This window comes from uncultured Devosia sp. (assembly GCF_913055165.1).
Classification (GTDB): domain Bacteria; phylum Pseudomonadota; class Alphaproteobacteria; order Rhizobiales; family Devosiaceae; genus Devosia.
In genome coordinates this window covers 1-48,981 of the sequence record NZ_CAJXJS010000025.1, presented here as the reverse complement: position 1 = coordinate 48,981, position 48,981 = coordinate 1, and the positions used below count along the sequence as shown (strand labels likewise).

The 48,981-nt window shown below is 62.0% G+C and carries 48 protein-coding genes; 12 read left to right on the top strand and 36 right to left on the bottom strand.

Translation table 11 applies throughout. The annotated features are described in order from the left end of the window. The 10 genes from phnD to phnF form a co-directional block, all read right to left on the bottom strand. Positions 1-482, bottom strand: a 482-nt coding sequence (phnD, locus tag QZ564_RS10195; protein ID WP_297108832.1) for a phosphate/phosphite/phosphonate ABC transporter substrate-binding protein, incomplete at its 3' end; no start/stop codon positions are given. A 36-nt stretch (positions 483-518) separates the two neighbouring features. Beyond that, positions 519-1,346, bottom strand: a complete 828-nt coding sequence (gene phnC / locus QZ564_RS10190) for a phosphonate ABC transporter ATP-binding protein (RefSeq protein WP_297108829.1) — start codon at positions 1,344-1,346, stop codon at positions 519-521. 54 nt (positions 1,347-1,400) lie between these two features. Next, complete coding sequence (locus QZ564_RS10185) at positions 1,401-2,600, bottom strand: alpha-D-ribose 1-methylphosphonate 5-triphosphate diphosphatase (protein ID WP_297108826.1); 1,200 nt, start codon at positions 2,598-2,600, stop codon at positions 1,401-1,403. Next, positions 2,587-3,318: an ATP-binding cassette domain-containing protein gene (locus tag QZ564_RS10180; protein WP_297108823.1), complete on the bottom strand. Its 732-nt coding sequence runs from the start codon at positions 3,316-3,318 to the stop codon at positions 2,587-2,589. Before QZ564_RS10180 ends, QZ564_RS10185 begins: the two co-directional genes overlap by 14 nt. A gap of 10 nt (positions 3,319-3,328) precedes the next feature. After that, positions 3,329-4,150 (bottom strand): ATP-binding cassette domain-containing protein, encoded by an 822-nt coding sequence (locus QZ564_RS10175; RefSeq protein WP_297108820.1) that lies wholly within the window; start codon positions 4,148-4,150, stop codon positions 3,329-3,331. Next, positions 4,147-5,061 (bottom strand): alpha-D-ribose 1-methylphosphonate 5-phosphate C-P-lyase PhnJ, encoded by a 915-nt coding sequence (locus QZ564_RS10170; RefSeq protein WP_297108817.1) that lies wholly within the window; start codon positions 5,059-5,061, stop codon positions 4,147-4,149. Before QZ564_RS10170 ends, QZ564_RS10175 begins: the two co-directional genes overlap by 4 nt. Continuing rightward, a complete protein-coding gene (locus QZ564_RS10165; RefSeq protein ID WP_297108814.1) occupies positions 5,058-6,152 on the bottom strand; it encodes a carbon-phosphorus lyase complex subunit PhnI in 1,095 nt (364 codons plus the stop codon). The genes QZ564_RS10170 and QZ564_RS10165 overlap by 4 nt, the downstream gene beginning before the upstream one ends. Then, entirely contained in the window at positions 6,152-6,682 is a 531-nt protein-coding gene (phnH, locus tag QZ564_RS10160) for a phosphonate C-P lyase system protein PhnH (protein WP_297108812.1), read from the bottom strand. The genes QZ564_RS10165 and phnH overlap by 1 nt, the downstream gene beginning before the upstream one ends. Further along, positions 6,682-7,125 carry a phosphonate C-P lyase system protein PhnG gene (locus QZ564_RS10155; protein ID WP_297108810.1) on the bottom strand — a complete coding sequence of 148 codons (444 nt, stop codon included), beginning with the start codon at positions 7,123-7,125 and terminating at the stop codon, positions 6,682-6,684. Before QZ564_RS10155 ends, phnH begins: the two co-directional genes overlap by 1 nt. Next, complete coding sequence (phnF, locus tag QZ564_RS10150; protein ID WP_297108808.1) at positions 7,115-7,873, bottom strand: phosphonate metabolism transcriptional regulator PhnF; 759 nt, start codon at positions 7,871-7,873, stop codon at positions 7,115-7,117. Before phnF ends, QZ564_RS10155 begins: the two co-directional genes overlap by 11 nt. Before the next feature lie 252 nt (positions 7,874-8,125). On the opposite strand from phnF, the gene phnN reads away from it, so the two are divergent. Together phnN and QZ564_RS10140 are read left to right on the top strand one after the other, a co-directional pair. Next, positions 8,126-8,677, top strand: a complete 552-nt coding sequence (gene phnN / locus QZ564_RS10145; protein ID WP_297108805.1) for a phosphonate metabolism protein/1,5-bisphosphokinase (PRPP-forming) PhnN — start codon at positions 8,126-8,128, stop codon at positions 8,675-8,677. Positions 8,678-8,687: 10 nt separating this feature from the next. Beyond that, on the top strand, positions 8,688-9,335 hold the full coding sequence (locus QZ564_RS10140) for a DapH/DapD/GlmU-related protein (protein WP_297108802.1): 648 nt from the start codon (positions 8,688-8,690) through the stop codon (positions 9,333-9,335). Between the two features lie 88 nt (positions 9,336-9,423). Here QZ564_RS10140 and QZ564_RS10135 read toward each other — a convergent pair whose 3' ends face one another. From QZ564_RS10135 to QZ564_RS10125, 3 genes are read right to left on the bottom strand one after another with little or no spacing between them, the layout of a single operon-like run. Then, positions 9,424-11,370, bottom strand: coding sequence for a tripartite tricarboxylate transporter permease (locus QZ564_RS10135; protein WP_297108799.1), 1,947 nt, complete (start codon positions 11,368-11,370; stop codon positions 9,424-9,426). Positions 11,371-11,430: 60 nt separating this feature from the next. Then, the gene (locus QZ564_RS10130; RefSeq protein WP_297108796.1) at positions 11,431-12,519 is read right to left on the bottom strand and encodes a tricarboxylate transporter; all 1,089 of its coding nucleotides are present in this window, start codon (positions 12,517-12,519) and stop codon (positions 11,431-11,433) included. 26 nt (positions 12,520-12,545) lie between these two features. After that, complete coding sequence (locus QZ564_RS10125) at positions 12,546-13,625, bottom strand: 4-oxalomesaconate tautomerase (protein ID WP_297108793.1); 1,080 nt, start codon at positions 13,623-13,625, stop codon at positions 12,546-12,548. A gap of 105 nt (positions 13,626-13,730) precedes the next feature. Here QZ564_RS10125 and QZ564_RS10120 point away from each other — a divergent pair, with 105 nt between their 5' ends. After that, on the top strand, positions 13,731-14,624 hold the full coding sequence (locus QZ564_RS10120; RefSeq protein ID WP_297108790.1) for a LysR family transcriptional regulator: 894 nt from the start codon (positions 13,731-13,733) through the stop codon (positions 14,622-14,624). 59 nt (positions 14,625-14,683) lie between these two features. On the opposite strand, the gene QZ564_RS10115 is transcribed toward QZ564_RS10120, so the two are convergent. The 15 genes from QZ564_RS10115 to QZ564_RS10045 form a co-directional block, all read right to left on the bottom strand. After that, positions 14,684-15,343, bottom strand: coding sequence for a TIGR02186 family protein (locus QZ564_RS10115; protein ID WP_297108787.1), 660 nt, complete (start codon positions 15,341-15,343; stop codon positions 14,684-14,686). An 80-nt stretch (positions 15,344-15,423) separates the two neighbouring features. Continuing rightward, positions 15,424-16,356, bottom strand: coding sequence for a sulfite exporter TauE/SafE family protein (locus QZ564_RS10110; RefSeq protein WP_297108784.1), 933 nt, complete (start codon positions 16,354-16,356; stop codon positions 15,424-15,426). A gap of 94 nt (positions 16,357-16,450) precedes the next feature. After that, complete coding sequence (locus tag QZ564_RS10105; RefSeq protein WP_297108781.1) at positions 16,451-17,287, bottom strand: formylglycine-generating enzyme family protein; 837 nt, start codon at positions 17,285-17,287, stop codon at positions 16,451-16,453. A gap of 89 nt (positions 17,288-17,376) precedes the next feature. Continuing rightward, a complete protein-coding gene (locus QZ564_RS10100; protein WP_297108777.1) occupies positions 17,377-19,824 on the bottom strand; it encodes a glycoside hydrolase family 3 C-terminal domain-containing protein in 2,448 nt (815 codons plus the stop codon). A 14-nt stretch (positions 19,825-19,838) separates the two neighbouring features. After that, positions 19,839-21,386 (bottom strand): sulfatase, encoded by a 1,548-nt coding sequence (locus QZ564_RS10095; protein ID WP_297108774.1) that lies wholly within the window; start codon positions 21,384-21,386, stop codon positions 19,839-19,841. 22 nt (positions 21,387-21,408) lie between these two features. Continuing rightward, entirely contained in the window at positions 21,409-23,190 is a 1,782-nt protein-coding gene (locus QZ564_RS10090) for a sulfatase-like hydrolase/transferase (protein ID WP_297108771.1), read from the bottom strand. Positions 23,191-23,194: 4 nt separating this feature from the next. Beyond that, the gene (locus tag QZ564_RS10085; protein WP_297108767.1) at positions 23,195-24,010 is read right to left on the bottom strand and encodes an ABC transporter ATP-binding protein; all 816 of its coding nucleotides are present in this window, start codon (positions 24,008-24,010) and stop codon (positions 23,195-23,197) included. Beyond that, positions 24,007-25,767 (bottom strand): dipeptide/oligopeptide/nickel ABC transporter permease/ATP-binding protein, encoded by a 1,761-nt coding sequence (locus tag QZ564_RS10080; RefSeq protein WP_297108764.1) that lies wholly within the window; start codon positions 25,765-25,767, stop codon positions 24,007-24,009. Before QZ564_RS10080 ends, QZ564_RS10085 begins: the two co-directional genes overlap by 4 nt. Beyond that, entirely contained in the window at positions 25,767-26,705 is a 939-nt protein-coding gene (locus QZ564_RS10075) for an ABC transporter permease (protein ID WP_297108761.1), read from the bottom strand. Before QZ564_RS10075 ends, QZ564_RS10080 begins: the two co-directional genes overlap by 1 nt. 278 nt (positions 26,706-26,983) lie before the next feature. After that, positions 26,984-27,889 carry an alpha/beta hydrolase gene (locus QZ564_RS10070; protein WP_297108758.1) on the bottom strand — a complete coding sequence of 302 codons (906 nt, stop codon included), beginning with the start codon at positions 27,887-27,889 and terminating at the stop codon, positions 26,984-26,986. A gap of 16 nt (positions 27,890-27,905) precedes the next feature. Next, positions 27,906-29,576, bottom strand: coding sequence for a glycoside hydrolase family 3 N-terminal domain-containing protein (locus QZ564_RS10065; RefSeq protein ID WP_297108755.1), 1,671 nt, complete (start codon positions 29,574-29,576; stop codon positions 27,906-27,908). A gap of 3 nt (positions 29,577-29,579) precedes the next feature. Continuing rightward, positions 29,580-30,221 carry a maleylacetoacetate isomerase gene (gene maiA / locus QZ564_RS10060; RefSeq protein ID WP_297108752.1) on the bottom strand — a complete coding sequence of 214 codons (642 nt, stop codon included), beginning with the start codon at positions 30,219-30,221 and terminating at the stop codon, positions 29,580-29,582. Further along, the gene (locus tag QZ564_RS10055; protein ID WP_363311941.1) at positions 30,218-30,916 is read right to left on the bottom strand and encodes a fumarylacetoacetate hydrolase family protein; all 699 of its coding nucleotides are present in this window, start codon (positions 30,914-30,916) and stop codon (positions 30,218-30,220) included. Before QZ564_RS10055 ends, maiA begins: the two co-directional genes overlap by 4 nt. Next, complete coding sequence (locus QZ564_RS10050; RefSeq protein ID WP_297108749.1) at positions 30,913-31,437, bottom strand: hypothetical protein; 525 nt, start codon at positions 31,435-31,437, stop codon at positions 30,913-30,915. Before QZ564_RS10050 ends, QZ564_RS10055 begins: the two co-directional genes overlap by 4 nt. After that, entirely contained in the window at positions 31,434-32,528 is a 1,095-nt protein-coding gene (locus QZ564_RS10045; protein WP_297108744.1) for a cupin domain-containing protein, read from the bottom strand. The genes QZ564_RS10050 and QZ564_RS10045 overlap by 4 nt, the downstream gene beginning before the upstream one ends. A 107-nt stretch (positions 32,529-32,635) precedes the next feature. Between QZ564_RS10045 and QZ564_RS10040 the strand changes: the two genes are divergently transcribed. Next, a complete protein-coding gene (locus tag QZ564_RS10040; RefSeq protein ID WP_297108741.1) occupies positions 32,636-33,085 on the top strand; it encodes a MarR family transcriptional regulator in 450 nt (149 codons plus the stop codon). A gap of 51 nt (positions 33,086-33,136) precedes the next feature. Here the strand turns inward: QZ564_RS10040 and QZ564_RS10035 are convergent, their stop codons facing one another. Further along, positions 33,137-34,648 carry an ABC transporter substrate-binding protein gene (locus QZ564_RS10035; RefSeq protein WP_297108739.1) on the bottom strand — a complete coding sequence of 504 codons (1,512 nt, stop codon included), beginning with the start codon at positions 34,646-34,648 and terminating at the stop codon, positions 33,137-33,139. 200 nt (positions 34,649-34,848) lie between these two features. Between QZ564_RS10035 and QZ564_RS10030 the strand changes: the two genes are divergently transcribed. Beyond that, positions 34,849-35,769: a LysR family transcriptional regulator gene (locus QZ564_RS10030; protein ID WP_297108736.1), complete on the top strand. Its 921-nt coding sequence runs from the start codon at positions 34,849-34,851 to the stop codon at positions 35,767-35,769. 217 nt (positions 35,770-35,986) lie between these two features. Here the strand turns inward: QZ564_RS10030 and QZ564_RS10025 are convergent, their stop codons facing one another. The 6 genes from QZ564_RS10025 to dctP form a co-directional block, all read right to left on the bottom strand. After that, positions 35,987-37,450 carry an NAD-dependent succinate-semialdehyde dehydrogenase gene (locus QZ564_RS10025; RefSeq protein ID WP_297108733.1) on the bottom strand — a complete coding sequence of 488 codons (1,464 nt, stop codon included), beginning with the start codon at positions 37,448-37,450 and terminating at the stop codon, positions 35,987-35,989. A gap of 13 nt (positions 37,451-37,463) precedes the next feature. Continuing rightward, complete coding sequence (locus tag QZ564_RS10020; RefSeq protein WP_297108730.1) at positions 37,464-38,171, bottom strand: SDR family oxidoreductase; 708 nt, start codon at positions 38,169-38,171, stop codon at positions 37,464-37,466. Continuing rightward, positions 38,168-39,100: an NAD(P)-dependent oxidoreductase gene (locus QZ564_RS10015; RefSeq protein WP_363311937.1), complete on the bottom strand. Its 933-nt coding sequence runs from the start codon at positions 39,098-39,100 to the stop codon at positions 38,168-38,170. Before QZ564_RS10015 ends, QZ564_RS10020 begins: the two co-directional genes overlap by 4 nt. After that, a complete protein-coding gene (locus QZ564_RS10010; RefSeq protein WP_297108724.1) occupies positions 39,097-40,407 on the bottom strand; it encodes a TRAP transporter large permease in 1,311 nt (436 codons plus the stop codon). Before QZ564_RS10010 ends, QZ564_RS10015 begins: the two co-directional genes overlap by 4 nt. After that, positions 40,400-40,936 (bottom strand): TRAP transporter small permease, encoded by a 537-nt coding sequence (locus tag QZ564_RS10005; protein WP_297108721.1) that lies wholly within the window; start codon positions 40,934-40,936, stop codon positions 40,400-40,402. The genes QZ564_RS10010 and QZ564_RS10005 overlap by 8 nt, the downstream gene beginning before the upstream one ends. 62 nt (positions 40,937-40,998) lie before the next feature. Next, positions 40,999-42,006 (bottom strand): TRAP transporter substrate-binding protein DctP, encoded by a 1,008-nt coding sequence (dctP, locus tag QZ564_RS10000; RefSeq protein WP_297108718.1) that lies wholly within the window; start codon positions 42,004-42,006, stop codon positions 40,999-41,001. A 107-nt stretch (positions 42,007-42,113) separates the two neighbouring features. On the opposite strand from dctP, the gene QZ564_RS09995 reads away from it, so the two are divergent. The 4 genes from QZ564_RS09995 to QZ564_RS09980 all read left to right on the top strand — a co-directional run bounded on the left by QZ564_RS09995 (position 42,114) and on the right by QZ564_RS09980 (position 45,742). Beyond that, positions 42,114-42,917: an N-acyl homoserine lactonase family protein gene (locus QZ564_RS09995; protein WP_297108715.1), complete on the top strand. Its 804-nt coding sequence runs from the start codon at positions 42,114-42,116 to the stop codon at positions 42,915-42,917. A 71-nt stretch (positions 42,918-42,988) separates the two neighbouring features. Then, entirely contained in the window at positions 42,989-44,176 is a 1,188-nt protein-coding gene (locus QZ564_RS09990) for a serine hydrolase domain-containing protein (RefSeq protein ID WP_297108712.1), read from the top strand. Between the two features lies 1 nt (position 44,177). Then, entirely contained in the window at positions 44,178-44,966 is a 789-nt protein-coding gene (locus tag QZ564_RS09985; protein ID WP_297108708.1) for an SDR family oxidoreductase, read from the top strand. 23 nt (positions 44,967-44,989) lie between these two features. Beyond that, positions 44,990-45,742: an SDR family oxidoreductase gene (locus tag QZ564_RS09980; protein WP_297108705.1), complete on the top strand. Its 753-nt coding sequence runs from the start codon at positions 44,990-44,992 to the stop codon at positions 45,740-45,742. A 47-nt stretch (positions 45,743-45,789) separates the two neighbouring features. Here the strand turns inward: QZ564_RS09980 and QZ564_RS09975 are convergent, their stop codons facing one another. Further along, positions 45,790-46,488 carry a GntR family transcriptional regulator gene (locus QZ564_RS09975; RefSeq protein ID WP_297108702.1) on the bottom strand — a complete coding sequence of 233 codons (699 nt, stop codon included), beginning with the start codon at positions 46,486-46,488 and terminating at the stop codon, positions 45,790-45,792. A gap of 133 nt (positions 46,489-46,621) precedes the next feature. Here QZ564_RS09975 and QZ564_RS09970 point away from each other — a divergent pair, with 133 nt between their 5' ends. From QZ564_RS09970 to QZ564_RS09960, 3 genes are all read left to right on the top strand, one after another. Beyond that, positions 46,622-47,023: a carboxymuconolactone decarboxylase family protein gene (locus tag QZ564_RS09970; protein ID WP_297108699.1), complete on the top strand. Its 402-nt coding sequence runs from the start codon at positions 46,622-46,624 to the stop codon at positions 47,021-47,023. A 164-nt stretch (positions 47,024-47,187) separates the two neighbouring features. Then, positions 47,188-48,477, top strand: coding sequence for an ABC transporter substrate-binding protein (locus tag QZ564_RS09965; protein WP_297108696.1), 1,290 nt, complete (start codon positions 47,188-47,190; stop codon positions 48,475-48,477). 71 nt (positions 48,478-48,548) lie between these two features. Further along, the coding region (locus QZ564_RS09960) for an ATP-binding cassette domain-containing protein (protein WP_297108692.1) at positions 48,549-48,981 on the top strand (433 nt) is incomplete at its 3' end.

Below are 48,981 nucleotides of genomic sequence, written 5' to 3'. Positions count from 1 at the left end.
TAGGAAGGAACGGCATAGCCGGAGGTCGAGTTGGGATCGGCAAAGGCGAAGGACTTGCCCTTGACGTCTTCCAGGGTCTGATAAGGGCTGTCGGCGCGCACGGCGATGACAGAGTAGTAGCCCAGATTGCCGTCACCATCGAGCGTGACCGCGACCGGAGCGATGTCTTCGCCCATGATCTTGCGGGCCAGGGCATAGGCGGCGGGACCGACCGAGGCGATCTGCACATGGCCCGAGCGCATGGCTTCGATCACCGCTGCATAGTCAGTACCCCGCACGATGTTGACCGGCACGCCCAGCTCGCGGCTGAGATAATCCGCATAGGGCTGGTTGCGGGCGATGGCATCGGTCTCGTTTTCGCCGGACGAAATGCCGATCGTCAGTTCCGGATACTGCTCGCGCCAGTCCTGGCCCAGGGCCGGGGAAATGAGGGCGAGCGAAACCAGCGCGGCCACAAGGCCACGACGCGTCAGGGTAAGCATGGATGTTGCTCCGATTCTTGGGGTGAGGCGTGGCGGTTAGTGCGCCATCTCCAGTTGTCGTTTGCCGGCCCGATCTGACGGGCCGGTGGCAGCGATGGTCGAGGTCAGGCTCTCGTCCACAACTGTTTCTGAATCGTCACCATAGATCTGCTGGATCATCGCGCCGGTCAGTTGCGCAGGCTTGCCATCGAAGACGACATGCCCATGCGCCATGCCGATGATGCGGTCGCAATAGGCGCGGGCAGCATCCAGCGTGTGCAGATTGGTGATGACGGTAATCTTGTCCTGCTGGTTGATGGTGCGCAGCGCCTCCATCACCAGCCTTGCGTTGCGCGGATCGAGCGATGCAATGGGCTCGTCGGCCAGGATCAGGGTGGGTTTCTGCATCAGCGCCCGGGCGATGGCGACACGCTGCTGCTGACCGCCCGATAAGGTGTCTGCCCGCTGAAGGGCTTGGGAGAGCAGATCGAGCCGGTCGAGCGCCATGGCCGCATTGGCACGGTCGGTTGCCGAAAAATGCTTGAACATCACCGGCATCGTCGCCGCGCTGCCGATCCGGCCGATCAGCACATTTGTCAGAACGTCCAGGCGGTTCACGAGGTTAAACTGCTGGAAGATCATGGCGCAGCGGGCGCGCCAGGCGCGCAGGGCATTGCCGCTGAGACCGCCCACATTGACATCACCCGAAATGATCTGCCCCTCATCAGCAGTGGCCAACCGGTTGATCAGCCGCAGCAGGGTCGACTTGCCGGCGCCGGAACGGCCAATAACACCGACCATCTGCCCGGGGGCGAATTGCGTTGACACATTGTTAACCGCAACCGTGTCGCCGAAGCGCTTAGTGACGTTCTTCAGTTCCAGCATGGTCCACCCCGTGGCGTTGCTATGAATTGAGCCTAGTCCGCCTAGATGACAGCGTTAACTCATTCGAATGACATGCGCGTGACGCTGTTCCGCGCCTGACAGATCGAGCCGACCATCGGCATGCACGAAGCGGCCCCGCGACAGGGTCGCATGCACCTGACCGACGCCCGTCTCCGATGCGATCAAGAGGTCGGCACGCAGCCCGACGCGAATTTCGCCACGATCCTCAAGGCCCAACGCCCGGGCCGGATTGCTCGAGGTGAGGCGGGCGGCGCCGGCAAGCCCTGCCGGATCAGTCTGGGCCAGCACCAGCACAGCCGGCAGCATGGCCGAGGGATGGTAGTCGGCGGCGAGCAGATCGAGCACACCGGCAGCGTGAGCATCGCGGGCCGACAGATTGCCCGAGTAGGATTGGCCCCGCAGCGCATTGGGCGCGCCCATGGCCGTGAGCATGCCACGACGGCGCGCCTCCACCGCTGCCGCGAGCGTCACCGGAAATTCGCTGATATTGGCGCCGAGCTGATCCATGAGCGTGACCTTCTCGACCGTATCGTCGTCGTGGCTGGCGACCGGCACGCCATGCATGGCGCAATATTGAGTGATGGCGCTCAACGTGGCGCGCATGTCCCCGGCAGTCTCCCGCCGGTCGCGGATGCGCTGCTGCAGCTGCTCCATGGCCGCTTCGGGCGAAATGCCCTTGTTCTTGGACAGGGAGGCTGCCTGAAGATCGAGATCACGATACTGGCCTTGACCGGGCGTGTGATCGCAAAGGGAGACGAGATCCACCGAGCCTTCACTGACCAGTTCCTTGACCACTGACAGCGCGGCAGGAAAGGTCACCTCGAAACGCGCATGCACGCGATGGTCGATGAGCAGGTTGGGCCGGGCCGCGACGACGGCACGGATCAGTTCGCTGGTATATTCATAGGAGCGCATATGCCCGTAGGTTGAACCGGGCGCGAAGGACAGCGAGGCATAGGCCGTAGTGATCCCGGCTGTGGCCAGTTTCATGTCGAGATCACGCAGCCCCATATCCATCGGCATGCGGACGCCGGGGCGCGGTTCCATTTCGCGCTCGATCATGTCGCCATGCATGTCAATCATGCCGGCAAGCAGCAAGAGGCCACCACCCTCGATATCGGCATGGGAGACCGGCGCTTCGCTGATCTCAGCGATCAACCCGTCCTCGATACGCAGCGCACCCCGCTCGATGACGCGGTCAGCAAGGACAACGCGGAAATCAGACAGCCACATGTTCGTCCTCCCGGCTATGGTCGGCAACAACCCTGGTGTTGAGATTGATTTCGCGGTCGATGAGGTCGGACACATCACCAGGATGGTGGAACACCCCGATGATGGCCACGCCCTGAGCCTTGAGATCGGCCAGGCGGCGGACCAGCGCGGCGCGCGCGCCGACGTCGAGCGAGGCAGTCGGTTCATCGAGCAGCAGCAGGCGCTGCGGCAGGATCAGCGCGCGCGCCAGGTTCACCTTTTGCTGTTCGCCACCTGAAAAGGTCGATGGATAAGCGCGCCAGAGTTCGGGCCGGACGCCGAACTGGTCGAGCCAGTGCCGGGCCTGATCCAACGCTTCGGTCTGGCTGTGGCCGGCAAGCAAGAGTGGTTCGGCGACGATGTCCTGTGCCGCGACACGCGGTCGGGCATTGAGGAACTGGGTAACGAAGCCGATCTCTTCGCGGCGCAGCAGGGCGATATCGACATCGGCCGCGTTGGCGAGGTCAATTTCACCATGCTGCGAGCGATAGAATACGTGCCCACCCACCGGCAGATAGCTGCGCCAGATGGTACGCAGCAGCGTCGACTTGCCGGCGCCATTGTGTCCGCGCAACAGCAGGAACTCGCCTTCATGGAGCTCGAAACTGACGCCTTCAAAGGCGTGCAGCATGCTGTCCAAATGATACATGCGGAAGGTCTTGGTGAGACCCTGGACGCGCAGGAGGGGCGTGGTTGTCATGGGGTGGGCCTCAGAGCTTGGCGTGGACGAGTTGCTGGGTATAGGGGTGCTGGGGGTCCTGGAAGACCTGGTCCGCCAGCCCCTGCTCCACCACTTCGCCATGGCGCATGACCATGACCCGGTCGGCCATGGTGCGGATAACGCCGAGGTCGTGGCTGACCAGCACCATGGTAATCCGGCGATCGCGCTGCAGGCGTTTGAGCGTATCGAGCACCAGAGCCTGCACCGAAACGTCGAGGCCGGTGGTCGGCTCGTCCAGCAGCAGCAGAGCCGGTTCGAGCGCGATGGCCTTGGCCAGTTGCACGCGCTGCTGCATGCCGCCCGACAATTCGATGGGGCGGGCGTCCATGCGATCGAGCGGAAATTCGGAGGCGTCGAGCGCCTCCCGCGCCTTGGAACGCAAGATTTCGAAGCTGCGCTCGCCAGCGATCAGCAGGCGTTCGGCGACATTGCCGCTCGAGGAATGCTTCATCAGAAGGCCCAGATGCGGGTTCTGATAGACGATGCCGATATGACGCGCGCACAGCATGCGACGCTCGTAGCGGGTGAGGTCGAACAAGTTCTCGTTTTCGCGACCAGGCAGGCGCAGCGTGTAGTCGCCGCTATCGGGAGTGTCTTCGAGGTTCATCATGCGCAGCAGGGTCGACTTGCCCGAGCCGCTTTCACCCACAATACCCATGACTTCGCCGGGATAGACCACGGCATCCACACCGCGCAGAGCCCGTACGTCGCCATAGCGCTTGGAAATGTCGGTCATCCGCAACAGCGGTTCTGCCCGCATGAGGCGAGGAGCGGCACGCTCCAGCGCGGCGGGTTCGGAGATGAGGTTCATGCCGAAAACTCCCCGTTGCGGTACCAGGTATCGCCGATTGCGTCCGGTGCGCCATCAGCGCAATCGATGGCCTTGATGCCCAGATTGCTGTCCGAGACCTCGAACACCGATCCGCCGCCATCCTGCGGCAATTCATTCATGAAGAAGCCGGAGACGCCCGAGCGGCGGCAGGTAAGCGCGGCATGGTCTTCCACCAGATAGGGGCGATCGGAGAAGACCAGCGGTTCCACCCGCGTATAGGGCGGCACGGCATAGAGACGCTTTTCCCGGCCCGCCGAGAGAATGGTCAAGTGTTTCGACATATTGAGTTTGGGCACATCCCAGCGGGGGATGGGCGACGGCGTCATGACGTGGCGACCATTGACCATGGAGGGGTAGGCCGCGCCCTGCATGATGCGGCCCTTGCGCACGATCTGCTCATAGAGCGTCAGCCAAAGCTTGCCGTAATCAGCGTCGGCATGCATCTGCCGGGCGATGGAAATGTTCGGCTCCACGCCACGCAGCGGCTCGGGATTGGGCACCTGCAGCACCAGCACCTGGTTTTCGCGCATGATCTCTTCGGGAACGCGGTGGCGCGACTGCACGATGGTGGCTTCGAGCGTGTCCCAGGTCTCCGAGGCGCCGGAGACGCGGGAGATGAAACGGCGGATCGAGGCGGCATTGACCCCATCATCGGCGCCCTGGTCGATGACCTTCACTACCGAATTTGGGTTCACCAGCGTCAGCGTTACCTGCAGCCCGCCGGTACCCCAGCCACGCGCCATCGGCACCTCGCGACTGGCATAGGGCATCTGGCAGCCGGGCACGGCGATGGCCTTGAGCATCTTGCGGCGCAATTCGCGCTTTGCCGAAGCGTCGAGGAAACCGTAGCTGGTCGCCGCCCAGTCTTTGGTCAGGGTTGCAAGGCTCATATGACGGGCTCCTCTTCGGGCTCGGCGACATAGACGTCACCGGCCGCTTCCGCCGCGGCCTTCTTGGCCTTGGCGTCGCGCATGGCGTCCAGGATCGACTGGAAGGTGACGTAGTGGGGCAATTTGAAGTGAATGCAGAAGCCGGAGGCCTCGACGCTTTCGGTGTGGTAGAGGTAAAATTCCTCATGCACGGCCGAACCAACCGGTGCTTCCGCAGAATTGAGGTCCAGCGTTGCCGCGGCAATCACCTTGACCTCGTTCCAGCCGAAGGTGGCGGCAAAACCCAGTTCGAGATAGCCGCCCTTTTCCTTGGACGTGACCTCGGCCTGGCTGACGCGTACGCGCCCGGCGGAAAATTCCGTGCCGCGCGGATGGCGAACCACCACCTCTGCCTCGGCCAACCGCAATTCGTTGACCGTCGGGTGGGCATTGCCATAGCCACGCTGGGCCGCATAGCCGAGCGCCAGCACACCACCGGTTTCGGCGCGCGCCAGGCTCTGCAACCGGTGTGCCCGTGAGGCGGGAAATAGAAGTGGTTCGCGCGTAAGGTCCGGGATGTCTTGGGGTGCCACATTGGACGCTTCACTCGGGGCGACGAGCCCCTGCTGCCGCTGCCAGTCCGCCAAAGACGGCTGCCTTGCAGGGGCAGGCTGGTCGGCCAGGTCCACGGCAGGCGCGGTGAAGGGTTTGCCTTCGAGCACGTCGGTGGCCAGCACACGGTGCGAATAATCGAGCGTTGGCCCAAGGATCTGTCCACCGGGAATGTCCTTGAAGGCCGCCGAGATGCGGCGCTGGGTCAGCAGCTCGTGCTGCTGAACCGGACGTGCAATGGCGAGGCGTGGCTGGGTGGTGCGCCAGGCCCGCAACACCAGCACGGCTTCGGAGAGCTCGCCACCGGTCTGGGCCAGCGCCAGGGCGGCCAGCTCCTCGTCATAGAGCGAAGCCTCGCCCATTACCCGGTCGATGAGATAGGGCATGGTGGCGCGGATGGTCTCGACGCGGGCAGCATCAATCGTGCCCAGATCCTGGCGGAACAGCCGCTCTGCCTGTTCGATGGCCTTCTCGCCACCGCGGGTTGCAACATATGCCATCAGAGCACCTCCACCTTGGTCGAGCGCGGAATGCCAATGACGGATGCGCCATCGACGAAAAAGCAGTCAAAGCCTTCAGGGTAAGAGCAGAGCAGCTCGCGCATTGCCCAGAATCCGGGCGGCAGCGCCAGACGAACCTCTATCAATCCATTAATTCCGGGACCGGTGAGGCGCAGGCGCTGGCCTTCATGGGGAACCGCGGCGACCAGAGTCGCGCCGTCATCCGGATAGAGTGCACTGCCGCAATTGATCTCGGCGATTTCTGCACTCTCGATTGTACTTACGAACACATGGTCTGCCGTGGCGATCCGGTCTGCCAGCGTCGCCCCGCTGGCCACGATCCGTGCGCGCAGGGCCGGTGTATCGGCAAAGGCAGTGCACTCAATATCCACCAAAGTCTCGAGAATGGATTCAAACCCGGCTTCGGGCAGGGAACGCACATCACCGGGCCGCGACAGCGCCCACATCAGGGCTTCGAAGGTGAGGTTGGAACGCGATTCCAGCCTGTCGGGAGGCGCGACTGTCAGCATCAGAAGGTCTCCATTTCAACGCGCGTGGCCTCAACCTGCCGCATACGCGTCTCGTCAGCCTGCGCCGTGTACGCCTTCTCTTCGGCAAGAAACCGGGCGGTAGCGGCATCGGTGCCACGGACAGTGACGCTAAGATCGATCACGGCCATAGCCATGGCGCGTTCAAGGTCGCGGCCGGTGACCATGCCATAGCCGATATGGCCGGCCCGATCAGCGATCTGGGCTTCGCTCACCAGCACTTCACCGAGGTGAAAATCGACCTGTCCGACCGTGTCGCGCATCGGGACCATGACAAGACCCGTACGGTTGGCAACGACGGTGATCTCACCCATGTCGGCCAGGAGTGTCTCCGCATGACGCTTGAGGGTTTCAGACCGGGCGCGGGCCAGTATGCCCAGCATCTGGGCGTGGTCAGCCCCTCCGGGTGGGGTTTCATTGAACATCGTCGGGTCTCTCGGTGGTCGATATGGTGGGCTGGTCGGTTTCGAAGGTAAATTGCACGCGGTCACCCGCCCACACGGCTTCGGAAAAACCGATAGGCTGGCCGTCGAGATTTGCATCGATCTTCTGCACTACCAGCACCGACTGGCCGGGACGCAGCATCAACATGGCAGCCTCATTTTCCGAAGCGATGCGAGTGAAAACGGTCGTGCGCTGCCGGCGGTAATCGGTGATGCCGTAGGAGCGATAGACTTCGGTGATCGAGCCACTCTCGCGGCGGCGTTCCGGCAGGTCGGCGAAGCGCGCGGCGTCGTGATAGGCCCAGCCCATGCTGATCGGCAAATCATTGGCAAAACCGCGCCAGGAACGGGCATGGACAGGGGCGTCGATTTCGAGCCGGAGCGCGGCGGCAACGCGCGCGCTGGCCGGCAACGTCATTTCCGCCAGCGTCTCGCCCGAGGCGGTCAGACCCTGACTCATGAGGTTCTCATGCCAGCGGGTCCGGGTGCCGATGACATAGTTGAGCAGCGGCGCGCGCTCGACAAAGGTGCCGCGACCATGTTCGACCCGGAGCTTGCCCTCGGCGACCAACGCCGCCAGAGCCTTGCGCAGGGAATGGCGGCGCGCGCCGTAGAGCACGCAGAGTTCCGGCTCGGACGGCAGCCGGGTGTCGGCCGCCAGCCGCCCAGACGCTATTTCTTCGCTGATCCGGTCCCGGGTCTCTTCCCAGGAATGTCCTTGACTTCGCATTTCGTCCACTCATTCGAATGAGTTTGTTCTAGCGAGCCGAAGTGACAGTGAAATGACGGTATCACTGCGCTGCGACAGTCCTGCGTCGACACATTCGAATGAGATGGCTTTTGTCGTCGCCCTGTCACGCAGGCTGGGTAGGAGACGGGGGATCGACCTTCCTAACGTCACCGGGACCGACGCCATGCCGACCTATTTCCGGTTTGATCCGACCTCCGTCAGTGGTGTGACCCAAGGCAACGGAGACCCGGTATGAGCGGCATTTTCGTCGCCGTGGTCGGTGCCAGCGGGGTGGGGAAGGACAGCCTCATCGGCTTCGCCCGAGAGCGGCTGGTCGACGACGTTTCCGTGGTCCGCAGGGTCGTGACGCGCCCGCCTGATGGCGATAGCGAAGATCACGTCAGTCTCACCCCCGACGCTTTCGCTGCAGCAGACCAGGCTGGCCATTTCGCATTGAGCTGGCAGGCGCACGGCCTCCAATATGGTTTGCCGATCACGCTTGAGGCTGACCTGGCGGCAGGGCGCCTCGTTATCGCCAATCTGTCGCGCGCCGCCCTGCCCCGCCTGCTTGCACGCTACCCCACTGCCCTAGTTGTGGAAGTCACTGCCGTACCCGAGATCATCGCGCAGCGCCTGACCAGCCGCGGTCGCGAAGCGGAAGAAGAGATTCGCCGTCGCATGAACCGTTCCGTCGATCACCCTCTACCGCCCAGTTCCATCCGTATCGACAATTCCGGAGACCTGGCCGTGGCCGGGACCCGTTTCACCGCCTTGTTGCGCGACCTGCTACGCCAATCGGCTTGAGGACCAGACAATGAAAAAGCTCAGCGAAACGCCCTTCGTTCACGACACGGCCCGGGTCAATCAATCCACACTCGGGCGGTATACCGAAGTGGGCGCGCGCTGCCACGTGGCCTGGTCGAGCCTGGGCGATTATTCCTATTGCGTCGGCGGCACCCAGATTGCCTATGCGACCATTGGCAAGTTCTCCAATATCGCCGCCAATGTGCGCATCTATGCCTCCATGCACCCGATGGAACGCGCCTCTCTGCACCATTTTACCTATCGCTCAGCCCAGTATTTCGACGGCGAAGAGGACGATCAGGCGTTCTTCGACTGGCGCGCCGGCAACGACATCCAGATCGGCCACGACACCTGGATCGGCCATGGCGCCGTCATCATGCCTGGGGTGAAGATCGGCAATGGCGCCATCATCGGCTCCAACGCCGTGGTGACCAAGGACGTCGCCGATTTTGCCATTGCTGTGGGTGTGCCGGCGCGGACCATCCGCCAGCGCTTCTCAGATCCGGTGGCAAGCCGTCTCGATGCGCTCAAATGGTGGGACTGGAGTCATGAGCGATTGCACCAAGCGCTGCCCGACTTCCGTTCCCTTGGCATTGAGGCCTTTCTGGACAAGTATGAGGCCGGGGCGCGGCCCGACCTCGTTGGTGCCTCGAAATAGGGGTGGGATAGGACCGACGGACCCATACTCTCACGCTCTGAGCTTGCTCAGCGGTCATGCGACACAGCGTCCAAAGCGCACCCGTTCCCTAGGCTATCGTGCCGGCGATCAACCCTGCCGGCAGTCGCAGCGACATCGCCGTGGTAATGCCGTAGATGAAGGCCAGGGCAATGGCGGTCAGCACTGCCGCCCGCAGCACCGGGGCCTTGCCGGCCAGGATCAGGAAGGCGGGCATGAAGACCAGCATTGCCCCCAGAAAGCCCAGCACCCAGATTCCGAATACAACGACTGCAAACATGCCGAGATACAGTTCCCGTCCAGACCAGCGACCCGACAAGGCCAGAGCGGCATCGTCATCATGCAGCGCCGTCGGATGCGAACCGAATAGATGCGTCAGCACCCAGAGCGCTCCGCCTGCCGCCAGCAACCCCACAGTCAGAGGGAACACCTGTCCCAAGAAACTCAGCCCCATCGCATTGATGATGCAAACGGCGGCCACGCCCAGGAACAGCGCAGCCAGGGCAAACTGGCGAGGCCGGGTTTGCACAGCGGCCGGATCGGTTTCCCCTTCGCTCGATATCTCGGAGCCCTTCCGCAGTCCCAGGATGACCGAGACAACCGTGATCGCGGCGATGATCAGGACACCTGGCCGAGTCACCCAGCCCCAATCGTAGAATTGGACGGCCTGGTAGAGATAGCCTTCCGCGCCGGGTGCCAGGACAAAGCCGATCAGCAGCGCCGGGCGCGGCCAGCCAAAGCGCCGCATATAGAGCCCCACGGCACCCATGACGACTAGAGCCACCAGATCCTCCATCGACCTTGTCGCCTGGAAGGCGGCGAACATGGTGATCATGATCATGAACGGGGCGAGATAGACGAATGGGATTTGGGTGAGCTTGGCCACATAGCGGGCCAGGAAAACGCACAGACCTGCGCCCACAATATTGGCAAGGGCCAGCGACCAGATGATGGTGTAGGTCAGGTCCAGTCGGGTTTCGACCAGCGTGATGCCCGGCTGGATGCCCAACAGCACCATGCCGCCCAGAAACACGGCCATGGAGCCCGAACCTGGCACGCCGAACAAAAGTGTCGGCACGAGTGCTCCGCCCTGGCAGGCATTGTTTGCAGACTCAGGGGCAATTACCCCGCGAATGTCGCCCTTACCGAATTGGGATTTGTCGCGGCTGGTCTGCACGGCGTGGCTATAGGCGATCCAGTCTACCACGGCACCGCCCAGCCCTGGCAGCGCGCCGATAACACAGCCCAGCGCAGCGCAGCGGCTGACCAGCCAGGGATGACGCAGGACGTCGCGCAGGCCCTTGAGCCAGCCACCACCCAGCCCGGTCGTCTCGGAAATGGCAGTACCGCGCTTGAGCAGGTCGATGATCTCGGGAATGGCGAACAGCCCCATGGCCACGACGACGAGCGGGATCCCGTCGTAGAGATAGTCGATGCCGAAGGTCATGCGCGGCTCTGCCGTCGCTGGCGCTGTGCCAATGGTGCCGATGATCAGGCCAAGGCCCGCCGCCGCTATCCCCTTGGCAAGACTGCGACCGGACAATACCGCCACCATGGAGAGCCCGAACAGCGTCAACATGAAGAGTTCGGCGGAGGAGAAAGACAGGACCAGCGGTCGCGCGGCCACGATGGCCAATGACAGGACGAGCGCCCCGATCACGCCACCGAAGAGGGAACTCGCGAAAGCTGCAGAAAGCGCCCGCGCCGCCTCGCCTTTCTTGGCCAGCGGAAACCCGTCCAGGACCGTGGCCTGGCTGGCGCTTGACCCCGGAATACCCATCATCACCGATGTGAAGGTATCACCGGTCGGGATGACCGCGACCATGCCTATAAGCATGCCGAGCGCTGAGGCAGGGTCCATGCCGTATAGAAAGGGGAGCAGAATGGACATGCCGGCGATGCCGCCAAGTCCCGGCAGGATGCCGACAATCAGGCCGATCAGGACACCAACGACCAGAAAGGCGATGTGCTCCACAGCCAGGACCTGGCTTAGCGCAATTAGTGCTGCATCCAACATGCTCATTCCTCCCGTAGGATTGATGCCGGCAAGCCTCCTCCGGGGCTTGCCGGCAGACCGTCACAGACTGACGTTGAACTCTTCCTTGAGCCAGGTGATCAGGAAGTCCTTGACCGACGGATCGATCTGCAGCGCCTCGGTCAAGGCGGCATCGGCCTCCGGTCCCACAAGCTGCACATAGGCTCCCAGCTCTTCACCGGCACGCGCCCGGAAATCGGGAGCGTCCACAATAGATTGCGCGGCAGCGCCATATGCGGCGATGATCTCGCTGGGCGCATCACCTGGGACGACCATCATCTTTTGGAGCGAAAAACCGGCCAGCATCAGCGACTGCCAGGCCTCATATGCTTGCCCCTCGGGTGCTGCACCGGTGGCTTCTTCGAAGAATTCCACAAAAGTGGGCAGGTCCGGGAAGGACGGATCGCGGGACACAGAGCCATCGGCATTGACCACTCCGAGCGAAAACAGCGGCACGGCCTTGCCTGCCTCGACCAGCGGCACAACGCTGCTCAAATAGGCCGGAGTGGTCTGGAAGTCGATGCCGGCCTCGCCGCGCTCAAATGCCAGTCGGCCGGCGCCGCGGCTTTCCATGCCGAAGACGGGCCGGATGTTCAGGCCGAGCATCTCGAAGGCCAGCAGTACCGGCATTTCCAGACCGGTGGCGCTTTGGGCCGCAAAGCGGATTTCCGTACCGCGAAGTGCTTCAATGTCAGCCGGGCTGGTGGCGCCATATTCAGGCGAGACATAGACCACGCCGCCGGTAGGAGACGCCAGCACGGCGGTCCAGTCTGCGTAGTCATACCGGACGCGCGGATCGCCAAGAATGGCCGGGAACTGCGTCGAAGCGGAAGTACCCAGGATTTCGAGCCCGTCTGAACCGGCACGAGTGGCGAACTGGTTGGCGCCGGTAATCGAGCCGCCGCCGGGTACGTTCAGCACCACCACATTGGGATTACCGGGCAGGGCCTCGGCGAATTGCGGAGCAAAGAAGCGCGCCCACACATCAGTGCCGCCACCAACGCCAAACGGAATGGTCCATTCAACAGTTTTGCCACTGAAATCCTGCGCTCCGGCGGTCCCGGCAAATGCGGAAAGCGTGGTTGCGCAGACGAGCGCAACACGAAGGCTAATGGTTTTGAATCTGCTCACGGTTTTCTCCTCCTTGTAAGCATAGATCAGGCAGCGGCGTCGCGCACATGCACGAAACCCTCGAAAATGCGTCTGGCGGTTCGGATCAGCGACACCCGGACGACTTCGCCAGTCTCAAGATCCTGTTCGATCTCCACCGGAGTGGATCCGGATGGATGTTCGATCATCAGCAGTCGCCGCCCGTCTGCGTCGGGCGCCGGCAATTCGGCCACATCATGGGCCACTGTTCCGGCCGTGCAGCAGGCAGCGGCTATGCACACGGCACCGGTGACGGCAACCGCCGAGTGGCACGCATGGGGTACAAAGTAACGAGCCCGGATAGTCCCACCGTGTTCGGGAGACGAAACCAGGATTGGCTTGGGTATGACCAGTGCTGATACATCGCCTAGGCCCATGGCCTCACCAGCCATGCGCCGCACCCGCTCCAGGCGGGACATGAATGCGAGATCGCCATCCAGTTCTGCGGGTGCTTCCCCCCCGGTTTTGCCGAAGCTGCGCGCGTCAGACAGCATTGCAGCGACGGCCATGTCGACAAGGCTAAACTCAAGACCGTCAATGGTGTCTCGGGGCTTGCCCGTGGGGAGAAAGCGGCCAGTCTTGGAGCCGGCGGCATCGAGGAAGGCCAGCCTGATTGGGGCGGCCGTGCCTGGAACACCGGCAATCGACATGCTCCCCTCGTAATGCACCTGTCCCGCAGGAGTCTCGACTATGGCTTCGACCAGCTTCCCCGTGTTGACATTGTGGATGACCAGCCGGGTCAGCGGGTCACCAGCGGGAATCAAACCACTTTCGATCGCAAAAGGACCGACCGCGGCCAGCATGTTTCCGCAATTGGGGGCGGTATCGACGAGCGCGCGCTCCACATTCACCTGCGCAAACAGATAGTCGACATCTGCGCCCGGAACCGACGAGGGCCCCACAATCGCGACTTTGCTGGTCAGAGAATTGCCGCCGCCAATGCCATCAATTTGCAGTGGATGACCAGATCCAAGCGCGGCGACCAGAATGGCGTCGCGTGCTTTGGGATCGGCCGGAAGGTCCGAGGCCAGGAAGAACGGACCACGCGACGTGCCGCCACGCATCAGGACGCAGGGGATCTTTGTCATGGTGGCACTCCTTCAATCGGTCGCCCTCCGACCGTCGAACAAGCCTTGCCACCAGCGTTCTATTGTGTGAAATGCATTTTTCGCACTCATTTATGCATGTGACACATGAACATTGATCTGGAAGACCTTAGCGCCTTCGTCGCCACCGCCGAGATGCGTAACTTCGGGGCGGCAGCCGAAAGCATCCACCTGTCCCAGCCCGCGCTGACCCGGCGCATCCAGAAGCTGGAATCCGCTTTGGGGGTCACGCTTTTGGAGCGAACCACCCGCCGTGTCGAACTGACAGCTGTCGGTCGCGACTTCCTGGTCCGCGCCCGACGGCTGCTGGACGACTTCGAATCCTCGATCCTGTCGATGCGCGAGATCGCCGAGCGTCGGTCGGGTCTGGTCAGCGTCGCCTGTATCCCTACGGCGGCGTATTATTTCCTCCCTGACGTCGTTCGGGCCTTCAACCAGGTCTATCCGTCCATTCGCATCCGCATCGTCGACGATGGCGCCAACGAGGTGCTGCAAAGTGTGCTCAACCGGGAAGTGGATTTCGGCATTACGCTGCTCGGTGCTGACGATCCCGACGTTATCTTTGCGCCGCTGGTGGAGGAGCCTTTTGTGCTGGCGTGCCGCAAGGATCACGAGCTCGCATCGCGCGACTCTGTGACGTGGACTGATCTGGCAGGGCATCGCTTCATCACGGTCGGGCGTTCAAGCGGCAACCGGCTCATCATCGATTTGGGATTGGGCCAAGCCGGCATACGGCCGAAATGGTTCTATGAAGTTCAGCACCTCTCCACGTCATTGGGCCTTGTTGAAGCAGGACTCGGCATTGCCGCGCTGCCGCGCATGTCCCTGCCCTCCGAGGAACACCCCACGATTGCCATCATACCGCTCGTCGATCCCGTGGTGACCCGAACGGTGGGACTGGTTCGCAGAATTGGTGCAACGCTCCCCCCATCGGCGGAGCGCTTCTATGCGCTGATGACAGAGCGCTGGCAGGACCGCTAGGCAGCGTTCACGCAGCCAACAACACTGCCCAATACTGAAGTGAGGCACCGGAACCGGGGCTACCGCCGGAATAGAACACCACCAACCCACCCGGTCAGCAATGCCACAAGGATAGTGGCAAAGCCGTAAAGGGCTGGGTTTGAGCGCGCGAGATCGGCAACGTAGCGTTCAAACCCCTGGGTGCGGACGGTATAGCGGGTCGTGCCTTCCCCTACGATTTCCCCATCTGCCACGACAAAGGCGCGGGCAAGGTAAAGGCCGTTCGTGGCGTTCGAAGCAATAGGCACGCGCACCGAGAATGCACTCGGCGTCAGCATGACCACGCCCCTTTCGGCCATGGAGAAGCGATCTGCCGCCCTCATGAGCTGGACGAACTTCGAATCAAAGGTCTGGTCGCCGGACTCGATCCGCTGTCTCGCAGCCAAGGCCTCAAGATCAAACTGGGGCAATGCTTCCAGGCCAAGCTGTGCCAGCGGACGCGACGAAAAGACACCATAATAGCCTGGAACCCGGTCGTAGCGAGCAGACGCTGCGTTCAGCACGAAGCCGAACTGACGTTGTTTTTCGCGAACGACCCAATCGGTTGAGGGGCCCTGGACGACCACGACCACCCCATAGTTTTCGGCTTCGCCGGGCGGCGGATCAATCGTTCCAAAAAGCGTCACGGCCTGACCGCGGAAATTTGAATGGACAGCAACAACCGGGTCGGAATTGGTCATTGTCACCTCAGCCTGAGCCCAGGCGAAGCCACAAGTGAGTAGCGTGAGGATTAAGCCTGCAAAACCCGCCAGCCTGTTCATCACCCCTCACCAAAGCCAAGTTGACTGAGTGTAAAAGGCTGAGCCGGTTCAAGAAGCAGCCCAAGGCCGAAGCGAATAGCAATCGCGAGGATCAAGACAGCCAGCAGAACCCGCAGCCGTTCTCCGGGCAAGTGCTGCCCGGCCGAGGCGCCGAACTGGGCACCGGCCACACTGCCCACCATCAGGCAGAAAGCAAGTAAGGTATCGACGGACTGTGTCTGCAGCGCATGTAGGAAGCATGTCACCGCCATCACAGCGAGCAGATGCAGAAGCGAGGTCCCAACGACCACCTTGCCAGGCACCCGCAGAAGGTAGACGAGCGCCGGTACCAGCACGAAGCCGCCGCCAATTCCCAGCAACGCCCCGATAACGCCAATGGCGAAACCAATCAGGACCACGGGGATGATCGAAATGTAGAGTTGGGACTTGCGGAAGCGCGTGCGCATTGGAAGTCGCTGCACCCAAGGGGCTTGCCCCGGCTGCCGCCTGCGCACCGCGGTCATTTGGTTTTTGCTTCTGATCAGGGCGCGCAGGGACTCGACGAACATCAACGACCCAACCGAGCCCAGGAGGAGCAGATAGCCGAGCGACAAGAACAGATCGAGTTGCCCAAGGGCACTCAGCACACCGAAAATCCAGACACCCAGGGTAGAACCAAAGACACCACCAAGAACGAGATAACCGCCCATCTTGATGTCCATGGCGCCGCGCCGGAAATAGGACAAGGCGCCTGAAGTGGATGAGGCCACCACTTGCGCTGTCACCGACGCAACGGCCACCGGCGCGGGTACCCCGGCAAAGAGCAGCATAGGCGTCAGCAGGAAGCCGCCACCCACGCCAAACAGTCCCGAAATAAAGCCTATAGCCGCACCGATCCCGAGCAGAAAGAAGAGGTCGACGGAGAGTTCGGCAATGGGCAGGTAGATCGGCATGCTTCTGCCAGTGCAAATAGCGTTACGACCACGTCCCGATTTCGGAACGTAGACAGGGACCAGACAACAATTTCGAGGGGCTCACCCCTCAAGATCAGAGATCGTAGGCGACACGGAAGCCGGCATTGCTGGCGGCACTGTCAGGCGAGAGAGCCATGCGCGCCGCAATGCGGTAGCGATAGCAATAGGAAATGTGACAAAGAAATGAGCCACCCTTGAGCACCTTTTCCGAGTGCTCGAGGGCCTGGGCGTTGCGCAAGCGGGCCGGCTTCGACAGGGAACGCACCTTGAACGGGTCGGCGGTCCATTCCCACACATTGCCGGCCATGTTGTAAAAGCCGAGCGGATTTGGTTCGAAGCTTTGGGCGGGTGCGGTGCGTTCATGACCATCGGCAAGCGTGTTGCTATGCGGAAACTGGCCCTGCCAGATATTGGCATAGATGGTGTGGTCGTTGGGCTCAGCATCACCCCAGGGGAAGCGCCGCTTCTCGCCGCCGCCGCGGGCAGCATGTTCCCACTCCGCTTCCGTCGGGAGACGTCCCCCAACCCAGTCTGCAAAGGCCCCTGCATCGGTCCAGGAGACTTGTGTCACCGGATGGTCCATACGGTTTTCGATGCTGCTGCCCGGCCCCTCTGGTCGACGCCAATTGGCACCATCAACACTATGCCACCAGGGAAGGCCTGAGCCCACGGCGGTCGCGGAGGCCAAGTGCTCCTGGTCGCCAAAGAACACAGCGGCCCAACCGAACCGTTCTGCTTCCGTGATGTAGCCGGTGGCGGCCACAAACTCGGCGAAGCGCCCAACAGTGACTGTTGTGGCTTCAAGCCCGAAGTCCTTCAGCATGACGATGCGTTCCGGCCCCTCCCCGTCCAGTGGAATTTCGGGCCGGTCGGTTCCCACGAAGCTGCGGCCACCCGGCACACGGATCATTCCGTGGGGCGCTCCTGACCGCTCCACCGGCGCAGCAGCACTGGGCGCGATGGCGGTATCGAGAGCCCGGGATGGACCGCAGCAGGAACTCAAGGCTGCATCTCCAGCCGCCTCGGCAATTCCACAGTCTGCATATCGCAAATCGTCTCTGTATCGGTGCCAAGTCGCAACTGGTAAGCACCTGGCTCGGCAATCCATTTGCGTGAAGCGACATCGAAATAGGCAAATGCCCGCGCGTCCAGATCAAGCTCGACAAGGCGCCTTTCGCCGGCCGCAAGGGACACCTTGGCAAACGCCTTCAGTTCCTGCTTCGGCCGGCTGATTGAAGCGGATTGCGGAGCCACGTAGAGCTGGGCGACAGTTGAACCGTCGCGTTCGCCCACATTGGTTATCTCAACCCACGCCTTGACCCGCCCATCGGCAACGCCGGAGAGGTCCAGCGCGAGTGGGCCATAGTCGAACTTGGTGTAGCTCAGCCCGAAACCGAAGGGAAAGAGCGGCTTGATGCCGTGCTGATCGTAGTGTCGATAGCCGACAAACACGCCCTCGCGATATTCTACCTGACCATCGAGGCCAGGATAGACGCGCGGGTCCTGGCTGTAGGCAGGATTGTCGGACCATTGGACCGGGAAGCTCTGCGCCAGCCTGCCGCCGGGCTCTGCCTTGCCAAGGAGGACATCGGCGATTGCATTGCCGGTTTCCTGCCCGGCATACCAGGACTGCATCACACCAGCGACGTCATCGAGCCAGGGCATTTCAACCGGTCCACCGGTCTGCAGCACCACAATCGTTCTTGGGTTGACACGGGCCACTGCACTGACGAGCTCATCCTGCCGGCCCGGCAATTGGATGCTCTCAAGATCGCTGCCTTCTGTATCCCATTCACCGTTACGACCGACAAAGACCAGCGCCACATCGGCACCTTTCGCGGCGGCGGCGGCCTCGGCTATCTCGGCGTCGCCCATGGGCAGGCCAATGCCCATACGAAAGGCGGCAAGGCCGAGCAATGCTTCGTCCTTGGTGGCAAACTCAATGGTGATTTCGACGGGCGAGCCGGCTTCGAGCGCAACCTCGCCAACGACCTCGTCACACCCCTCTTCAAAAAAGGTGCGCCCCTTGGTCCAGTTGGTCCAGGCATCGACCACAAGCCTTCCATCGACCAGCACCCTTGCCTTGCCGGCCGAGGCTATACCAACCTGGTAGGCACCGGACTTTTCCGGGACGTAGGTGCCGGTCACGCGGGCAGAGAAATCAAGAGCAGAAAGCTTGCCGCTCGCCACCCTTCCGATCCAGAAGGTCTCGGCGGACTCCAGTGTCTCTTCCCCTTCCACCGAGCCGGATAGATCGCGACTTCCAAAGAACTCGACCTTGAGCTTGGTCCGCAGCAGCGGCTGGAAGCGGTCGTTGCTGCAACCCGGCGCATAGGAGAGCTTTTCGACCCCGACAGCCTCAACGAGACCGTCCCAAGGGCTGACGCGATAGTGTGGATTGATCTGTGAGGAACCGCCACCCATGATCTGGGCAATCTTGGCGTTGGGGCCAATGACAGCCAGCTTCTGGCCCGGCTCCAGCGGCAGTACCCCGGCATTCTTGAGCAATACTGTGCCCTCAGCGCCGGCCCTGCGGATCAGCGCCCGCGTCTCCGGTCGATCGTCAGCCGTCTCCGAATACTCTCGGGTGTTATGTAAAGCGCCGGTCCATTCCATAACCTTGAGCACTGCACGGACGCGCTCAGCAATGGTTTGACGGGACACGTGTCCAGCCTCGACGGCGGCAACCAACTTGGCACCACGATCGCGCGGCGGTCCTGGCATTTCCAGGTCCAACCCAGCATTGACCGTTGGCTCGGTCGTGTGAGAACCGAACCAATCGGACATGACCAGTCCTTCAAAGCCCCATTCGCCCCTGAGGACGTCAGTGATCAGCCAATTGTGCTCGGAGGCATAGGTGCCATTGACCTTGTTGTAGGCGGTCATCACGCCCTTGGTCCCACCCTTCTTCACGGCCAGTTCGAACGGGATGAGGTAGACTTCTCGCAAGCTGCGCTCGTCGATGACCGAACTCATTGTGGTCCGCTCAATCTCCGATTCATTGCCCGCAAAGTGCTTTACCGTTGCGGCGATGCCCTGACTTTGCAGACCTTGAATATAGGCCGCGCCGAGTTCGCCGGTGAGGATTGGATCCTCGGAATAGCACTCGAAGTTGCGACCATTGGTGACTGATCGCTGGATATTGACGGTTGGCGCCAAGAGCATATGGGCGCCCTTGGACTTTGTTTCGGCCGCGAGAGCGACGCCGACCTCGTATAGAAGGTCGACATTCCAGGTCGAGCCCAGGCTGATCCCGACAGGAAAGGCGGCAGCCTTGACGCCGCCGAGCAAACCTCCCCCACCGCGCGCACCATTGGGTCCGTCCGATACGCGGAATTTGGAGATGCCCAAACGCTCAACGGCAGGCAGCGACCAAAAATCCTCCCCTGAGAGCAGGGAAACCTGCTCTTCCAGGGTCATTGCGGAAATCAACTCGTCAATAGTCATCTGGTTCTCGTCTGTCACACGGCAAGGGCGGCCAGCACCTCTGCGCTATCATGTTCAGGCACATCGCCAATCTTTGCCATCTTGGCATCAAGTTTGGACAACATGGTGCGGAACACTTCGGCATATGCTGGGTCTTTTGCCACATTGATCAGTTCGTGCGGGTCCTGGACACAGTCGAACAATTCCCATTCCGGCGGTGCACCATTGGGACGCGCACCGAGCTGGCCAAGGTCATCGTTATACCAGTAGATCAACTTGTAGCGGGTGTCCCGTACGCCATAGTGGGCCCAGCACTCATGAATTTCGTCATTGTGCATCCAATAGCGGTGATAGGTCAGTTGATCCCAGTCAGTCGGGGTTTGGTTTTCCAGCACCGGACGCATGGAGCGCCCCTGCATATAGCTGGGGATTGGTAGGCCCGCATAGTCGAGGAAGGTGGGCGCAAAATCGACATTGCAGGCAATGTCGGCGCTGACGGACCCTGGTTTAATGGCGGCCGGATAGCGGACGAGGAACGGCATCTGCAGGCTTTCCTCGTACATGAAACGCTTGTCGAACCAGCCGTGCTCTCCGAGGAAAAAGCCCTGATCGGACGTATAGATAACCAACGTGTTCTCAGTCAGGCCATTTTCGTCGAGATAGTCAAGCAGGCGACCGACATTGTCGTCGATGGACTGTACGGTACGCAAATAGCGCTTCATATAACGCTGATATTTGAACTCGGCGAACTTCTGCGGATCGGTGAAGGTGAAGTTCTCGCCCGTCTCAGCGCAGATGACCGTGATGCTTTCCCCCTCATGCAACTCGGGTACCTTGCGCATCCACGGGATGAAATCGAGCATCAGCGACCCGACCTGTTCGGCAGGTCCAGAGGGCGTTACGAGGCCCAGGTCCTCATAATTCATGTCCGAACGGATGCGCATCTTGGCCGCGGCAGCGGCGGCAGCCCGGCTGGAATAGTCATCATTGAAGGTTTCGGGGAGCGGAATGTCCTCATCGGCCCAGAGATGGTTGTATTTTGGGTCCGGCTCGAAATTGCGGTGGGGGGCCTTGTGATGACACATCAGAAAGAACGGCTTTCCGCCGGATTTCTCAATGAAATCAATGCTCATGTCGGTGATGATGTCGGTGGCGTAGCCCGGAATACGGCGACGCGAATTGTCCGGAAAGATAAACTTGGGGTCCCAGTAATCCCCCTGCCCCGGCACCACGGCCCAGTCGTCGAACCCGGTCGGATTGTGCGCCAGCCCCTCGCCCATATGCCATTTGCCGAACATCCCGGTGCGATAGTCGCCAGCCCGCAAGTGCTTGGCAACATTGGGCAAACGATTGTCGATCTCGGTGTAGAGCGTGGTGACGCAATTAACGTGATTATAGGTGCCGGTGAGGATCGCGGCGCGACTTGGCGTACAGATGGAATTGGTGACATAGGTTGCGTCGTGACGCATGCCCTCATTGGCGAGCCGGTCGAGATTGGGCGTCGAGTTCAGCCCGGACCCATAGGCCGATATGGCCCGGGAGGCATGGTCGTCGCTCATGATGAATATGATATTGGGTCGCACGATAAGGCCCTGAAACCAAGAGTTATTCAGCGGGAACGACAGACTGGAGCGAGGCTTCGATCTGGTCGAGGCGGCTCTTGTCCAAATGCGGAACCATGCCGGCGATTTCGAGCAGCGTCTTGTCGTTAAAGATGCTCGGAACGGACGGACCACCGAGCGCTGGCAGCGCGTCAACAATGATCGACCGCGTGTCCGAATTGGTCAGCAGACTGTTGACATCGACAGTTGCAATGACTGCGTCGCGAGCAAAGTCATGCACCGTGGGGCCGCGCCGCTGGCCCTTCTCGATTTGCTCCCATTGTTTTTCGACCAACAGGTGAGCTTCGGTGACGTCACCCTCGGCAGGCAATCCCAATCGCTGGTACTGACTTGGCGGCGCATCATTGTCGCGCATCACGTCGACAAGCAGTTTTGCCATGCGCAATTCGAGCGCCGTATCACGGAGTGGTGTGGTCTGGCCCGGATCGTTTTCGAGGTCATAAAGCAGCGTGCCGAACTCACTCGGCCCACGCATGGTCCAGCCAGGCATACGCATGACGGGTGCGCCCTTGGTGAAAGAGAAGCCCGGCATCAACTCAGCCTCGGCGAACTCCTTTGGTTCAAAGCGGGCACGCATGTGTGTGGGCATCAGCGTGTGCTCGAACAGCGGCCGGTTGGTCTGGTCAGCCGAGGCGCGCATATAGACATAACGGCCATCGGTGACGCTGACATGGCCGCCAAAATTGCCGAACAGACCGGCTTCGCGCACGGGGACATCGCGGGCAACGGCATCCTTGAGCGGCTGACCCTTCATATCCTTGGTTGGCGCCAGTCCGAAGAAGTCGAGCAGGGTCGGTGCGATGTCGATGGTCTGGATCAGAGCTTCGCGCCGCTCCCCGGCGACGCCGGAGCGCGGATCCCAGACGAAGAATGGCGTGTGAATGGTTTCGTCATACCAGGGCATGACCGACTTGCCCCACCAGCCACGCTCGCCCAGCATATAGCCATGGTCGGTGCACACGATGAGCATGGTATCGTCCCACATGTTCTTTTCGTCCATGAGGTCGAGCACGCGGCCCAGGTTGGCGTCGCACATCGAGAGCAGCGCCAGATAGCGCAGCTTGGCGTTTTCGACTGTGCTCCCGGACTCGGTGACACGCGCATAGGGCGGCCAATCGAAGTCCTCGCCATTGCCGAGCGGGCTTTCGGGATAGAGCCGGTGATACTGGTCGTAGCTGAAAAAGGGCTCGTGCGGGTCGAAGGTTTCGAGCTGCAGCATCCAGTTGTCGGCACCGGCATTGGTGTCGATGAATTCGAGGCCGGCATCGAACGTCAGCGTCTGGGGGTGATCGGTTTCGTCCTCGAGATAGGTGCGGTTGATGCCGTCCTGGTTCTGCATCCGGTACAGCACATCCTTGAGACGGGTGCTGTCATTCCTGTCGACAACACCTTTCCAGAGGTCGCCCTCCTGGCCACGGAAGAACTCGTAGCTTGAATAGCGGTTGTGATAGGTCGCACCGCCATCTTCCCAATAGTGCTGATGGTCGGTGATGAGATGAGTATAGACGCCGTTGCGGCTGAGGATTTCCGGCATGGAGTCGTCGAAGGGCTCAATCGGGCCCCAGGATCGATGCAGGAAGTTGTAGCGGCCGGTATGCATCTCGCGGCGCGCCGGCATGCAGGGCATGGAGCCGGCATAGCAGCGGTCGAATGTGGCGGTGCGGGAGGCCAGCCTCGAAAAGTTGGGGGCATGGGCGTGTTCATAGCCATAGGGCGGCAGCATGCGCCGGTTGAGGCTATCGAACATGACAATGATGGCGCGCATGGCATCAGGCTCCGGTATTCAGGGCACGCAGGGCCGCACGACGATCGGCCTGACGCACGGGATCAGCGACAGGCGCAGCCAGCAGCAAACGCTTGGTGTAGTCGTGTCGGGGATCGGCAGTGACCTGATCGCATCCGCCGAATTCGACAATCTCGCCCCCGCGCATGACGGCAACGCGGTGGCTGATATGGCGAACCACCGACAGGTCATGGCTGACGAAGAGATAGGCGACGCCGGTACGGTCCTGGATTTCGACGAAGAGATCGAGCACGCGCTGCTGGGTCGAAAGATCGAGGGCAGAGACCGGTTCGTCGCAGACGATCAGGTGCGGCGACAGGGCCAGGGCCCGGGCGATGGCGACGCGCTGCCGCTGGCCGCCCGAGAACTCACGGGGATATCGATAGGCAGCGTCGCTGGGCAGGTTCACCTGATCGAGAAGCGTGCGGACGCGGGCCCTCGCCTCTTCTAGGCTCGCCTGGCGTCGGGCAACGATCGGCTCGACCAGAATATCTTCGATGGTCATCGACGGATTGAGGGATGTGTACGGGTCCTGGAACACAGCCTGGATGGAAGCCGCATTGCCCTTGCGGTCACGCGGAGCGACGCCGGCGATATCGTTGCCTTCGAACAGGATACGGCCGGAGCTGACCGGACCGATGCCCAGGATGGCGCGCCCGAGCGTCGTCTTGCCCGAGCCACTCTCGCCCACCAGGCCCACGGTTTCACCTGGGCGCACAGTCAGGTTGACGTTTTTGAGGACGTGGTGGGCACCGAACTTGGTGTTCACATCAATGCATTGAACAATCACATCGTCGCTCATGCTGAAATTTCCTTGAGCGTGCGGGGGGCATAGGTGCGGGGCGTTACGTCATCGAGTACGGCGCCGAGCAGCATCTTGGTGTAGTCATGCTGGGGATTGGCAAAGAGCGTGCGCACATCGGCGGTCTCGACCACCTGACCGTCCTTCATCACCGAAACGCGGTGGCAGATGTCGGCGACGACGCCGAAATTGTGAGTGACCAGGATCACCGACATACCCATCTCGGCCTGAAGGTCTCGCAGAAGTTCGAGCACTTCGGCCTGGACCGTGACATCGAGCGCGGTGGTCGGTTCGTCGGCAATGAGCAGGTCGGGATTGCAGGAGATCGCACGGGCGATGAGCACACGCTGCGCCATGCCACCCGATACCTGGTGCGGATAGGCCTTAAAGGTGCGCATGGGATCCGGCATACCGACCTTGGCAAGCAGTTCAAGCGCCCGCGCCTTGGCTTCAGACCTCGAAATGCCGAGAACAGTCATCATCGGTTCGGTGAGCTGGAAGCCGATGCGGAAGGCCGGGTCGAGATTGCTCATCGGCTCCTGAGGCACATAGGCGATGCGCTTGCCGCGCAGCTTCTGCATCTCGTCCTCGGGGAGGTTGGCGATGTCACGACCATCGAACCAGATCGAACCGGACAGGATGCGACCACCGGTCGAGAGCAGGCCTAGGACGGAGAAGGCCGTCTGGGTCTTGCCCGAACCGCTCTCACCAACAAGGCCCAGCACTTCGCCCCGCCGCAGTTGCAGCGACACACCCTTGACCACTTCGGCCCAGCCGGCCTTGCCGGGATAGCCGACAACGAGGTCGCGGATATCGAGCAGCAGGTCGCTCTCGGTGGGTGCCGCGCCGACCGGCTTGGCTTCCACCTTGGGCATCTTGGAGACCGACGCCGTCCGGTTGCCCTGCTGCAGCCGGTCGCGAATGGCATTGGCCAGAAGCACGAAGGAGGCAACTGTGATGGAGATGGCGAGGCCCGGCCAGAGGATCGCGGTCGGGACCACGAACATATTGGCAAAGGCGTCCTGCAGCATGCCGCCCCAGGTCGGGACGGACGGATCGCCCAGGCCGAGGAATTCGAGGCCCGCCTGGATTACGATCGAGATGCCGGCCACGATCGAGGTCTGGATGATCACCGGAGCGCGGATGACAAGCAGGATATGGCGGGCGATGATGCGCATATCCGAAAGGCCGGAGACACGGGCTGCATCGACATAGAGTTCGTGCTTGACCCCATTCACCAGATTGCGGGTGAGCCGATAGAAGCCCGGCGAAAGCATGATGCCGAAGATGACCATCGACACCTGGATGGACGAACCGAGCGACTGGTAGAAGGCCAGGAGCACGATGAGGGCCGGCAGGGCCATGAGGCCATCGGCAATCCAGCTCATGACGATCTCGCGGCGGCCACCGAAATAGCCGGCGAAGAGACCGGCAGTAACGCCGATTGCCGCAGCAACGCTGAGCGCGATCAGAGCACCGATCAGGGTGTTACGGGCGCCAAAGACGAGACGGCTGAAGATGTCGCGGCCCGAGCCATCGCCACCGAGGAGATAGCCATCGCCCGGAGGGGCATTGATCTTGAAGATCTGCAAATCGCCAGGCGCGAACGGCGCGATCAGCGGAGCGAACACAGCCGTTGTGATCACCAGAACCAGAAGGATCGCGGCAATGAGCCCGAGCGGATTGGTGAGGACGGAAAGCACGAGGCTTTCGCGGCCGGAAGTGGCGGGCGCCGGAGCGGGAGTAGCGGCGGACATCAGAGGCGTACCTTGGGATTGACCCACGCATTGGTCAGGTCGATGGCAATATTTACGATGACCACGAGGATGATCATGGTGACGACGACACCCATGAGGATCGGAATGTCACCCGAAAGCGCGGCCTGAACGGTGATGGAGCCGAGCCCGGGAATGGCAAAGACGCGCTCGATGATGGCCGCGCCGCCCAACAGGCCGATGAACTGCAGAGACAGCACGGTCAACGCTGCCGGCATGGCATTGCGCAAGGCGTGGCGGAAGAGCACGGAGGAGGGCTTTATGCCCCCTGCCCTCAGCGTGCGCACGTAATCCTGACGCAGTGCGTCGATCATGGCGCCACGCACCTGTTGGGAAGCCGAGGCAATGCCCGAAAGCACCAAGGCTGCCACTGGCAAGGTCAGGGAGGCCAGCCAGCCGGTGGGCGACGTCGTGAAATCGGTATAGCCCGTAGCTGGCAACCAGCGCAGGTTCAGCGCAAAGACAACGACCAGGATCAGGCCCAGCCAGAAATTGGGCAGCGAAAAACCGACAACGCTGATGACCTGTATGGCGCGGTCGGCCCAGCCGCCCCGGACCGCCGCCATGATACCGAGCAACGCCGACACGACACCGATAATGGCCGTGGCGAGAATGACCATGGACAGGGTGACGGGCAGGCGGCCCGAAAGGATGCGGGCTACGCTTTCGCCCAGCGTCCAGGACTGGCCCAGATCGCCATGCAACGCGCCGGACACCCATGACAAATACTGCTCGTAGAGCGGACGATCGATGCCGAGTTTCTGCTCTAGGGCCGCAATCTGCTCGCTGGTGGCGTTTTCGCCCAGAATATTCTGTGCCACGTTGTCCGCGCCACCAAAGACCATGACGAAGGTCAGCGTCGTGACGAGGGCGAGGAGAACAAGGCTGGAAGCCAGGCGTTTGGCGACGTAGTTAAGCATCACTGCCTACCCATCCGCCACAGCGCGGCGTTGCGACGCGGGCGGTTTGCCCGCCCCAACCTGACATGCTCATCAACTGATCCTCCATCGCCCGGCACCATTCGGTTTCCCGGCTGTTGTTCAGTTGAGATAGCAAGCTTTGCGATGCACAGATAATGCAAAGAGTGACCTCAGCGATAAGCCAGACGCATCGCGGGAGGCGCTTGGGCGTCTATAGGCGCGATAGTGCCGGCCCGGCCGGAGCCATGGCTCCGGCGCGTTGTGCAGAGGCGTTCCTGCTAGGCCATATGCTTTGCGAGGAAGGTCAGCACGCGCGGCATGATCGGGGTCGTATCGGCGCCGATGAAGCAATGATCCGCATTTTCAATGGGGTGCCATTCCGCATCCACGCCCGCTGCCACAAGCGCCGCATGGAGGCTTTCGCCCTGCCCTGGGGGAACGACGGAATCGTTGACGCCATGCTGGATCAACATCGGCACGGCATTGGCATTGACCCAGGTGACGGGCGAAGCATGTCGCGCCGCGTCGACATTGGCGGAGGGCTGGCCGCCGATCAGCCGGCCCGCGGCAGATTCGGCGGTGTCGTGCTTGAACCGGGCATTGGGCAGGGACTGGGCGTCGAGCACGAGCAGGTCGGTGACGCCATACCAGTCCACAACGGCGCGGAGCGTCGGCGTGGGACCGGGCAGCCCCTCCTCGCCGTCGAACTCCGCTGGCGTTTCAAGCCCGAGGAGGATGGCCAGATGGCCGCCAGCGCTTTCGCCCAGCGCCGCCATGCGGGTGGGGTCGATGCCGAACAGACCCGCATGGTGCGTGAGATAGCGCAGCGCCGCCTTGCAATCCTGGATTTGGGTTGGAAACTTGCCTTCGCCGCTAAGACGATAGGAAATCCTCGCCACCGCATAGCCGGCAGCCAGAAGTTTGTCGACAAAGCCCATGGCGGCCAGGTTGGGATGCATGGAGTGAGGGTGCCCCTGCATCCAGCCGCCACCATGGATATAGATGACGACCGGGCGCGGGCCCGGGCCGGACGGAACGGCCAGTGACAGCGTCAGCGGCCGGAAGCCGAAAGGCTGGGCATAAAAAAGTTCTCGCCATACCCGGCCTCCGCCCGGCAGGCTGTCAACACGGGTCAGGCAAACATCGAGTTCTTGGCGCGCTGCGGCGCGGGCTGCATCGGACATGACTTGTCTCCAGGTTTCAGTATTGGGCGTCGGGCAGGCCGCAGAACGGATCGACCGGCGAGGTGCCGGCGAAGGGCCGTATGCCCATCATGCAGTCAAGGACGGCAGCCTGCATCTCGTCGGAGGTCGCATAGGCGTTGACATAGGCGGGCATGCGCGGCGCATCGTAGAGGTAGTAGGGGTAGCCGAAAGAGATCAGCGCCGTCGGCACATCATGCCAGGTCCGCCGCATCGCCATGCGGAAATCGCCCATGAGGCCCAACCAGTCGAGAAAAATGCGGCCGCGTGTCAGGAGGGTCTCTTCCCCGAGGGCATAGAGCACCAGATCATGGCCCCCCGCGAAATCGCGATTGGCCGGATTGTGAAGGTCGACCTCGAAGCCGCGCTCACGCATCATCTGAGGCAGGGCAAAGTCCAGCGGCCTTCCATGGATGGGCGAGATGATGCCGCTTGAAACGAACAGCACCCTGCGGTGCCGCTCGGGAGAGAGCGGGAAAAGGTTTTGGACGTCCTTGACCAGAGTAGGCGCGCGCTGGAACGCCTCGGTGGCCGCGGCTTGCGCCGCGCTCCGGCTTGTGACTGAGCGCTGCTTTGACGGCTTGTGTAGGCCGAGCGCCGCCTTGAGTCCGAGGACGCGCAGCAGCGCCTCATCTATCCGGGCTTGGGTGAGCGAGCCATCGGCCAATGCAGCCTTGATGGCCGCGAGGTCACGGTCGAGATCGTTGGAAAAAAGGATCATGTCGCAGCCGGCACGCAACATTTCCGCCTTGGCCTGGCCTTCCGGCATGAAGGAGATGGCTCCGGCCATTTCCGATGCGTCGGAGACGATGAGCCCATTGAAGCCGAGCCGCTCTCGCAGCAGCTTCGTGGTCAGATCATGGGAGAGCGAAGCCGGGCGGTAGGCGTCAAGACCGGCATCGGGATTCTCGCCCAGGACGAAGCTCGGCAGCGCAATATGGGCGGACATGACCGAAAGGACGTCATCGGCAATGGCGGCGCGATAGAGCCGGCCGAAATTGGCCTCCCACTCGTCCATCGTCAGTGGGTTGATGGTCGTCAGCAGGTGCTGGTCGCGATCATCGAACCCTTCACCCGGCCAGTGCTTGACGCAGGCAGCAATGCCAGCCTGCTGGAAATTGCGCGCCTGGGCCAGGGCATGGCGGGCGATGCGGGCGACATCGGAACCATAGCCGCGAGTGGCGACAATGGCCGAACGAAAGGCCGCGTTGATATCGAGGACCGGCGTATAGGACCAGTTGACGCCGATGGCGCGGGCCTCTTCGGCCATGAGTGTCGAAATCCTGCCTGTCAGTTCCACGTCGTCGACGGCGGCCAGCGCCAGCGGATTGGGCACTGTCGTGCCGAAGGCCAGGCTCATCCGCGAGCCTTCGAGATCAGCCGAAACAAGCAGCGGAATATCGGCGTCGTGCTGCAGGCGGGCGAGCAGCGCGGCTTCGGCTTCACCATCGGGCGAGAAGAAGCGCATGACACCGCCGGGCTGCAGGCGACCGATGGCGTCGCCGGCCCAGGCGTCGACGGGGCCATGCATGCCGATGACGAAAAGCTGCATGAGCCTTGCATCGCCCTCAAGGCTCGAAGCGGTGTTAGTAACCCAGGTGAGCGCCGCATCATCAAGGTGGAACGGGGCGAGTTTCAGGAAATCAGCATCAGGAAGCGGTCGGGACATGGATCAGGACTCGGAATCGGGCTGGCAGTTTGCTGCAGCTGAAGCGAAGGCAGGCAGGGCGTTGCAGCGTACAGTGATGGCGCTGAGGCGAGCAAAACGCGTCGTGTCGAGGCCGAAGCGATCGGCGGACGCCATCTGCGGGACAAGGCAAACATCGGCGAGACTCGGCGCATCGCCAAAGGCGAAGGGTGTATCGGGAAGTGCCAGTGCCTCGCAGGCGGAGAGCCCAGCTTCAATCCAATGGCGGCACCAGGCATCCTTGCCGGCCTGATCCTGTCCGAACTGGTCACCGAGATAGGCGAGAACACGCAGGTTCTGCAGCGGGTGGATATCGGCTGCGATCACTTGCGCAAAGGCGCGGACGCGGGCACGCAAGAAGGGGTCTTCGGGCAGCAGGCGCGGCCCAGGTTGGGTCTCGTCGAGCCACTCGATGATCGCCAGCGACTGGGTGAGAACAACTCCGTCGGTCTCGAGCGCCGGGACGAGCCCCTGCGGGTTGAGCGCAAGATAGGCGGCAGATTTTTGCTCGCCGCCATTGCGCCGCAGATGCACGAAGCGGGTTTCGTCGGGCGCGATGCCCTTGAGATTGAAGGCGATGCGGCAGCGCCACGCCGCCGAAGAGCGGAAATAGCCGTGGAAGATCATTCCGCCTCCCCCACGGTCAGCGTCACGTCAGGCAGCCCATCGATGGTGCCGACGATGCTGTCACCGGGGACCACGGCGCCCACGCCTGCCGGGGTGCCGGTGTAGATGAGATCGCCAGGCGCCAAATGGTAGAAGCCCGAAAGGTGGGTGATCAGCTCGACCGGCGACCAGACGAGATCGGACAGATGCGCGTCTTGGCGTATGTCGCCATTGACGCTGAGGGCGATGCGGCGGGCTCCCAGATCTGGCACAGCGGCCGCCTCGACAAGCGGCGCAATGACGGCGGAGCGCTCGAAATTCTTGCCGAGGTCCCAGGGACGCTGCTTGGCCCGCGCATCAAGCTGGAGGTCGCGACGGGTCATATCGAGGCCGCTCGCATAGCCGAAAATTGCCGCCTGCGCCTCTTCGGGCGTGGCGCGGAAGACCGGGGCACCGACGGCAATGACCAGTTCCATCTCATAGTGGTAATTGGCGGTGCCGGGTGGATAGGCGACGGTCGCGCCGGTCGGCACGATGGCCTGCGCGTCCTTGAGGAAATAGAACGGCGCTTCGCGATCCACCTCGACGCCCATTTCCTTGGCATGGTCGGCATAATTGCGGCCGACGCAAAAGATGCGGTGAACAGGGTAGCGGCCGGCGCGCCCTTCGACGGGGACATTGGGCCAGACGGGTGAGGGAAACAGGGTTGCAGTCACGGGGATACTCCGGAAATGGGGGCAAAGTCGCGAGCGCTGGCCCGCAGCAGGCCGGCCATGAGGATGATGGCGGCGGTGGGGGTATCGGCTTGAGGCAGGCCGAGATGCGCCCGCCAACCATCGGCGTCGAGATCACGGCAGGCCACGTCCAGATGCTGTAGCGCGTGATGATAGAGCGCGCGCAGCGCCCGACCGGGCAAGGTGCGCGCCAGGATGATTTCGGTCTGAAGATCTGCGCTGCGTCCGGCGCTATCGCCCTCGATGCCCCGATGGCCGGATAGGCCTTCGAAACGCTCGGCGACGAGCCGGGCGGTACAGCCAATTTCGGCAATGCGCTGGGCTATGGCGGGGCTTTCAAGCCTGGTGTCGGGCAGAAGCGTCACCTGCCGCTGGCAGGCCGCACGGGCCAGGCGCATGGCCCGCAACTCCGTCTTGGGCGCCGCAGGCGAGTCGAAGCGCGCACCGGCGCCAAGCTGTTGCTCGAGCCGATGCCGCGCCTGTGCAAGAGTCTCACTGCTCATTCCGCGTCGGCGCCGATGGCCGTGCGCGCGAAATGCAGCCGTTCCATGATCGGCGCATCCGAGAAGCGGAAAAGGTCTAGCTGCGTCTCGGCACCAATGGACCATGGTACCCAGGACGGGATGACGAAGAGGTCGCCTTTTTCCAGCCTGTGGGTGGCATCGCCAAGCGTCGCCTCTCCCCTGCCCTCAAACACCTGGAATACGCTGGAGCCAACCTCTCGGCGCTTCTGCGTTTTCGTTCCGATGCGCAGGCGATGGAATTCAGCGCGAATGGTGGGCATGACATCGCCGCCGGTGGTGGGATTGACGTAGCGGATGGCCGCATGCCCTTCGGCAAGCGTTGCCGGATGCCCCTCTTCTTCAAGCAGCAGCTGATCATTGAGTGCGCGGTCGGTATGCACCCAGCGATAGGCGCCGATAGGAGAGGAAACGGTATTGGACAGGCCGGACAAAGGTCGCAAGCCCGGGTGGCACCACAGGCGTTCACTACGCGATAGATCGGGCGTGGCGTAGTCGGTGACGCGATCAGCGCCGAACTCAAAAAAGCCGACATCGTTCTGGAAGGAAAAGGGAATATCGAGGCCGTCGATCCAGGCCATGGGGTGGTCGCTAGCATTGTGGTGACCGTGAAAATTCCAACCGGGCGTCAGCAGAAAATCGCCGCGGCTCATGCGCACAGGATCACCATTGACCACGGTCCAGACCCCCTCACCTTCCACGACGAAGCGGAAGGCATTTTGGGAGTGGCGGTGTTCCGGTGCCGTCTCGCGCGGCCCCAGATACTGGATCGCGGCCCAAAGTGTCGGCGAGATATGGGCATTGCCGCCCAGCCCCGGATTCCCGAGGCCCAGTGCGCGCCGTTCGCCGCCCCGGCCAACAGGCACCAGTTCGCCAGCCTTCTGAGCCAGCGGATAAAGCTCAGACCAGCGCCAGACATGGGGCACGGCACGCGGCTTGGGATGGTGCGGCATGAGATCGCCGATTTGTGTCCAGAGCGGCATGACCGAAAGCTGCTCGAAGCCGGCGTAAAGGCCCCGCAACTCCGGGGTGTCGTCGGGTTGACCGCCATGCGGGGCAGAGTTTTCGTTCATCTCACAGCCTCCTCTCAAGATACGGAATTATAGTATGTACACTTACTATATGTGGCAAGCTTGGCGATGGCCGAGCTAGGGGTTAGGAACAACCGAGAGGCACATCCATGACCCAACAGCAAAAGCCCGGATTTCAAATTCGCCGCCTGCAGCAATCGGCGGTGGCGATCTTTCTGCGCGAGATGGCCCAGGCCGGTCATGACCTTACCCCCGTGCAATATGCGGTCCTGTCCAGCATCGCAGTGCATCCTGGCCTCGACCAGGCGGGGCACGCAGGCCAGGCCGCTCTCGACAAGGCGACTATGGGCGGCGTGGTGGACCGGCTTGTCGGCAAGGGCCTCATCGCCCGTACCGTTAATCCCGCCAACCGCCGCGCCCGTATTCTCAGCCTCACCGACAAGGGACGGGATGTGCTCAACCAATGCGAACCGGTGGTCAATCGGGTGCAGGACAACATCCTGGCCGGACTGTCCGACCTGGAACGCGCGCAATTCACTGCCCTGCTCGACAAAGTCGTCGAAGCCACGCGAGACGAGAGCCGAACGCCGGCCTCGTGACGAAAAAGGGCGACCGTTTCCGGTCGCCCCATGCGCGACGTCGAGGGAGGACTATTCGGCCTTCGAATAGTTGCGGATCGGCGGCATCACATTGGTGCTTTGCATCTCCACAACGGTTTCCTGATTGGTCAGGTAGATGGTGTCACGACGATACATGGGGGCGAAGAAAGCGTTCTCGACCATGTAGCGATTGGCGTCCTTGTACAGTTCGATCTGCCTGTCACCGGTGGCGTATTGCGCCTGGTCAATCAGCTCAAGCAGGCCCTGATCGGCGACTTTGGACGTGTTCCAGGGCGACTCGGGATAGCCAAACTTGCGAAGTTCGGACCAGGTGCCCTGATAGCCGAACTGGAAGATATAGGCCGGGAACCTGCCCGAGCGGAGCTCGGGAATAGTCGCGTTGGGCGCAATCTTCTCCCACTTCACCGTGATGCCGACATCGTTGAGGTATTTCTGGATGATCGGGTTGAACGAAGCAAAGTTGGCAAGCTCGGGCATCAGGATTTCGAAGCCATCCGGATAGCCGGCCTCGGCCAGAAGCGCCTTGGCAGCCTCGGGATCATAGGGATAGACGTCGTCGAGCTCGGCGACATAAGCTTCGCTCGAAGTCGGGAAGATCTGGTCCGTAAGGCGACCATAACCGAGTTCGACGAATTCCAGGATCGACTTGCCATCGAAGGTCATGTTGAGCGCCTGGCGCACCTTGGGATCGGCCAGGGCCGGAACGATCTTGCCTTCGCGATCGGCCATGATGAGGCCGAACCAATCCACGTCGATCCGGTTGACGACGAGTCCATTGGCCTCGGCGTCGGCAACCGCGCGGGCTTCGCTGAGGCCGGCATCGATCTGCCCGGACTTAAGCGCATTCAAACGTGCGACCTGATCATTAATGGGGGTGATGGTCACCCGGTCAAAGTCAAAGGCTTCCGCGTTCCAGTAGTCCGGATTGCGGTTATAGACATATTGCTGGCCAAGGCGGGAATTGTCCGCGTCGTAGATATAAGGACCGGACCCGATCGGATTGCTCGCGGCGCCCTCGACACCCAGCGTTGCCGGTGAGGCCATGGCGCCGCCAACAACGGCGAGGTTTTCCAGCAGGCTCGGATCAGGCTCTCCCAGATGCAGCTTCACCTCGGTAGGCGATACCACCTCGATCTCGGAGACAGCGGCAACCATGAAGCTGTTCTGTCCGGCGCCGTTCTTGAGGTATTCGAGGTTCGCCTTGACCGCCTCGGCATCGAAGGGCGCGCCGTCGGTGAAGGTAATGCCTTCGCGCAGGGTCAAGGTCAGAACGCTGTTGTCGCCATTATAGGCCCATTCCGAGGCCATGTTCGGCGATAGGCTGCCATCGGCTTCGCGCACCAGCAGGGTGTCCAAGACCGGTGACCAGTACTGCATCTGGTGGCCGATCAGGAGTTGGGCGCGATCAAAGCTGTTATTGTCCAGCAGTGCCCCCAGCGCCAGAGTGTCGGCATCATTGGCCACCTGGGCCATCACCGACGGCGACGCGCTCAACATCATGACGCCAGCCAGCATGGACGCCAGAACGGATTTCATCTTCATCTCTCTCCTCCCGCGCTGATCGGTTCTCGATCGACGCAAATACAGCGTTTCATGTGCTGCCTGCCCCTTGCCTAGCAGTGGAGAGGTGCAGTTGAAAAATGCAATTAACCCCCTCAGCGATGCGCTCAAGTTATCACTGGAGCTTGCCCGATTGGCATTGTAGTGCGAACACTTTGAAAAAAAGCGGAGGGGAGGCGCACATGCTCGACCAGATCACACATCTGTTTCGTCTGCGAACCATTCTGGAGGAAGGTAGCCTCCGCCGGGCTTCGGAAAAGCTCAATGTCACCCAGCCGGCCCTGTCGCGCTCGTTGGCGCAACTGGAGACCTATTTCGGCCAGAAACTGGTGGAACGCCACGCGCGCGGCGTGAAAGCCACTGCCTTCGGCGAGCGGGTCCTGTCCATCTCCAACCGGATCGAGCGGTACTGGGAAATTGCCGAGCTTGAGCTGCGCTCGGAAGTGGCGCAAAAGAAAACCTTGATCCGCATCGGTGGCGGACCGGTCTGGCGCTCAGGCATCCTCTCCGGTGTGCTTAGCCAGCTGCAGCAACGCTTTCCCGACCTCGTCATCGAGTTGACGACGCTGACCTATGGCAAGGCCACTCAGCATTTGCGCGACGGCCACCTGGATGTCGCCTTCTCTGGCGTGGAACTGGATATTGGCGCCAGCTACGCCCTTGAACGCGTCGGGCTGACCGAAGTCACCAACCGGGTGTTCGCAAGGGAGGATCACCCGGTCTTTGCACTCCGCGACGCCGATGGCCACATCGATCCCAAACGCTATGTCGACTATCCGTGGATTGTTTACTCCGAACTGCCTGTCTATCGGGTCATCACCGAGCATGCTGTTGCCGAGCACATAGGCGCCCGTCCGGAAATCCGCTTCGTTTGCCAGAACCTTCTGTCTGTTCTGACCATACTGCAACAAAGCAACGCACTCAGCCTCTTGCCGGAGCTTGCCGTGCAGGCGGTCAGCGCCCCCCGTCTCATGCCGCTGCCACTGCGGCTGGAGGCAAACACGGTGGAAATCGGCATGATCTTCCGCAAGGAAATGCTCGATTGGGAGCCAGTGAGGGTACTGGTAGAGCTGTGCAAGGAACGTTTTGGGCGCCGCGCCTGACATAGCACACGCTGATGCTCGAAGAACTCAACTCACTGTCGATCCAAAATCTTGACTCGGTGCAGTGGCGGGACGGACCCGATGGCGACACCTGGGCCATCTGCGGACTGGCGGCTTCCGGCCGGGACTGACAAGAAGGGAGACACTCGTAGAGTTTTCGCATTGTTGGCGAGTCAGCGCTTCGGCGTCTGCCGTATATCGGTGACAATGCTTCTGACTATCGAGCGGCCAGACCAATGACGACATTCTTGATCTCAAGGTAGTCGTCGATGCCGTAGCGCGATCCCTCCCGCCCCATTCCGGATTGTTTGACGCCGCCGAATGGGGCGACCTCGGTCGAAACCAGGCCGGTGTTGACCCCGACAATGCCGACTTCCAGCGCCTCGGCGACCCGCCAGACGCGCGAAAGGTCGCTGGCGTAAAAATAGCCGGCGAGGCCGAACTCGGTATCGTTGGCCATGGCGATGGCCTCCTGCTCAGTGTCGAAGCGGATTACCGCAGCCAGCGGCCCGAAGGTTTCGTCTCGGGCCACCTGCATATCCTGGGTTACGCCCGTCATCAGCGTCGGCTCATAGAAGGTCCCGCCCAGGGGGTGACGCGCACCGCCGATGGTCAGCCTCGCGCCCTTGGCCAGGGCATCGGATACATGGGTCTCGACCTTTTCCACGGCGGCCTGATTGATCAGTGGTCCTGTAGTCACACCCTCCCTCAGGCCATCGCCGACCTTCAAATTGGACATGTGCCGCGCCAGCGCGGCGACAAATGCATCGTGGATGCCGGATTGGACATAGAACCGGTTGGCGCAGACGCATGTCTGACCGTTGTTGCGGAACTTGGCCAGCAGAGCGCCCTCGGCGGCCGCTTCCGGATCAGCATCGTCAAAGACCAGGAATGGGGCATTGCCACCCAGTTCGAGCGAGAACTTTTTGATCGTCCTTGCCCCCTGCTCCATCAGGATGGCGCCCACGCGTGTAGACCCAGTGAAGGTGATTTTCGCCACCTTCGGGTGGCTGCAGAGCAGCTGACCGAATTCGGACGCCCGACGATTGGGTAGGATGTTCAGCACGCCGGCCGGCACACCGGCACGGCAGGCCAGCACGCCGATCGCCAGGGCCGAGAGCGGTGTCTGCTCGGACGGGCGGGCGACCATTGTGCAGCCTGCGGCCAGGGCGGGTGCCAGCTTGCGGGCCAGCATGGCATTGGGGAAGTTCCAGGGCGTTATGGCCCCGACCACGCCCACCGGTTGCTTGAGGACCATAATGCGACTGTTGCGCGCATGGCCGGGGATCACATCCCCATAGATCCGCTTGGCCTCTTCGGCGAACCATTCCACATAGGCAGCACCGTAGAGGACCTCTCCCTTGGCTTCTGCAAGCGGCTTGCCCATCTCCGCCGTCAGGATCATGGCGAGATCATCGGCATTGGCGACCATCAGGTCATGGAGCCGACGCAGGATGGCGGCGCGCTCCTTGCCAGTCATGGCGGCCCAGTTCGGCTGGGCGGCATGGGCCGCGTCGATGGCCCCTTTGGCGTGGTCAATATCCATTGCAGCGACCTGGGCAATGACCTGCCCGGTTGCCGGGTTGCTGACGACATAGGTGCCAGCGGACCCGACCCATTCTCCGTTGATCAGGGCGCGGGTCTCCAGAAGCGTCGGATCGCGCAGGGGCAAAGTTGACATGATAACTCCTTGGTCAGGCGATCTGGCCGCCGCCGTCCACGTTGATGACCGCACCGGTCATGAACGAATTCGTCATGGTCGCCAGAATTGCGGCGGCGATATCGGTGGCGTTGCCGATGCGCCGCACCGGCAGGCGCGCCGCGGTCGCCGCGAACACCGCCTGGCGCTCCTGCTCCGGCAAGTGGTCCCACCAGGGGCTGTCGACCCGGCCGGGCGACACACAGTTTACCCGGGTCGGGGCCATTTCGAGCGCCAGAGCCTGGGCGAGCGTATCGAGGGCGGCATTGATGGCCGAGAGCAGTGTGGCGTTGCCCGCGGGACGACTGCCGAGCATGCCGGACACCAGCGTCAGGCTACCGCGCTCGTTTATCCTGGCCGCGTGCGCAACGTGGACCGCGCCCCAGAACTTGCTATCCATGGCGGCGCGGGCTGTGGTCAAATCCTGCGACCTGAGTGGTCCGGGGTCGACTGCCGCCGCCGAGACGACGACGTGGTCGAAGGGTTCTTGCACCCGGAAGAAGGCACCAACCGCGTCCGGGTCGCGGATGTCGATCGCAGCAATCGCGCTATCGTCCAGCGTTCGTGCAGCGCGCGTCAGCCTTTCCGGACTGCGCGACACCAAGGTTACGTGTGCCCCTTCTCTGCGGACGAGTTGCGCCGTCGCCAGCCCGATACCGGAGGAGCCGCCGAACAGCGCGATGCGCGTGCCAGCCAGGGTCACTTCTTGCCCGGATGCAGTTCGCTGCCGGCCAACAGTTCGGAGAAACGCGCGACGTCGGTATGGTCGAGCCCGGTGCCGAGGGCCTGTTGCGCGTCGCGCCACATATCACGGCACAGACTGGCAAAGGGTGCCGTGGTGCCGGTGGCCTCGGCCACGCCCATGGCAATGCCGAGGTCCTTGACCATGAGGTCGAGTCCGAAGCCGGCATTGAAGGAGCGGGACAATACGAACTGCTTGAACTTCTTCTGGGTGGAGTTGTTCATGCCGGTCGAGACATTGAGGACGTCGACCATAAGCTCCGGATCGAGACCGAAGCGGCTGCCGATCAGCAGCGCCTCGATGCCGATGAGGAAGCCGCCGGCCGAGACCAGATTGTTGAGGGCCTTCATCGCATGCGCCGAACCGACGGGGCCAGTGCGGATGATGGATGAACCCATGGCGGCCAGCACCGCCTCGCCCAGGGCAAATCCTTCATCACTACCACCAGCCATGATCGCCAGCTCGCCAGTCGTCGCACGTGAGACGCCGCCGGAGACAGGTGCGTCGACAAGGTGAATGCCCTTGTCGGCCAGTTCCTCGGCGATGCGCCTTGTCTCATCGGGCACACCAGAAGACATTTCCAGCAGCACGGTGCCGGGCTTCAGCCCGGCCGCGACGCCGGTTTCGCCTTCCAGCACGGCACGAACGACAGCCGAGGAGGGCAGCATGGTGACGATCACGTCCGAAGCCTCGGCCAGCGCCTTGCCCGTGTTGGCGACCCTGCCGGAGGTTGCCGCGGCGATCTCTCTGGCCTTGTCGAGATCGGCATCCATCACGACGAGATCGAACCCCGCCTGGGCAACGCGGCGGGCCATGGGATCCCCCATGGCGCCCAAACCAATGAAGCCGACAGTCAGCTTGGTCATGTTCAATCCTTGAAGTCTGGTCACATCATCTGGCTTGGCAGCCAGAGGGCAATTTGCGGAAAGGCGATAAGCAGCGCCAGAACAATGAGCTCGATGACGATGAACGGCAGGATGCCGCGATAGATTTCAGGGAGCCTCACGCGGCCTTCTGAAGCGCCGATGACGGCAAACAGATTCATGCCCACAGGCGGCGAGAGCACCGCCAATTCGACCAGCTTGACCATGATGACGCCGAACCAGATCCCGTCAAAACCCATTGCCGTCACGATCGGGTAGATGAAGGGCAACGTCATAACCTGCATGGCAAGCGGATCCATGAACATGCCCAAGACAGCGAAGACCAGGATCAGCAGAGCCATAAACGCAAGCGGATGGATGTCGAGCGATTGCATAAGCCCGGTCGCCTCGGTCACAGTGCCGGCCACCAGGAAAAAGCGGGTGAAGATCATGCCGCCGATGATGACGATGAACAGCGCGGCGGTAATGGCTGCAGTCGATCGCAGATTTTCAGACAGCGAGGCCCAGGTGAGCTTGCGCCGGAAGAGAGCGATCAGCAGGGCGCCCATTGCCCCAAGTGCCCCGGCGCCCGATGGCGTGGTGAACCCCAAATAGATGCCACCGATCACGACAGCCGCCAGCAGGAACGTGGCCCAGAGCTTGAGGACGCTTTGTCCGATTTCTTTCAGCGATGCCCTGGGCTGGGGCTCGGGAGCAAGCTCGGGCCGCACTCGGACGAAGATGTAAACGCCAACCATATAGGCCGCGGCTGTGAGGATACCAGGAAGAATGCCGGCAATAAGCAGTTCGGCGACCGATTCCCCGGTCAGGAGGCCGTAAATCACAAAGCTGATGGACGGGGGTATGAGTGCGGCCAGGGTGCCGGCCGCCGCGATGGCCCCGGCCGAAAGCGCCTTGTCATAGCCCAGCGACAGCATTTCGCTCAGAGCGATACGGGTGAATAGGGCGGCATTGACCAGCGTCGAACCGGAAATGGCGGCAAAGCCGGCCGAGGACAGAATGGTCGCCTGATAGAGCGCTCCGCGACTGGAGCGCAGCAACAGGTTGGAGAAGCGGAACAGTTCGGTGGTAATGCCCGATGAGGAGGCGATCGCGCCCATCAATACGAACATGGGGATGACGACGAAGGCATAGTCCGATGCACTGGCGAACGGGAGGTTGGTCAGAACCGAGAAGACGAAGTTCGGACCGCCGGTAAACCAGAGGCCGACTGTGGCCACGCTCCCCATGGCGATGCCCACCGGCACCCCCAACAGACAGAGCAGCAACATGGCACCGATTGCCAGGCCGCCGATGGACAGTGGATCAAGCATTGTCAGATCCTTCCGGACCGGAGGAGACCGGCGTGTCGGGCGGTGTGACGACACGTATGGCCAATTGCCGGGCAAACTCGGCGGCTGATAGCCAGGCGCCAAAGGCTGCGAGCGCCTTGAATGGCGTCAGCGGGAATGGCAGGGCGCCCAGGGCCAGCTCACCGTAACCATAGGCCTTGATGGCTAGGCCGGTGGTCTGCCAGGCGACAAAGCCCATGAAAACGAGCCCCATGGACAAGGAGAACATGGCGGCAAGCTTGTGCATGCGGGGGCGCATGGCGGCCGTGGCCACGTCAATGACGATGTGAGAGCCGCGCGCCTGCGCCTCGGCCAGACCCAGAAAGACCGTCACCGCCAGAAGGGCTCCGGATAGTTCAACGACGCCGGGTATCGGCCGGTTGAACAGATTGGTGAGAACAATGTCAGCTGTGCCCATCAAACCGATGAAGAGCAACAGAAGCGAGGCAGCCAGGAACCCGACCAGAGAGAGTCGTCGGAGCAACCGGTTGACGTGCAGTAAGATGGACATGGCACCCTCGGGGCAAGAGGAGGACGGGCCACCCCGTCCTCTCGCATCGGTACGGTCGCCGCTCAGCGGTTGGCGCGGATAAAGTCGGCCAGTTCCTGGGCCTCGGCCGACTTGTCACCCATGCTTCCGACCCATAGCTCGAGCATGTCTGGGACAGCGGCGGCAAAGCCATCGGCATCCTCGAAGGGCACGATCTCCATGCCCGCTGCCACGATGGCGTCCTTGGCGGCGCCTTCGTCACGCGCAATCAACTCGTTGCCATAGGCTTCCGCATCGGCTGCAACTTCTTCGAACAGCGCGCGCACATTATCCGGCCAGCTAAGCCATTTGTCCTTGGCGATGAACAAGGTGTGGGCAGAGATGACACCGAAGGACAGGTCAGTTGCATAGTCGGCAACCTGGTCGATCTTGAATGCCTGTACGCCCGAATTGAACATATAGGTGCAGTCCATCGCCCCCGATTGCATCGCCTGGATCATGTCCACCGGCGGAATATTCACGGGGGTGGCGCCGAGGCTTTCGAACAGGACAGGAACGTAGGAACCGTAGGAGCGGATCTTGGTGCCCTGGAAATCCTGCATGGTGCGGATCGGCTTGGTACAGTAGATGCGATAGTCGGGCAGGTAGCGGAAGAGGATCGGGTGGAGGTTGGCCCGGTCCAGCTCCGCCACGACCGTGGGATTGTTGGTCATGATTTCGCGGGTCAGGGCATTCACCTTCGGGCCATCCGCATAGGTCATAGGCAGGGCGTTTGTCACGGCGGCGAAGGGCAGGCGCGCCGTTTGGTTACCCATGACGATCAGGCCGAGGTCAACCGCGCCGGAGCCGACCAGATCGACGATTTCGGCCTCGCCACCCAAGGTATTGGCCCAGAAATGCTCGATCTTGATCTTGCCGCCCGATCGCTTCTCGATCTCGGAGGAGAAATAGGTGTCAATGGCCGACGTGTTGACCACTTCGGGAATATTGGATGAGTACCGGAGGGTCATTTCCGGATAATCTTGGGCGAATGCGACAGCCCCGAAGGACAGGGCAGTCAGCGCGCCCGCGAAGAGCGTTGTGAGTTTCATGGTACCTCCCATCCGCAGGGCTCCCTGCGAATTCCGTTTTGCCACATTGGCAGTTTGTCATACAACATGACGGTCTGATGATTCAAGTAAAATGCTGCGAGGCGACTATGAGACCTATGTATGAGGTGTTCGGCCTGCGATACGCCACCACGGCTCCTGATCGGCCCAGGCGCGAGAACTTCCTGCCAGGCATGGACATCCATGAAGGCGCCATGCCCTTGGACTATTATGTCTGGGTCATTCGCGGAAACGGGATGGAGGTCGTCGTCGATACCGGCTTTGGCCCCGAGCAGGCACAAAAACGCGGACGGCAATTGCTCGCTTCGCCAAAGGCCATGCTCGCACGCATCGGGATAGACGCCGCGACTGTCCAGACGGTCGTCCTGACCCATCTGCACTATGACCATGCCGGGACGCTTGGGGAATTCCCGACAGCCCATTTCCACTTGCAGGATGCAGAGATGAGCTACGCGACGGGCCGTCCCATGGGGCATGGATGCCTGTCGGCACCGTTCCATGTCGAGGACGTGGTCGATGCAGTGCGCCTTGTCTATGCCGGACGGGTAACATTCCATAACGGCGATAGCACGTTGGCGCCCGGCATCACCCTACACCGGATCGGCGGTCATACCGGCGGATTGCAGGTGGTTCGGGTGATGACCGAGCGTGGCCCGCTCGTGCTGGCGTCGGACGCCTTTCACTTCACCGAAAACCGCGTGCGACGGGCGCCCTTCCCGCTGGTCTACAATGTCGGCGAAATGCTCGAAGGCTTTCGACGCTGTGAAGAACTGGCCGACGGAGATGCCGATCTGCTGATCCCGGGCCACGACCCGGAGGTGCGCCGCCGCTGGCCTGCTGTCAGTCCCGACGAACCGGACATTCTCCGGCTTGATCTCGCACCGCTTCGATAAATTATCATATGGTCGGTTGACAGATTGTCATACAAACTGCTAGCCGTATTCGGGTATACGGAGGAGCCGCAATGCAGTTTGACAGGACCGTAAAGGCACGGGGGCACGAGTTTGTTCTGACCGGCTGGGTCACCCCTGGATATGAGCGTGTCGCTGAGGCATTCGCGGAGAACTTCGCCGTCGAGGAAGAAATCGGGGCCGCAGCGGCTGCCTATGTCGATGGCGAGCAGGTGGCCGACCTTTGGGGCGGCTATCGCGATGCCGAGTTTTCCAAGACCTGGAATGAAGACACCATTGTCTGCATGATGTCGGTCGCTAAGGGCATTTCCGGGATCACCTTCAACGGACTCATTTCCGAGGGCCTCATCGATCCGGCGGAGAAGGTCGCGACCTACTGGCCGGAATTCGCGCAGAACGGCAAGCAGGGCATCACCGTCTCCATGGTGCTGGACCACACCTGCGCCCTCCCGGTGGTGACCGACCCGCTCTACAAGGGCGCCATTTATGACTGCGACCTGATCGTTTCGGCGCTGGAAAAACAGGCTCCGCTCTGGGAGCCGGGTACCGTCGCGGCCTACCACATTCATACGCAGGGCAATCTGCTCGGTGAGATTGCACGTCGCGTCACCGGCAAACGCTTTCGCGACCTGATCCAGGAACGGGTCGTCGGTCCGTTGGGCGGTGATTATCGTATCGGCGGCCTCACGGACCAGGACATTGAAAACCGGGTCGCCACGCTGGTGCCGACGCTGGCCGGCACGCTGCTCGAACGCAAGGACAAGGAGCCCGATACGCTGCTGGCGAAGGGCTTTGCCCAGCATCCGGATGAGCCCATCGACATTACGCTCAATTCGCATGGCTGGCGCACCGCCGAGATCGCCAGTGCCAATGGCCATGGCACGGCGCGGACCGTTGCAAAAGTCTATGGGGCGGTATCGCGCGGCGGTTCGCTGGATGGGGTCACGATCATGACGCCCGAAACGCTCGAGGACATGATCACCGAGCAGCATCATCAATACGAGCAGATGCAGCAGCGCCACTATCACCAGGGACGCGGCATTCTCCTCAACACCGAAGAGGCCGTGTGGATGGGCCCGAACCCGCGCTCCTTTGGTCATCACGGTTTCGGCGGCTCCATCGGTTTCGGAGACCCCGACGCCAGGATCGGCTTTGCCTACGCCTGCAACAAGATGCATGCCCGTGGTGACAACGGCCCGCGCGCGCGACGCATCATCGAATCTCTCTACGCGAGTCTCTGACATGTCCAGGGTCGTAGAGAATCGCGTTGCGGTGGTGACGGGTGGTGCAGGCGGCATAGGCGCCGCCACGGTGGCGCGTTTGCGAAAGGCCGGCTGGCAGGTCGCCATCCTCGATCGCAACATGGATCTGGCGCGGCAGGTCGCCCAAGAGACCGGGGGGACAGCACACGAAATCGACTTGGCCGATGGCGCCAGTATCGCAGCTGCGGCCAATTGGGTCGAAACCAAGATGGGGCCCGTGGACGCCTTGGCCTGTGTGGCCGCTCACCTGGAAAACCCACATCGCCCACAGGACCAGGATGCAGAAGAATGGGAGGCCATCCTCAAGGTCAACCTGACCGGCACATTCAAGACCATGACCGCCTTCGGCAATCCGATGCGGCTACGCGGCAAAGGGGCGATCGTCACGGTTGGCTCGATCACTTCGCTCAATTCCAGCCCGCTGATGGCCTATGGGCCAACCAAGGCCGCCATCATCAACATGACGCGAAACTTTGCCGTGGCCTGGGGGCGGGAGGGCGTGCGGGTCAACTGCGTGCACCCCGGCCCGACCCGGACACCGGCGGTGGAAGCAAGCTATGCGCGCGGCGAACGCAATCCCGATGTGATGATCCGGCAGACGGCCTTGGGTCGCCTGGTCATGCCGGAGCAAGTGGCGAACGCGATCTATTTCCTGTTGTCCGATGAGGCGGGTGCCATCACCGGCATCGAGCTGCCGGTGGACAGCGGAACCTTGGCGACCGGGCTGTGGTCACTTTATGGCGGCGTGCCCGACAACGGGGCGGACTGAACATGGCAGCGGGAGGTACTGCAATGCGTAGCCACGAGGGACAGGTTGTGCTGGTCACCGGCGCAGGGCGTGGAATTGGAGCAGCCACGGCGGCACTGCTCGCGGGCCGTGGCGCGGCCGTCGGCGTGCTGGACATTGACCAAGGCCTCGCGGAAGCCACCGCGGCGTCCATTGTCGCTGTGGGCGGGAAAGCCTTGGCGCTGATTGCAGATACGTCGGATCGGGGGTCGGTTTTCTCGGCGGCGAAGCATCTTTCTGACGCATTCGGACCACTGACCGGCATCGTCAACGACGCGATCTGGATCCGTTACGGGCCCGTCGAGGGGGTCACGGACGAGATTCTTGGCCGCATGCTGGATGTGGGCGTCAAGGGACCTTTCTGGGGGGTGCAGGCCCTGCTGGCCCATCGCGGCGACGCGCCGGCCGCTGTAGTCAACATCACCTCGCCCGTGGCCGAGGTCGGCTCGGCCGGCACCTCGTCCTACACCGCGATCAAAGGCGCCATTGCCGCGCTGACCCGGCAACTGGCCGTGGAGCTGGGTCCCCAGGGCATCCGCGTCAATGCGGTGACGCCCGGCGCCGTGCCGACACCGGGGGCGCGGGCGATTGTCGACGAGGAAGGTTACAAGAAGCGCAAGGCGCAGACGCCGCTTGGACGGTTGGGAACCGAGGTAGAAATCGCAGCCGCGATTGCCTTTCTCCTCTCCGATGACGCCAGTTTTGTCACCGGCACTATCCTGCGCGCCGATGGCGGCATCACCGTGAAATCGGTGTAACCATGGCGCGCTATTCTCCCAATGCTCGCAAAGGATGCAGAGCAGAGCTACTCGCGCATCTGGCCCTTGGCGATGGATTTGAGCGCCGCATTGGCCGCGTTTTCGACGTGATCGAGGCAAAGCTGCCAGGCCAGGTCTTCGTCCCGCGCTTCGAGCGCGTCACAGAAGGCGCGCAGTTCGCCGATGGACTGCTGGGCGCGTTCGGCGCTCGAGAGCGACAGCACCCGCAATTGCGAGGCGCGCGTATGGATGCGGCGCAACATATCCGCCGCGACCTTGTTCCCACCGCCCTCCAGGAGAATGTCGTAGAAGCGCCCCTTCACCCTGATAAAGGCCTCAGCGGAAAAGTCGTCATAGACTTGAGCCAACTCCTCGACACTGGCCCTCAGGTCCTGCATCTGCTTACTCGTCGCGTGCTTGGCAAACAGTCGGGCCGCCAGGCCTTCAAGCATGCGGCGCACTTCGTAGATGGATCGCGCCGTCTCCTCGGTGAGCACGGCGACGGTCATGCCCTTGTTGGGCTTGAGGGTGATCAGGCCGTCGGCCTGCAATTCGCGCAGCGCCTCGCGCAGCGATGTGCGCGACACGCCCATCATGTCGCAGAGCTCGCGTTCGATCAGCCTTTCTCCCGGCTTGAAGTGGCCAGTCACGATGGCCATTCGCAAGCGCTCAGCCACCTGCTCCCGCAATCCGGGAAGCGTCTCTACCCGAAGGTTCATTTCGTGAGCTTCTTGGGCATCAGACATCGAGCTGTTCCTTGCAAGAGTAGGACGGAAATCAGTTCATCCCGGTTGGGACTGAAAAGGGCAGGCCGGCCGAACACCGGACATCTTTCTCAATATTGTCTATTTGTATGGCAAAATACAAGGGTCAGAAATCATGGCTAACCAGGAAACGACCGTCGGCAAGCTTTTCGAAGAAGGGCTCAACCTGCGACGCCGGGTGCTCGGGTCAGAATATGTCGATGGCTCGATCGAGCGCGCCAATGACTTCATGATGACCTTCCAGCACATAACGACCGAGTGGTGCTGGGGCTATGCCTGGGGGCGCGACACGCTCGACCTCAAGACCCGCTCCATGCTCAACCTGGCCATGTTGACCGCTCTCAATCGCTCGGCGGAAATCAAGCTGCATGTGCGTGGCGCGATCAACAACGGGGTCAGTGTCGAGGAAATCCGCGAAACCCTGCTGCATGCCACGATCTACTGCGGCATTCCCGCCGGGCTGGATGCCTTCAAGGCGGCGAACGAAGTGCTCAAGGAAATGGGACAAGTCGAATAGCGGCGTACGACGCCGCTCGCGGGGCGCTTCAAGTCTTCTTTCGGTTCAGTCTCTTAGGGCCGGTCGTCAATCGCGCAGGGCAAGGACGACCTCCGTCGCAGAGCTGAATTGACAGATGGTCTATTATCATACAATCTGACAGTAACTCATAGGGAGGAGTTGCAATGGAAAAAGAATTTACGCTGAGGAGCCGTCGTGACGTGCTCAAGGGGCTGGCAGCTGGTGCCGGGGCTGCCGCAATCGGTTTGCCGTCGGGCGCCTATGCGCAGAGTGAAGGCACGATCCGGATCGGCTATATCGACCAGCTCACCGGCATCAGGTCCAATTTCGGTGAAACCGCCCCGTGGGTGGTTGAGCAGGTCCAGGAAGTGCTCAAGGGTGGCGTCGAGATCGACGGCAAATTCTGGGATGTGGAAATCCTGGTGCGCGACAGCCAGTCCGATCCGAACCGCATGGGCAGCCTGGGCAACGAACTCGTGCTGCGCGAGAATGTAGACCTGCTGCTGGTAGCGGACGGTCTGGCCGCGCCGGCGCTTGAGATCTGCGATCAAAACGGCACGCCTGCCATCTCTACCATCCTGCAGTGGGAACCCTTCTATGCTGCCCGCGGCGGCACGCCGGAAACCGGCTACCCCTACAGCTTCCTGTTCTTCTGGTCGGGTGCTGACATCATCCAGAATTATGTCGGCATGTGGAAAGAGAGCGGCATCGAGCCGGTCGTTGGCACCTTCTACGAAGACAATGATTTCGGTCGCGGTTTCTCTGAAGGTATGGCTGGCGCCCTTGCAGGCAACGGTTTCGCAGAGGTCCCCGGAGGCATCTTCAAAGAGCAGGTCGACGATTTTTCCAATCAGGTTGCCGCGTTCCGGGAGGGGGGTGCAAAGATCGTCACCGGTCTCGTCTTCCCCGACCACTTCGCGACGTTCTACGGCCAGGCTCAGCAGATGGGCCTCGAGCTCGATGCTGTCTCGATTGCGGCTGCCTTCGTGTTCCCTGCGGGCGTTGAAGTGCTGGGCGACCGTGGTGCGGGCATGTCGACGGAAATCTGGTTCAACCGCCAACTGCCTTATACATCGACTTTGACCGGCCAATCCGCGGATGAATTCTGCACGGCCTACGAAGAGTCGACCGGTAAGCAATGGGCCCAGCCCATGGGCTATCATCATGCGATCTGGGAAGTGGCTTTGGCTGCTCTCAAGAATTCCGGCAATCCCAAGGATCGCGACGCGGTCCGCGATGCCATCGCCGACCTCGACATCGATACGATTATCGGCAAGGTCGACTTCCGCAATTCGCCCATGAAGTCGGTGGCCTCAACCTGGGTGACGATGGGCCAGTGGCACAAGAACCCCGAAGGGTCCAAGTTCCCCTATGAGCTTTACGTGACCAACAACGTCACTGCCCCGCACGTGCCGGTGCAAAAGACGTTCATGAAACTGTCCGAATTCGCCTGAGCGAATTGGATATAGAGGGCCCGAGCGCACTGCCAGGCGTTCGGGCCATTTCTTTGATTGTGGGGTGAGACGTGTCCGTTCTCAGCGTCAGGAATTTGACGCGCCGCTTCGGCGCCATCACCGTGGCGAACGACCTGTCGTTCGACGTGTCGATGTCTGAATGCCTCGGCATTATCGGCCCCAATGGGGCCGGCAAGACATCGGTCTTCAATATGCTGACCGGCAGCGTGAAGCCGCAGGCCGGGACGATCACCTTCGAAGACAGAGATGTTACGGCCACCTCGGCGCATGACCGAACGCTCGCAGGGCTGGGACGCACATACCAGGTACCGCAGCCCTTTGGCGGCCTGACAGCTTATGAAAACGTGCTTGCGGCTGCCACTTTTGGCGGCAGGGCTGGCAGCGAAGCGGAGTCGCGAGCCCGCGAAGTGCTGGTCCGGACCGGGCTGGCCGCACGTGCCGACAAGCCAGCAGGCTCGCTCCCCCTGCTCGACCGGAAGCGGC

Excerpts from the sequence above, each read along its gene's own strand:
- phnC (WP_297108829.1), bottom strand. The coding sequence starts at position 1,346 with ATGCTGGAACTGAAGAACGTCACTAAGCGCTTCGGCGACACGGTTGCG.
- QZ564_RS10185 (WP_297108826.1), bottom strand. The coding sequence starts at position 2,600 with ATGTGGCTGTCTGATTTCCGCGTTGTCCTTGCTGACCGCGTCATCGAG.
- QZ564_RS10180 (WP_297108823.1), bottom strand. The coding sequence starts at position 3,318 with ATGACAACCACGCCCCTCCTGCGCGTCCAGGGTCTCACCAAGACCTTC.
- QZ564_RS10175 (WP_297108820.1), bottom strand. The coding sequence starts at position 4,150 with ATGAACCTCATCTCCGAACCCGCCGCGCTGGAGCGTGCCGCTCCTCGC.
- QZ564_RS10170 (WP_297108817.1), bottom strand. The coding sequence starts at position 5,061 with ATGAGCCTTGCAACCCTGACCAAAGACTGGGCGGCGACCAGCTACGGT.
- QZ564_RS10165 (WP_297108814.1), bottom strand. The coding sequence starts at position 6,152 with ATGGCATATGTTGCAACCCGCGGTGGCGAGAAGGCCATCGAACAGGCA.
- phnH (WP_297108812.1), bottom strand. The coding sequence starts at position 6,682 with ATGCTGACAGTCGCGCCTCCCGACAGGCTGGAATCGCGTTCCAACCTC.
- QZ564_RS10155 (WP_297108810.1), bottom strand. The coding sequence starts at position 7,125 with ATGTTCAATGAAACCCCACCCGGAGGGGCTGACCACGCCCAGATGCTG.
- phnF (WP_297108808.1), bottom strand. The coding sequence starts at position 7,873 with ATGCGAAGTCAAGGACATTCCTGGGAAGAGACCCGGGACCGGATCAGC.
- phnN (WP_297108805.1), top strand. The coding sequence starts at position 8,126 with ATGAGCGGCATTTTCGTCGCCGTGGTCGGTGCCAGCGGGGTGGGGAAG.
- QZ564_RS10140 (WP_297108802.1), top strand. The coding sequence starts at position 8,688 with ATGAAAAAGCTCAGCGAAACGCCCTTCGTTCACGACACGGCCCGGGTC.
- QZ564_RS10135 (WP_297108799.1), bottom strand. The coding sequence starts at position 11,370 with ATGTTGGATGCAGCACTAATTGCGCTAAGCCAGGTCCTGGCTGTGGAG.
- QZ564_RS10125 (WP_297108793.1), bottom strand. The coding sequence starts at position 13,625 with ATGACAAAGATCCCCTGCGTCCTGATGCGTGGCGGCACGTCGCGTGGT.
- QZ564_RS10120 (WP_297108790.1), top strand. The coding sequence starts at position 13,731 with ATGAACATTGATCTGGAAGACCTTAGCGCCTTCGTCGCCACCGCCGAG.
- QZ564_RS10115 (WP_297108787.1), bottom strand. The coding sequence starts at position 15,343 with ATGACCAATTCCGACCCGGTTGTTGCTGTCCATTCAAATTTCCGCGGT.
- QZ564_RS10110 (WP_297108784.1), bottom strand. The coding sequence starts at position 16,356 with ATGCCGATCTACCTGCCCATTGCCGAACTCTCCGTCGACCTCTTCTTT.
- QZ564_RS10105 (WP_297108781.1), bottom strand. The coding sequence starts at position 17,287 with ATGATCCGTGTGCCGGGTGGCCGCAGCTTCGTGGGAACCGACCGGCCC.
- QZ564_RS10100 (WP_297108777.1), bottom strand. The coding sequence starts at position 19,824 with ATGACTATTGACGAGTTGATTTCCGCAATGACCCTGGAAGAGCAGGTT.
- QZ564_RS10090 (WP_297108771.1), bottom strand. The coding sequence starts at position 23,190 with ATGCGCGCCATCATTGTCATGTTCGATAGCCTCAACCGGCGCATGCTG.
- QZ564_RS10085 (WP_297108767.1), bottom strand. The coding sequence starts at position 24,010 with ATGAGCGACGATGTGATTGTTCAATGCATTGATGTGAACACCAAGTTC.
- QZ564_RS10080 (WP_297108764.1), bottom strand. The coding sequence starts at position 25,767 with ATGTCCGCCGCTACTCCCGCTCCGGCGCCCGCCACTTCCGGCCGCGAA.
- QZ564_RS10075 (WP_297108761.1), bottom strand. The coding sequence starts at position 26,705 with ATGCTTAACTACGTCGCCAAACGCCTGGCTTCCAGCCTTGTTCTCCTC.
- QZ564_RS10070 (WP_297108758.1), bottom strand. The coding sequence starts at position 27,889 with ATGTCCGATGCAGCCCGCGCCGCAGCGCGCCAAGAACTCGATGTTTGC.
- QZ564_RS10065 (WP_297108755.1), bottom strand. The coding sequence starts at position 29,576 with ATGTCCCGACCGCTTCCTGATGCTGATTTCCTGAAACTCGCCCCGTTC.
- maiA (WP_297108752.1), bottom strand. The coding sequence starts at position 30,221 with ATGATCTTCCACGGCTATTTCCGCTCTTCGGCGGCGTGGCGCTGCCGC.
- QZ564_RS10050 (WP_297108749.1), bottom strand. The coding sequence starts at position 31,437 with ATGAGCAGTGAGACTCTTGCACAGGCGCGGCATCGGCTCGAGCAACAG.
- QZ564_RS10045 (WP_297108744.1), bottom strand. The coding sequence starts at position 32,528 with ATGAACGAAAACTCTGCCCCGCATGGCGGTCAACCCGACGACACCCCG.
- QZ564_RS10040 (WP_297108741.1), top strand. The coding sequence starts at position 32,636 with ATGACCCAACAGCAAAAGCCCGGATTTCAAATTCGCCGCCTGCAGCAA.
- QZ564_RS10035 (WP_297108739.1), bottom strand. The coding sequence starts at position 34,648 with ATGAAGATGAAATCCGTTCTGGCGTCCATGCTGGCTGGCGTCATGATG.
- QZ564_RS10030 (WP_297108736.1), top strand. The coding sequence starts at position 34,849 with ATGCTCGACCAGATCACACATCTGTTTCGTCTGCGAACCATTCTGGAG.
- QZ564_RS10025 (WP_297108733.1), bottom strand. The coding sequence starts at position 37,450 with ATGTCAACTTTGCCCCTGCGCGATCCGACGCTTCTGGAGACCCGCGCC.
- QZ564_RS10010 (WP_297108724.1), bottom strand. The coding sequence starts at position 40,407 with ATGCTTGATCCACTGTCCATCGGCGGCCTGGCAATCGGTGCCATGTTG.
- QZ564_RS10005 (WP_297108721.1), bottom strand. The coding sequence starts at position 40,936 with ATGTCCATCTTACTGCACGTCAACCGGTTGCTCCGACGACTCTCTCTG.
- dctP (WP_297108718.1), bottom strand. The coding sequence starts at position 42,006 with ATGAAACTCACAACGCTCTTCGCGGGCGCGCTGACTGCCCTGTCCTTC.
- QZ564_RS09995 (WP_297108715.1), top strand. The coding sequence starts at position 42,114 with ATGAGACCTATGTATGAGGTGTTCGGCCTGCGATACGCCACCACGGCT.
- QZ564_RS09990 (WP_297108712.1), top strand. The coding sequence starts at position 42,989 with ATGCAGTTTGACAGGACCGTAAAGGCACGGGGGCACGAGTTTGTTCTG.
- QZ564_RS09985 (WP_297108708.1), top strand. The coding sequence starts at position 44,178 with ATGTCCAGGGTCGTAGAGAATCGCGTTGCGGTGGTGACGGGTGGTGCA.
- QZ564_RS09980 (WP_297108705.1), top strand. The coding sequence starts at position 44,990 with ATGCGTAGCCACGAGGGACAGGTTGTGCTGGTCACCGGCGCAGGGCGT.
- QZ564_RS09975 (WP_297108702.1), bottom strand. The coding sequence starts at position 46,488 with ATGTCTGATGCCCAAGAAGCTCACGAAATGAACCTTCGGGTAGAGACG.
- QZ564_RS09970 (WP_297108699.1), top strand. The coding sequence starts at position 46,622 with ATGGCTAACCAGGAAACGACCGTCGGCAAGCTTTTCGAAGAAGGGCTC.
- QZ564_RS09965 (WP_297108696.1), top strand. The coding sequence starts at position 47,188 with ATGGAAAAAGAATTTACGCTGAGGAGCCGTCGTGACGTGCTCAAGGGG.